This window comes from Streptacidiphilus jeojiense, from assembly GCF_000719095.1.
Lineage (GTDB): Bacteria > Actinomycetota > Actinomycetes > Streptomycetales > Streptomycetaceae > Streptacidiphilus > Streptacidiphilus jeojiensis.
The window spans coordinates 1-57,312 of sequence record NZ_JOEH01000022.1 but is presented as its reverse complement, the minus strand read 5'-3'; the positions used below and the strand labels follow the sequence as shown (position 1 = coordinate 57,312).

Annotated in this window: 53 protein-coding genes and 1 tRNA gene (1 of these 54 only partly in view); 38 read left to right on the top strand and 16 right to left on the bottom strand. The window is 70.7% G+C overall.

Annotated features, from left to right (window positions below):
* On the top strand, window positions 1-714 hold the 3' end of the coding sequence (locus IF29_RS0127840; protein ID WP_157623959.1) for a glycosyl hydrolase family 18 protein. Its footprint begins 1,596 nt before the window's first position; only the last 714 of its 2,310 coding nucleotides appear in the window; the start codon falls outside the window, past its left edge; its stop codon occupies window positions 712-714.
* An 87-nt stretch (window positions 715-801) separates the two neighbouring features.
* On the opposite strand, the gene bcp is transcribed toward IF29_RS0127840, so the two are convergent.
* Window positions 802-1,281, bottom strand: coding sequence for a thioredoxin-dependent thiol peroxidase (gene bcp / locus IF29_RS0127835; RefSeq protein ID WP_030260472.1), 480 nt, complete (start codon window positions 1,279-1,281; stop codon window positions 802-804).
* A gap of 180 nt (window positions 1,282-1,461) precedes the next feature.
* Here bcp and IF29_RS0127830 point away from each other — a divergent pair, with 180 nt between their 5' ends.
* From IF29_RS0127830 to IF29_RS0127810, 5 genes are all read left to right on the top strand, one after another.
* Complete coding sequence (locus tag IF29_RS0127830; RefSeq protein ID WP_051726101.1) at window positions 1,462-1,812, top strand: DUF3618 domain-containing protein; 351 nt, start codon at window positions 1,462-1,464, stop codon at window positions 1,810-1,812.
* A 193-nt stretch (window positions 1,813-2,005) separates the two neighbouring features.
* A complete protein-coding gene (locus tag IF29_RS0127825) occupies window positions 2,006-2,308 on the top strand; it encodes a GroES family chaperonin (protein ID WP_084715071.1) in 303 nt (100 codons plus the stop codon).
* A 25-nt stretch (window positions 2,309-2,333) separates the two neighbouring features.
* Complete coding sequence (locus IF29_RS0127820) at window positions 2,334-2,798, top strand: GNAT family N-acetyltransferase (RefSeq protein WP_030260465.1); 465 nt, start codon at window positions 2,334-2,336, stop codon at window positions 2,796-2,798.
* A gap of 424 nt (window positions 2,799-3,222) precedes the next feature.
* The gene (locus tag IF29_RS43910) at window positions 3,223-3,714 is read left to right on the top strand and encodes a hypothetical protein (protein ID WP_051726099.1); all 492 of its coding nucleotides are present in this window, start codon (window positions 3,223-3,225) and stop codon (window positions 3,712-3,714) included.
* Between the two features lie 58 nt (window positions 3,715-3,772).
* Complete coding sequence (locus IF29_RS0127810) at window positions 3,773-5,596, top strand: alkyl/aryl-sulfatase (protein WP_030260461.1); 1,824 nt, start codon at window positions 3,773-3,775, stop codon at window positions 5,594-5,596.
* Window positions 5,597-5,645: 49 nt separating this feature from the next.
* Here the strand turns inward: IF29_RS0127810 and IF29_RS0127805 are convergent, their stop codons facing one another.
* A complete protein-coding gene (locus tag IF29_RS0127805; protein ID WP_051726098.1) occupies window positions 5,646-8,039 on the bottom strand; it encodes a transglycosylase domain-containing protein in 2,394 nt (797 codons plus the stop codon).
* A 440-nt stretch (window positions 8,040-8,479) separates the two neighbouring features.
* Between IF29_RS0127805 and IF29_RS0127800 the strand changes: the two genes are divergently transcribed.
* From IF29_RS0127800 to ung, 15 genes are all read left to right on the top strand, one after another.
* Window positions 8,480-9,295, top strand: coding sequence for an ABC transporter permease (locus IF29_RS0127800; RefSeq protein WP_030260458.1), 816 nt, complete (start codon window positions 8,480-8,482; stop codon window positions 9,293-9,295).
* Window positions 9,288-10,133: an ABC transporter permease gene (locus IF29_RS0127795; protein ID WP_380520428.1), complete on the top strand. Its 846-nt coding sequence runs from the start codon at window positions 9,288-9,290 to the stop codon at window positions 10,131-10,133. Before IF29_RS0127800 ends, IF29_RS0127795 begins: the two co-directional genes overlap by 8 nt.
* Window positions 10,134-10,186: 53 nt before the next feature.
* The gene (locus IF29_RS0127790) at window positions 10,187-11,185 is read left to right on the top strand and encodes an ABC transporter ATP-binding protein (protein ID WP_030260453.1); all 999 of its coding nucleotides are present in this window, start codon (window positions 10,187-10,189) and stop codon (window positions 11,183-11,185) included.
* 69 nt (window positions 11,186-11,254) lie between these two features.
* On the top strand, window positions 11,255-12,913 hold the full coding sequence (locus IF29_RS0127785; RefSeq protein WP_084715069.1) for a beta-N-acetylhexosaminidase: 1,659 nt from the start codon (window positions 11,255-11,257) through the stop codon (window positions 12,911-12,913).
* A 215-nt stretch (window positions 12,914-13,128) separates the two neighbouring features.
* Complete coding sequence (locus IF29_RS0127780; RefSeq protein WP_030260448.1) at window positions 13,129-14,508, top strand: DUF445 domain-containing protein; 1,380 nt, start codon at window positions 13,129-13,131, stop codon at window positions 14,506-14,508.
* Between the two features lie 98 nt (window positions 14,509-14,606).
* Window positions 14,607-15,644, top strand: coding sequence for an adenosine deaminase (locus IF29_RS0127775; protein WP_198037579.1), 1,038 nt, complete (start codon window positions 14,607-14,609; stop codon window positions 15,642-15,644).
* A 50-nt stretch (window positions 15,645-15,694) separates the two neighbouring features.
* Entirely contained in the window at window positions 15,695-16,645 is a 951-nt protein-coding gene (locus IF29_RS0127770) for a class E sortase (RefSeq protein WP_232242529.1), read from the top strand.
* Between the two features lie 106 nt (window positions 16,646-16,751).
* Window positions 16,752-17,450 carry a GntR family transcriptional regulator gene (locus IF29_RS0127765; protein WP_380520435.1) on the top strand — a complete coding sequence of 233 codons (699 nt, stop codon included), beginning with the start codon at window positions 16,752-16,754 and terminating at the stop codon, window positions 17,448-17,450.
* Between the two features lie 133 nt (window positions 17,451-17,583).
* Entirely contained in the window at window positions 17,584-18,705 is a 1,122-nt protein-coding gene (locus tag IF29_RS0127760) for a TIGR03364 family FAD-dependent oxidoreductase (RefSeq protein ID WP_030260434.1), read from the top strand.
* Window positions 18,705-19,442, top strand: coding sequence for a phosphonatase-like hydrolase (locus tag IF29_RS0127755; RefSeq protein WP_084715067.1), 738 nt, complete (start codon window positions 18,705-18,707; stop codon window positions 19,440-19,442). The genes IF29_RS0127760 and IF29_RS0127755 overlap by 1 nt, the downstream gene beginning before the upstream one ends.
* Window positions 19,443-19,587: 145 nt before the next feature.
* Window positions 19,588-20,367 carry an HAD-IIA family hydrolase gene (locus tag IF29_RS0127750; protein WP_030260429.1) on the top strand — a complete coding sequence of 260 codons (780 nt, stop codon included), beginning with the start codon at window positions 19,588-19,590 and terminating at the stop codon, window positions 20,365-20,367.
* 267 nt (window positions 20,368-20,634) lie between these two features.
* Window positions 20,635-21,306 carry a hypothetical protein gene (locus tag IF29_RS43905; protein WP_051726096.1) on the top strand — a complete coding sequence of 224 codons (672 nt, stop codon included), beginning with the start codon at window positions 20,635-20,637 and terminating at the stop codon, window positions 21,304-21,306.
* A complete protein-coding gene (locus IF29_RS0127740) occupies window positions 21,299-22,036 on the top strand; it encodes a class F sortase (protein ID WP_157623958.1) in 738 nt (245 codons plus the stop codon). Before IF29_RS43905 ends, IF29_RS0127740 begins: the two co-directional genes overlap by 8 nt.
* Before the next feature lie 124 nt (window positions 22,037-22,160).
* Window positions 22,161-22,952 carry a TetR/AcrR family transcriptional regulator gene (locus IF29_RS0127735; RefSeq protein WP_051726095.1) on the top strand — a complete coding sequence of 264 codons (792 nt, stop codon included), beginning with the start codon at window positions 22,161-22,163 and terminating at the stop codon, window positions 22,950-22,952.
* A gap of 102 nt (window positions 22,953-23,054) precedes the next feature.
* Entirely contained in the window at window positions 23,055-23,738 is a 684-nt protein-coding gene (gene ung, locus IF29_RS0127730; RefSeq protein WP_030260421.1) for a uracil-DNA glycosylase, read from the top strand.
* 26 nt (window positions 23,739-23,764) lie between these two features.
* Here the strand turns inward: ung and IF29_RS0127725 are convergent, their stop codons facing one another.
* On the bottom strand, window positions 23,765-24,412 hold the full coding sequence (locus tag IF29_RS0127725) for a DedA family protein (protein WP_051726094.1): 648 nt from the start codon (window positions 24,410-24,412) through the stop codon (window positions 23,765-23,767).
* A 249-nt stretch (window positions 24,413-24,661) separates the two neighbouring features.
* On the opposite strand from IF29_RS0127725, the gene IF29_RS0127720 reads away from it, so the two are divergent.
* From IF29_RS0127720 to IF29_RS0127695, 6 genes are all read left to right on the top strand, one after another.
* A complete protein-coding gene (locus IF29_RS0127720) occupies window positions 24,662-25,954 on the top strand; it encodes a hypothetical protein (RefSeq protein WP_030260414.1) in 1,293 nt (430 codons plus the stop codon).
* A gap of 249 nt (window positions 25,955-26,203) precedes the next feature.
* A complete protein-coding gene (locus IF29_RS0127715; RefSeq protein WP_051726093.1) occupies window positions 26,204-27,151 on the top strand; it encodes a carbohydrate ABC transporter permease in 948 nt (315 codons plus the stop codon).
* 109 nt (window positions 27,152-27,260) lie between these two features.
* On the top strand, window positions 27,261-28,580 hold the full coding sequence (locus IF29_RS0127710) for an extracellular solute-binding protein (protein WP_030260408.1): 1,320 nt from the start codon (window positions 27,261-27,263) through the stop codon (window positions 28,578-28,580).
* Window positions 28,577-29,449: a carbohydrate ABC transporter permease gene (locus IF29_RS0127705; protein ID WP_198037578.1), complete on the top strand. Its 873-nt coding sequence runs from the start codon at window positions 28,577-28,579 to the stop codon at window positions 29,447-29,449. The genes IF29_RS0127710 and IF29_RS0127705 overlap by 4 nt, the downstream gene beginning before the upstream one ends.
* Window positions 29,442-30,281: an HAD family hydrolase gene (locus tag IF29_RS0127700; RefSeq protein ID WP_198037577.1), complete on the top strand. Its 840-nt coding sequence runs from the start codon at window positions 29,442-29,444 to the stop codon at window positions 30,279-30,281. The genes IF29_RS0127705 and IF29_RS0127700 overlap by 8 nt, the downstream gene beginning before the upstream one ends.
* Window positions 30,282-30,284: 3 nt before the next feature.
* Complete coding sequence (locus IF29_RS0127695) at window positions 30,285-31,559, top strand: MBL fold metallo-hydrolase (protein ID WP_030260401.1); 1,275 nt, start codon at window positions 30,285-30,287, stop codon at window positions 31,557-31,559.
* Between the two features lie 33 nt (window positions 31,560-31,592).
* Here the strand turns inward: IF29_RS0127695 and IF29_RS0127690 are convergent, their stop codons facing one another.
* Together IF29_RS0127690 and IF29_RS0127685 are read right to left on the bottom strand one after the other, a co-directional pair.
* Window positions 31,593-32,438, bottom strand: a complete 846-nt coding sequence (locus IF29_RS0127690) for a thiol:disulfide interchange protein DsbA/DsbL (RefSeq protein ID WP_030260399.1) — start codon at window positions 32,436-32,438, stop codon at window positions 31,593-31,595.
* 232 nt (window positions 32,439-32,670) lie between these two features.
* The gene (locus IF29_RS0127685) at window positions 32,671-33,330 is read right to left on the bottom strand and encodes a hypothetical protein (protein ID WP_051726092.1); all 660 of its coding nucleotides are present in this window, start codon (window positions 33,328-33,330) and stop codon (window positions 32,671-32,673) included.
* A gap of 278 nt (window positions 33,331-33,608) precedes the next feature.
* Here IF29_RS0127685 and IF29_RS0127680 point away from each other — a divergent pair, with 278 nt between their 5' ends.
* Both IF29_RS0127680 and IF29_RS0127675 read left to right on the top strand, forming a co-directional pair.
* The gene (locus IF29_RS0127680; RefSeq protein WP_030260396.1) at window positions 33,609-35,201 is read left to right on the top strand and encodes an acyl-CoA carboxylase subunit beta; all 1,593 of its coding nucleotides are present in this window, start codon (window positions 33,609-33,611) and stop codon (window positions 35,199-35,201) included.
* Between the two features lie 15 nt (window positions 35,202-35,216).
* Entirely contained in the window at window positions 35,217-35,480 is a 264-nt protein-coding gene (locus IF29_RS0127675; protein WP_051726091.1) for an acyl-CoA carboxylase epsilon subunit, read from the top strand.
* 142 nt (window positions 35,481-35,622) lie between these two features.
* On the opposite strand, the gene IF29_RS0127670 is transcribed toward IF29_RS0127675, so the two are convergent.
* From IF29_RS0127670 to IF29_RS0127660, 3 genes are all read right to left on the bottom strand, one after another.
* The gene (locus tag IF29_RS0127670) at window positions 35,623-36,828 is read right to left on the bottom strand and encodes a carbohydrate-binding protein (RefSeq protein ID WP_084715109.1); all 1,206 of its coding nucleotides are present in this window, start codon (window positions 36,826-36,828) and stop codon (window positions 35,623-35,625) included.
* Between the two features lie 212 nt (window positions 36,829-37,040).
* Complete coding sequence (locus IF29_RS0127665; protein WP_269665025.1) at window positions 37,041-38,012, bottom strand: 1-aminocyclopropane-1-carboxylate deaminase/D-cysteine desulfhydrase; 972 nt, start codon at window positions 38,010-38,012, stop codon at window positions 37,041-37,043.
* Window positions 38,009-39,103, bottom strand: coding sequence for an LLM class flavin-dependent oxidoreductase (locus IF29_RS0127660; protein ID WP_051726090.1), 1,095 nt, complete (start codon window positions 39,101-39,103; stop codon window positions 38,009-38,011). Before IF29_RS0127660 ends, IF29_RS0127665 begins: the two co-directional genes overlap by 4 nt.
* 211 nt (window positions 39,104-39,314) lie before the next feature.
* Between IF29_RS0127660 and IF29_RS0127655 the strand changes: the two genes are divergently transcribed.
* The 4 genes from IF29_RS0127655 to IF29_RS0127640 all read left to right on the top strand — a co-directional run bounded on the left by IF29_RS0127655 (window position 39,315) and on the right by IF29_RS0127640 (window position 42,196).
* Window positions 39,315-39,968 carry a GOLPH3/VPS74 family protein gene (locus IF29_RS0127655; protein WP_030260385.1) on the top strand — a complete coding sequence of 218 codons (654 nt, stop codon included), beginning with the start codon at window positions 39,315-39,317 and terminating at the stop codon, window positions 39,966-39,968.
* A gap of 110 nt (window positions 39,969-40,078) precedes the next feature.
* Window positions 40,079-40,152, top strand: a tRNA-Lys gene (locus IF29_RS0127650).
* Between the two features lie 619 nt (window positions 40,153-40,771).
* A complete protein-coding gene (locus IF29_RS0127645; protein WP_051726089.1) occupies window positions 40,772-41,527 on the top strand; it encodes a DUF6928 family protein in 756 nt (251 codons plus the stop codon).
* Window positions 41,528-41,743: 216 nt separating this feature from the next.
* Complete coding sequence (locus IF29_RS0127640) at window positions 41,744-42,196, top strand: hypothetical protein (protein WP_030260382.1); 453 nt, start codon at window positions 41,744-41,746, stop codon at window positions 42,194-42,196.
* A gap of 46 nt (window positions 42,197-42,242) precedes the next feature.
* On the opposite strand, the gene IF29_RS48820 is transcribed toward IF29_RS0127640, so the two are convergent.
* A complete protein-coding gene (locus IF29_RS48820; protein ID WP_198037576.1) occupies window positions 42,243-43,904 on the bottom strand; it encodes a DUF4419 domain-containing protein in 1,662 nt (553 codons plus the stop codon).
* A 356-nt stretch (window positions 43,905-44,260) separates the two neighbouring features.
* On the opposite strand from IF29_RS48820, the gene IF29_RS0127625 reads away from it, so the two are divergent.
* Both IF29_RS0127625 and IF29_RS0127620 read left to right on the top strand, forming a co-directional pair.
* Window positions 44,261-44,623 (top strand): hypothetical protein, encoded by a 363-nt coding sequence (locus tag IF29_RS0127625; RefSeq protein WP_030260380.1) that lies wholly within the window; start codon window positions 44,261-44,263, stop codon window positions 44,621-44,623.
* Between the two features lie 53 nt (window positions 44,624-44,676).
* On the top strand, window positions 44,677-45,534 hold the full coding sequence (locus IF29_RS0127620) for an ATP-grasp domain-containing protein (protein ID WP_063757623.1): 858 nt from the start codon (window positions 44,677-44,679) through the stop codon (window positions 45,532-45,534).
* 122 nt (window positions 45,535-45,656) lie between these two features.
* On the opposite strand, the gene IF29_RS43900 is transcribed toward IF29_RS0127620, so the two are convergent.
* The 5 genes from IF29_RS43900 to IF29_RS43895 all read right to left on the bottom strand — a co-directional run bounded on the left by IF29_RS43900 (window position 45,657) and on the right by IF29_RS43895 (window position 50,293).
* Window positions 45,657-46,769 carry a HesA/MoeB/ThiF family protein gene (locus tag IF29_RS43900; RefSeq protein WP_051726088.1) on the bottom strand — a complete coding sequence of 371 codons (1,113 nt, stop codon included), beginning with the start codon at window positions 46,767-46,769 and terminating at the stop codon, window positions 45,657-45,659.
* A gap of 105 nt (window positions 46,770-46,874) precedes the next feature.
* Window positions 46,875-47,069, bottom strand: a complete 195-nt coding sequence (locus tag IF29_RS0127610) for a hypothetical protein (protein WP_030260372.1) — start codon at window positions 47,067-47,069, stop codon at window positions 46,875-46,877.
* A gap of 83 nt (window positions 47,070-47,152) precedes the next feature.
* On the bottom strand, window positions 47,153-47,830 hold the full coding sequence (locus tag IF29_RS0127605; protein ID WP_232242520.1) for a DUF6879 family protein: 678 nt from the start codon (window positions 47,828-47,830) through the stop codon (window positions 47,153-47,155).
* Between the two features lie 116 nt (window positions 47,831-47,946).
* Window positions 47,947-49,467, bottom strand: coding sequence for an HNH endonuclease signature motif containing protein (locus IF29_RS42410; RefSeq protein WP_157623957.1), 1,521 nt, complete (start codon window positions 49,465-49,467; stop codon window positions 47,947-47,949).
* A gap of 442 nt (window positions 49,468-49,909) precedes the next feature.
* Window positions 49,910-50,293, bottom strand: a complete 384-nt coding sequence (locus tag IF29_RS43895; RefSeq protein ID WP_051726086.1) for a hypothetical protein — start codon at window positions 50,291-50,293, stop codon at window positions 49,910-49,912.
* 252 nt (window positions 50,294-50,545) lie between these two features.
* Here IF29_RS43895 and IF29_RS42400 point away from each other — a divergent pair, with 252 nt between their 5' ends.
* Window positions 50,546-52,624: a TolB family protein gene (locus IF29_RS42400; RefSeq protein WP_198037575.1), complete on the top strand. Its 2,079-nt coding sequence runs from the start codon at window positions 50,546-50,548 to the stop codon at window positions 52,622-52,624.
* Window positions 52,625-52,649: 25 nt separating this feature from the next.
* Here the strand turns inward: IF29_RS42400 and IF29_RS0127585 are convergent, their stop codons facing one another.
* A complete protein-coding gene (locus IF29_RS0127585) occupies window positions 52,650-53,198 on the bottom strand; it encodes a DinB family protein (protein ID WP_232242518.1) in 549 nt (182 codons plus the stop codon).
* A gap of 204 nt (window positions 53,199-53,402) precedes the next feature.
* Between IF29_RS0127585 and IF29_RS0127580 the strand changes: the two genes are divergently transcribed.
* Window positions 53,403-54,857, top strand: coding sequence for a WGR domain-containing protein (locus tag IF29_RS0127580; RefSeq protein WP_030260362.1), 1,455 nt, complete (start codon window positions 53,403-53,405; stop codon window positions 54,855-54,857).
* A 280-nt stretch (window positions 54,858-55,137) separates the two neighbouring features.
* Window positions 55,138-56,955: a cellulose binding domain-containing protein gene (locus IF29_RS47945; RefSeq protein WP_051726085.1), complete on the top strand. Its 1,818-nt coding sequence runs from the start codon at window positions 55,138-55,140 to the stop codon at window positions 56,953-56,955.
* Between the two features lie 7 nt (window positions 56,956-56,962).
* Here IF29_RS47945 and IF29_RS47010 read toward each other — a convergent pair.
* Window positions 56,963-57,312 (bottom strand): hypothetical protein (locus IF29_RS47010; protein WP_030260357.1); only part of this gene is annotated, 350 nt, incomplete at its 5' end.

Below are 57,312 nucleotides of genomic sequence, written 5' to 3'. Positions count from 1 at the left end.
CTGGCCGAGTTCCGCAGCGAGCTGGACGCCTACGGCGCGAGCATCGGCAAGCACTACCTGCTGACCGCGGCGCTGCCCAGCGGCCAGGACAAGATCGCGCTGATCCAGCCCGCGCAGATCGCCCAGTCCCTGGACTACGGCAACATCATGAGCTACGACATGCACGGTGCCTGGGAGTCGACGGGTCCGACCAACTTCCAGGACCCGATCCACGACACCTCCGCCGACCCGAGCGCGGTGATCGCGCCCGGGACCGAGAAGTACAACATCGACAACACCATCAAGGCGTACACCACCGGTTCCTCGGTGTACGGGATCACCGGCGGCTTCCCGGCGAGCAAGCTGGTGCTGGGCGTGCCGTTCTACTTCCGCGGCTGGACCGGGGTGCCGGCCGGCAGCAACTACGGCCTCTACCAGTCGGCGACCGGGGCCAGCCCGGCGCAGACCTACACCCAGCAGGCGGGCATCGCGGACTGGAAGGAGCTGGTGGCCAAGGGTGTGACCACCGGCAGCACCGTCCACTGGGACGCGACCACGCAGAGCTCCTGGATCTACGACGGCACCAACTTCTACACCGGCGACACCCCGCAGGCGATCACCGCGCGCGGCGCCTACGCCACGTCCAAGGGGCTGGGCGGCATCTTCGCCTTCTCCTTCGAGGGTGACGACGCCAGCGGCTCGCTGATCAACACGATGAACAGCTCCATGCAGTAGCCGAGCGGTTCGGCGCAGGGAGGGGCGGTGCACCCGGACGGGTGTGCCGCCCCTCGCCGTGTCCGGGGGCCCGAGTCGACCGGAGTGTCAGCCGATCTTGAGGTCGCGGATCAGCTTGGCGACGTGCCCGGTGGCCTTGACGTTGTAGAAGGCGTGCTCGACCTTGCCGGCCTCGTCCACGACGAAGGTGGAGCGGATCACGCCGGTGACGGTCTTCCCGTACATGGTCTTCTCGCCGAAGGCCCCGTAGGCCTTCAGTACCTCCTTCTCTGGGTCCGCCACCAGGGTGACCTTGAGGTGCTCCTTCTCGCGGAACTTGCCGAGCTTCTCGGGCTTGTCCGGGGAGACGCCGATCACGTCGTAGCCGGCGCTCGCGAGCAGGTCCAGGTTGTCGGTGAAGTCGCAGGCCTGCTTGGTGCAGCCGGGGGTGAGCGCGGCCGGGTAGAAGTAGACGACGACCTTGCGGCCGAGGTGGTCGGCCAGGGAGACCGGCTTGCCGTCGGCGTCCGGGAGGGTGAAGGCCGGGGCGGTGTCGCCGGCCTGCAGCTTGGTCTGCTGGTCCGTCATGGGTGCTCCTGCTGGTGCGTGACTCTTACGGGGGCGGGGAAGGTCGTGCCCAGAAGAACGTACCGCCCGGGTGCGACAGTGCGGCGGGAGACCGGGGTGCCGCTGCGCGCGGCGTGACGGGACCTGCCAAACTGTCCGTCAGGTGCACAGGTGGAGCGGGTAGCGGAGGAAGGTGGACTCGTGGGCGAGGTCGTCGGCACGAGGGGCAAGGACAGCGGCCCGGACGGGCGTTCCGCCGCGCAGATCGAGGCGGACATCATCCGGACCCGGAAGCAGCTGGCGGCGACGCTGGACGAGCTGGCCGTGGCGGTGCACCCGTCCACGATCGTGGGCAAGGCCAAGGCCGACGCCAAGGCGGTCGTGGACCGCACGGTGGGGCAGGCCTTCGTGGCGGCCAACCGGGGCGTCGAGCAGGTGCGGGCCCAGTTCGTGGACGAGAAGGGCAATCCGCGCAAGGAGCGGATCGTGCCGGTGGCGGCCGTCGCCGGGGCGGTCGTGGTGGGGCTGGTCCTGCTGCGCCGCCGCAAGTAGTTCCGGAGTCGACGGCCCCCGCGAGGGGGTGGCGCGGGGGAGTGGCGCGGGGTCGTCCGGTGGGGGTGGCGCCGCCGGTCCGACGGGGTGCGCCCGCGGGTCGGCCGCCGTCGGCGCGGCGGTGTACGGTCCTGGGGTGAGTGAATCGTCTGCCCCCGCGTCCGAATCCTTCGGAGAGAAGCTGCCCATCCGGATGCTGCACGACCGGGTGCTGGTCCGCACGGACGGCCCCGAGGGCGATCGCCGCTCCACCGGCGGCATCCTGATCCCGGCGACCGCCGAGCTGAGCAAGCGCTGCGCCTGGGCGAAGGTCGTCGCCATCGGTCAGAACGTGCGTTCGATCGAGCCCGGTGACCGGGTGCTCTACGACCCCGAGGACCGCTCCGAGGTCGAGGTCCGGGGCGAGCTGTATGTCCTCCTGCGGGAGCGCGACGTGCACGCGGTGGCAGCCGAGCGGGTGGGCGACGCGACCGGCTCCACCGGGCTCTACCTCTGACGGTCCATGACGAGGAGGGGGCCGGATGACTTCGTCGCTGCGTCTGGAAGCGGTCAACTCGGACAACGTCGGCGCTGCTTGCCGGTTGAGGGTGCAGCCTGACCAGGAGCATCTGGTGGACCCGGTCGCGTGGTCCCTCGCGGATGCCTATGTGAACCCTGCGACCACCTGGCCCCGGCTGATCTTCGACGCCGACGAGCTCGTGGGTTTCGTCATGGGCGAGTTCGACCCCCGGAGCCCGGTCGACGAGTTCCGCTGCCGAATCTGGCGCCTGAACATCGCGGCCGGCAAGCAGGGCCGGGGTTACGGACGCTTCGCGGTGGAGGCGGTGATCCAGGAGGCCCGCCGCCGCGGGCAACGTCGGCTGACGGTGTTGTGGGTGCCGGGCGAGAACAGCCCCGAACAGTTCTATCTGCGCCTCGGCTTCCGTGCGACCGGCCGGAGGAACCGCGGCAGGGTCGTGGGCGAGCTGCTACTCCCGGAGAACTGAGCATTCGTAGTGGACCAGGGGCGTCGCGGGGCCAGTTTCGGGTGAGCGTGCCGTGACCGGGTGGGTCTGGGGTGAGCCGGAGTCCAGGCGCAGCCCGCGCGTGGATCGGGGCGGGGGCGGATGATGGACGGACGGGGGAAAACCTCGCGGAGGTGACGCTGTGCGTCACGTACTTCCAGCAGTGCTCGTCGGCCTCGCAGCGGCCGTGGTCGCAGGCTGCTCGTCTTCGAGTCAACCAACTGCCGCGCCTTCTACTGCGGTCACCACCGTTTTCGCGACTCCGACGCAGAGCCTGACGCCGACCACGTCCGCGACGCCTCCCGCCGGTACCACCCCGTCCGGAGCGCCCACTCCCACTCCCACGCCTACCCCCACTCCAACGCCCCCGCCCCCGACCACCCAGGCCCCTGCCCCGGTCAACACGATGAGCGCCGTGGAGGTCGTGAACGCCTACTACGCCGCGATCAATGCGCGCGACTACCGCACCGCCTGGAACCTCGGTGGTGACAATCTCGACTCCAGTTACGGCGCATTCGTCAACGGCTTCGCCGGTACCGCCGGCGACACGCTCACGGTCACCGGGAGCCAGGGCGAGACCGTCTCCGTGCGTCTCGACGCGGTCCAGTCCGACGGATCGGATCAGGTCTACACGGGCACCTACACCGTGAGCGCCGGGCACATCACCGGAGCCCAGCTGGCCGCTTCGGGCGGTGGTGGCGGTGGTGGCGGCGGTGGTGGCGGCCAGCCGTCCTCACCCGCGCCGGCACCGAACGCGCCGATCCTGACGCCGAACGGCGGCTACTACCGTGCGGGGGAGTACTGCCCCGACGCCGACGCCGGGCTGACCACGGTGGACGTCCACGGCAACACGCTCACCTGCGGCCTGGAGTCAGGTCGCTACCACTGGCACTACTGACCCCGACGAGGCTGGGTCGTGCCGTGCCGCTCTGCTTCGGCTGGGCTATATCTGGTGCATGGACAACTTGGACTTCTCGGACAACCATGACTTCGAGGACGCCGACCGCGGGTTTCTGGACGCGCTGAGTCCGGGTGTGGTCAGGGCTGCGGACGGGCGGGTGGTCTGGGACAACGACGCGTACGGCTTCCTCGCCGGGGAGTGTCCGGAGACGGCCAACCCGAGCCTGTGGCGGCAGGGCCGGCTGGCGTCCCGTCAGGGCTTCTACCGGGTCACCGACGGCATCTACCAGGTGCGCGGGCTCGACCTGTCCAACATGACCCTGGTCGAGGGGGAGACCGGGGTCGTCGTCATCGACCCGCTGATCTCCGCCGAGACGGCGGCGGCCGCGCTTGAGCTGTACCGCAGGAACCGCGGCGACCGCCCGGTCACCGGGCTGATCTACACGCACTCCCACGCCGACCACTTCGGCGGTGCCCGCGGCGTCCTGCCGCACGGCCACGCCCCGGTCCCGGTGATCGCCCCGGCCGGGTTCCTGGAGCACTCGGTGGCCGAGAACGTCTACGCGGGCGGGGCGATGACCCGCAGGTCGGTCTACATGTACGGCGCCGAGCTGCCCAAGGCCCCGGACGGCCAGATCGGCGCTGGGCTGGGCCAGACCACATCGGTGGGCACGGTCACGCTGATCCCGCCGACGCTGGACATCACCCGGACGGGTCAGCAGGAGACGGTGGACGGGGTGCGGATCGTCTTCCACCTGACCCCGGGCACCGAGGCGCCCTCGGAGATGAACTTCCACTTCCCCGACCACCGGGCGCTGTGCATGGCCGAGAACGCCACCCACAACATGCACAACATCCTGACCCTGCGCGGCGCGGTGGTGCGCGACGCCCGGATCTGGGCGCACTACCTGGACGAGGCGATCACCCTGTTCGGCTCCGCGACCGACGTGGCCTTCGCCTCGCACCACTGGCCCACCTGGGGCACCGAGCGGATCACCGCGCTGCTGGCCTCGCAGCGCGACCTGTACGCCTATCTGCACGACCAGACCCTGCGGCTGCTCAACCAGGGGCTGACCGGCAGTGAGATCGCCGAGGAGCTGGAGCTGCCGCCGGGGCTGCAGGGCTGGGCCAACCGCGGCTACTACGGCTCCACCAGCCACAACGTCAAGGCGATCTACCAGCGCTACATGGGCTGGTTCGACGGCAACCCGGCGCATCTGTGGGAGCACCCCCCGGTCGAGCAGGCCAAGCGCTACATCGCCGTCGCCGGGGGCATCGAGAGCGCCGTGGCGCAGGGGCTGGCCTACGCCGAGGACGGTGACCTGCGGTTCGCCGCGACGCTGCTCAACCACGCGGTGTTCGCCCGGCCCGACCACACCGCGGCCCGCCAGGCGCTGGCCGCGGTCTACGACAGGCTCGGGTACGGCGCCGAGAACGGGCCCTGGCGGAACTTCTACCTGATGGGCGCCCGCGAGCTGCGCGACGGCGTGCCCCGCACCTCCATCGACCTGACCAACGCGGAGCTGGCCGGCGCCCTGACGGTGGACCAGCTCATCGACTCGCTGGCGGTGCGGGTCGACGGTCCCCGGGCCTGGGACACCGTCGCCGTCATCGACCTGGAGCTCACCGACGAGGGCCACACCTGGCGGCTGGAGCTGTCCAACGGCGCCCTGATCCACCGCAGCCGCCGCACCGGCACCCCGGCCCCGGGCGAGGCCGTCCCGGGGCTGACGCTGGCGCTGACCAAGCCGCAGCTGCTGGGTGTGCTGGCCGGCCGGGGCCTGGACGGCGTCGCGGTCACCGGGGACGTCGCCGTCCTGGGCCGGCTGCTCGCCCTGCTGGACAGCCCGGACCCCGACTTCGCCATCGTCACGCCCTGAGCATCGTCACGCCCTGACCATCGTCACGCCGTGAGCGCGGGAACCAGAGCTACTGGTTCCCGGCCCGGGTGGAGGCCGTGGCGAAGCTGGGCAGGCTGATGCCCGAGGGTGTCGCCCCGCCGGTACTGCTGGAGCTGGTGCCGGTGGAGGCGCTCGGGCTCGACCCGCTGCTGGACGCCGCGGTGCTGGGGGCGGTCGACGGGGAGAGGCTCGCCGCCGGGGTGGTGGACGCCGGGGCGACCGGGGCGGTGCTGCCGGCCGCCGGGGTGGTGGCCGGGGCGGTGGCACTGGCCGAGGCGGCCGGGCTGCTGTTGTCGACGATCGAGGTGTTCAGGTCGAACTGCTGGACCGGCTGGCCCTGCAGCGCCGAGGTCATGTAGTCGGTCCAGATCTGGGCCGGGAAGGACCCGCCGTTGACGCGGGTGACCCCGGCCGCGTCGCCCAGCGAGAGCCTGGCGTGGGTGGTGGAGTCCTCGGCGAACAGGCCGACCGAGGTGACCAGCTGCGGGGTGTAGCCGATGAACCAGGCCGACTTGTTGTCGTCGGTGGTGCCGGTCTTGCCGGCCGCGGGACGGTTCAGGTCGAGGGCCACGTAGCCGGTGCCGGTGGGGCTGACGACGCCCTCCAGGACCGAGGTGACGGCGTCGGCGGTGGTGCGGTCGAAGGCCACCGTGGTCTGGTGCGCGGGCAGCGCCCTGTTGGTGCCGTTGCGGCTGAGCGCCTGGACCGACCAGGGGGTGATCTGCTCCCCGTGGTTGTCGATGGTGGCGTAGGCGCCGGCCATCTCGACGGCGCTGGGGGTGGCCACGCCGAGGGCCAGGGCGGGGTTGCTCGCGCTCATGTCGGGGGTGTCGGCAGGCAGCCCGGCGGCGATGGCGGTCTTCCGGACGTTGTCCAGGCCGGCGTCGACGGCCTCCTGCGCGTACACCGAGTTGACCGACTTCTTCATGGCGTAGGTGAGGGTGATCTCGCCGTAGTCCTGGTCGTCCTCGTTGGGCGGGGCGTAGTGCTGGCCGGACGGCAGGCCCTGGACGCTGCGTCCGCTGGTGCCGTCGTAGTAGGTGTACGGGGTGATCGCCCGGCCGTCCTGGGTCTTGGCGTTGTTCTGCAGCCCGGCGGCCAGGTCGAAGGCCTTGAAGGTGGAGCCGACCTGGATGTCGGTGCGGGTGGCGTCGTTGAACTGCTGGGTGGCGTAGTCGGGTCCGCCGTACGCGGCGACCAGCTTGCCGGTGGTGGGGTCGACGGAGCCGGCGGCGGCGCGGACGTCCTTGGCCTTGGCGGTGTTCGGCAGCTGGTCGGTGAACTCCTTCTTCACGGCGGCGACCAGCAGGTCCTGGTTCTGCTTGACGAAGGTGGTGGTGATCTTCCAGCCGCCGGCGTTGAGCTGGGCCGCGGTGATGATGTCGTTGTCGTTGAGGTACTGGTCGGCGATGTCGATCAGGTAGCCGGCCTGCCCGCTGACGCCGGGGGTGGCGCCGGGCGCCTTGGTCTTGGGGAAGGTCATCGCGTTGCGGTCGCTCTGGCTGACCCAGCCGAGCTTGACCATGCCGTCCAGGACGTAGTTCCAGCGGGCCACGGCGGCGGCCTTGCCGGCCGTGGTGGCGGTGCCGACGTCGTAGGCGCTGGGTGCCTGCAGCAGGGCGGCCAGGTAGGCCGACTGCGGGACGTCCAGCTGGGCCGCGTTGATCCCGTAGTAGGCCTGGGCGGCGGCCTGGATGCCGTAGGCGTTGCGGCCGAAGTAGCTGGTGTTGAGGTAGCCGGCCATGATGTCGTTCTTGCTCTCGGTCTGGTCGACCTTGAGCGAGATGAAGAACTCCTTGACCTTGCGGGTGACCGTCTGGTCCTGGGTCAGGTAGTAGTTCTTGACGTACTGCTGGGTGATGGTGGATCCGCCCTGGAGGCCGTTGCCGGTGACGGTCTGCCAGGCGGCGCGGACGGTGCCCCGGATGCTGACGCCCTGGTTGGTGTAGAAGGTGCGGTCCTCGGCGGAGACCGCGGCGTGCTGCATGTTCAGGGCGATCTGGTCGATCGGCACCGAGATCCGGTTGGTCTCGCCGGTGCGGCCGAGCTCGGTCTTGCCGTCGGCGTAGTAGTAGACGTTGCTCTGCGCGGTGGCGGCGGCGTTGGGGTCGGGCACCTGGACCGTCATGTACATCACGACGAAGGCGCCGACCAGGAGCAGCAGCAGGCCGGCCAGCCCGCCAACGGCCATCCGCCAGGTGGGGATGGCCCGGCGCCACCAGGGCTTGGCCTTGCGGGCGGCCTTGCGGGCCTGCTTCTTGGCGCGGCGGCGGTCGAGGAAGCCGGCTCCCATGCCGCCGCCCTGGGCGCGGTCCTCGGCCTCCAGCGTGTCCGGGTCCATGGGATGGGCGGGACCGTCCGGGTCGTCGCCTCCGGCGGGGCCCCAGCCCTCTCCCTGAGGTCCCTTCGGGTCGCTGCTCATCCGCGTCCTGCTCCTTGTCCCTGGTCACGCGCGCGACGCGTGTCCGACTTTGTGCTCAATATCCTTAAGACGCGCTTTGCGCAGGATCTGGTTCCACACTGCCTTACCGGTCGGCCGGACGGCCGCCGACAGGCATGGATAGGGCCGTTTGTGGCGCGCCGGTACTCCGACTAATCGGAGACACCGGGTCGCGACGGTCGCTACGCTGGCCTGACAACCCCATATCGACGTGAAGCCCCTTGCGCGCACCCCCCGGGTGTCCGCGGAAGGGGCCTGTTTGGCGTTCCCGCACGCCGTGGTGGCAGTGGGCTGCGCCATGTCGACAAATCGACTACTGAAGGAAGGACACGCCTGTGGCCCAGTCACTCGCCCCGGCCCATCCCCCTGATCCGACCCCGTTCCGGACGTTCCGGACCCTCTCGGGCCGCCCCGGCGGCTCGCTGCGGCTGTACGCCGCGGTGGCCCGGGGCAGCTTCCGGCGCTACGCCGGGTACCGCGCCGCCACCTGGGCGGGCGTCTTCACCAACACCGTCTTCGGGTTCTTCATCGCCTACACCTACCAGGCGCTCTGGCAGATCCGTCCGCACCTGGGCGGCTACGACCTCAGCGCCGCGCTCACCTACGTCTGGCTGGGCCAGGCGCTGCTGATGCCGATCGCGGCGATGGGCGGCGGCGTCCAGGACGACATCGAGGCCAGGATCATCAACGGCGACATCGCCGTGGATCTCTACCGCCCGGTGGACCAGCAGCTGTGGTGGCTGTCGGCCGACCTCGGCCGGGCCGGGTACCACCTGCTCAGCCGGGGGATCGTGCCGCTGCTGGTCGGCGGCCTGTTCTTCCACCTGCGGATGCCGGCCGGGAGCCCGGCGGCCCAGGCGCTGACCTGGGCCGGGGCGACGGTCTCGGTCGCCCTCGCGGTGACCGTCAGCTTCCTGCTGCGCTACCTTGCCGCGCTGACCGGCTTCTGGCTGATGGACCCGCGCGGGGTGCGGCAGGTGACGGTGGTGCTGGGGATGTTCTTCTCCGGCTTCCTGCTGCCGCTGTCGCTGCTGCCGTCGACGCTGGCGGCGGTGGCGCAGCAGCTGCCCTGGGCGGCGATGGTGCAGATCCCGCTGGACGTGTTCCTGCAGCGCCGCACCGGTGCGGCGCTCGCGCAGGGGCTGCTGCTGCAGCTGGGCTGGGCCGGGCTGCTGCTGGGGGCCGGGCAGCTGCTCCAGCGCGCGGTGGTGCGGAAGGTGGTGGTGCAGGGTGGCTGAGTCGCTGAGCGTTCCGCCGCCCTGGTACGGGCGGACCCGGGAGGCGCTGCGTGCGTACCGGCTGGTCGCCGGGATGTGGCTGCGGGCCTCGCTGGCCTACCGGACCTCGTTCTGGATCACCACCGTCGGCAACGCGGTCACCTCGCTGCTGGACTTCGTGGTCATCGCGGTGATGTTCCAGCACACCACGACCCTGGGCGGCTGGACCCTGCCGCAGGTCGCCTTCCTGTACGGCACCTCCGGTCTGACGCTGGGTCTGGCCGACCTGCTGGTGGGCAGCCTGGACCAGCTGGGCCAGCGGGTCCGCGACGGCTCGGTGGACACGGTGCTGGTCCGTCCGGCCGCGGCGCTGGCGCAGCTGAGCGCGGACCGCTTCGCGCTGCGCCGGGCCGGTCGGGTGGTGCAGAACCTGCTGGTGCTGGGCTGGTCGCTGTGGGAGCTGCAGCTGGACTGGACCGGTCCCAAGCTGCTGGTGATGGCCGTGCTGGTGGTGTGCGGAACGGTGATCTTCGGGTCGGCCTTCGTCGCCGGCGCCGCCTTCCAGTTCTTCGCCACGGACGCCGCCGAGGTGCAGAACTCGGTGACCTACGGCGGGGCGACCATGCTCCAGTACCCGCCCTCGGTGTTCGCCCGCGACCTGGTGCGCGGCGCGGTCTACGGGATCCCGCTGGCGTTCGTGAACTGGCTGCCGGCGCTCTACCTGCTGGGCCTGCCGGATCCGATCGGGGTGCCCGGCTGGTTCCGCTTCGCCTCGCCGCTGGCCGCGCTGCTGTGCGCGGCGGCGGCCGGTCTGGCCTGGCGGGCCGGGATCCGCTCGTACCGCAGTACCGGAAGTTGACGATCCATCAGCACGTGGGACCACAGGGCTCCCTAGCGAGAGGAACCGACGGCATGGCAATCATCGAGGTCGAGGACGTGGCCAGGACCTTCACGGTACGGCGCAAGGTGGGGCGGCTGAAGCGGGAGCGCAGCGAGGTGCGGGCCGTGGACGGGCTCAGCTTCGAGGTCGCGGCGGGGGAGATGGTCGGTTACATCGGCCCCAACGGCGCGGGGAAGTCCACCACCATCAAGATGCTGACCGGGATCCTGGTCCCCAGCGAGGGGCGGCTGCGGGTGGCCGGCGCCGACCCCTCCCGGGAGCGGGTCCGGCTGGCCCGGCGGATCGGGGTGGTCTTCGGGCAGCGCACCACCCTGTGGTGGGACCTGCCGCTGCGCGACTCCTACGAGCTGGCGCGGCGGATCTACCGGATCGAGGACGCCCGCTACCGGCGCAACCTGGACCGCTGCATCGACCTGCTGGAACTCGGGCCGCTGCTGGACGTGCCGGTGCGTCAGCTGTCGCTGGGCCAGCGGATGCGCGGCGACATCGCGGCGGCGCTGCTGCACGACCCGGAGGTGCTCTACCTGGACGAGCCGACCATTGGCCTGGACGTGGTCAGCAAGAACCGGGTCCGCGAGTTCCTGGCCGAGATCAACGCGGAGTCGGGCACCACCGTGCTGCTCACCACGCACGACCTCACCGACATCGAGCGGCTGTGCTCGCGGGTGATGGTGATCGACCACGGCCGGGTGGTCTACGACGGCGGCCTGGAGGGGCTGCACAACGTCGGCGGCAGCGAGCGGACCCTGGTGGTCGACCTGGCCGCCCCGGAACCGGACCCCATCAGCATCCCCGGCGCCCGCGTGGTCCGGATGGAGGGCCCGCGCCAGTGGCTCGCCTTCCCGGCCACCGACAGCGCGGCCCCGCTGGTGGCGGCCATCGCGGCCCGCTACCCCCTGGTCGACCTGTCGGTGAAGGAACCGGCCATCGAGGACGTCATCGCCCGGATGTACGGCGGCGGCACGACGGAGGGGGAACGCAGCCTGGAGGGTTCGGTCGCCGGGGCGTGATCGGGACCGCAGCCTGTTGAAGCGGCTCCACTCCTTGTATTGGTCTGGACCAAATGGGACCATCGGGAGATGATCAGGGGGAGGGTCGCCGCTGCGGCGGGTGTCGGGGTGGTGCTGTTGCTGGCCGGGTGCTCGTCGGGCGGGGGGACGTCCGGGGCGCCCGACCCGGGTGCCGCGGGCGGGAGTTCGCGGTCGGCGACGGCCGTGGCGACGGGGGCGGCGACGGGGGCGACCGGGGCGGTGTCGGCGCCGGCCGGCTCCGCGCCGGTGGCGCTGGTGCCGCTGCCCTCGCAGGTCAGTGCTGTCAGTGGTCCCGGTTATGTTCTGACGGCGGGGACCGTGGTGCGTGGGGAAGGCGGGTCGGCGGCGCGTGCTGTGGCCGCCGACCTGGCCGCGCTGCTGCGGCCGGTGACCGGGCTCGCGCTGCCCGTGGAGGGGACGGGCAGCGCGAGCGGTCTGGTGCTGCGGCTGGACGCCGGCGCCGGGACCGGGGCCGAGGGCTACCGGCTGGACTCCGGGCCGGGCGGGGTGATGATCACGGCGGCCACCGGGGCCGGGCTGTTCCACGGGGTGCAGACGCTGCGTCAGCTGGTGCCGGCCAAGGGCGCCGGGACGGTGCCGGCGGTACGGATCAGCGACCAGCCCCGCTACGGCTGGCGCAGCGGCAGTCTGGACGTCGCCCGGCACTTCTTCCCGGTCGCGGACGTCGAGGCCTACGTCGACCTGCTGGCGCAGTACAAGTTCAACGTTCTGCACCTGCATCTGACGGACGACCAGGGCTGGCGGATCGCCGTCCCCGGGCTGCCCGCGCTGACCGGGATCGGGGCGTCGACGCAGACCGGCGGGGGTGCGGGCGGCTACTACACGGCCGCCGACTACCGGGCGATCGTGGCCTACGCCGCCGCCCGCTACATCACCGTGGTGCCCGAGGTGGACCTGCCCGGGCACACCAACGCGGCGCTGACGGCCTATCCGGACCTGGCCTGCGCCGGGGACGCCCCGGCCAAGCCGTACACCGGGGTCGACGTCGGGTTCAGCCGGATCTGCACCGGCAAGGAGTCGACCTACACCTTTGTCGACCGGGTGGTCGGCGCACTGGCCGCGCTGACGCCCGGTCCGTACCTCGGCATCGGCGGGGACGAGGCCGACACCCTGTCAGCCGCCGACTACGACACCTTCATGGCCCGGGCCGCGGGCATCGTCCGGGCGCACGGCAAGCAGCCGCTGGCCTGGGACGAGGCGTCCGGCGCGGGGAAGGACGCCCCCGGGCTGCTCGGGGTCTGGCACCCGCTGAGCCAGGAGCCGCCCGGGCTGGCGCAGCAGCTGGTGGCCGCGGCGCAGCGGGGCGCCAAGCTGGTGATGGAGCCCGCGGACCGGGCCTACCTGGACCAGAAGTACGACCAGCGGACCCCGATCGGCAGCTCCTGGGCGGGCTACCTGAGCGTGGAGCGGTCCTACGACTGGAATCCGGACAGCTATCTGACGGGCCTTCCGGCCGGCTCGGTGGCCGGGGTCGAGGCCCCGATCTGGACCGAGACCATCGGCACCGTGCAGAACCTGGAGTACATGCTGCTGCCCAGGCTCCCGGCCCTGGCCGAGGTCGCCTGGACGCCGCAGGCCCGGCGGAGCTGGGGGGACTTCCGGCAGCGGTTGGCGGCCCAGCTGCCGCGCTGGCAGCAGCAGGGGCTGTCGTACCTGGAGGCGGACGGAGTGCCCTGGGGCGGGTGACCGGGGCGGGGGGCTCTGGGGGCGGGCGCTGGGACAGGTCGGGGTCGAGTCAGGGATGAGTCAGGGACGGAGTCATCCGTGGTCACCCGGTGACTTCGATCGTGCGGAGGGCAGACTGGAGACGTGCTCCAGCTTTCCGGGGAGCGACCCCCCGTACCCCACGGGACCCCCAGTTGGCGGGGCAGCGCCGACCGGACCCGGCCAGGAGAAGTTGAATGAAGCCAGTCGAGGAAGCCGACGTCGTCCGCACGGGCGAAGCGACGGGGACGGGTGCGGCGCCGACCGGGGCCACCGCCTCGGCGGTCGCCGTGCCGGTCGGGCCGGCCGGTGGGCCGATGGGGGTGCGCTACACCGCCTCCGACGCCGCCAAGCAGCGCGGTGTGCGACGGATGAAGGCCATCGCCACCGGCTTCCTGGTGGCGGCCACCATCGTCTACATCCTGACCAGCTGGGCGATCCACTCCGGGGCCGGCTCCTGGGCCGGCTACGTCCAGGCGGCGGCCGAGGCCGGGATGGTCGGCGCGCTCGCCGACTGGTTCGCGGTCACCGCGCTGTTCCGCCATCCGCTCGGGCTGCCCATCCCGCACACCGCGATCATCCCCACCAAGAAGGACGTGTTCGGGCGCAGCCTGGGCCAGTTCGTCGGCGAGAACTTCCTCTCGGTGGAGGTGGTCCGCGGCCGACTGCGCGGACTGGGCGTGGGACGCAGGCTCGGCGAGTGGCTGTCGGCGCCCGGCAGCGCCGAGCGGGTCACCAGGGAGGCGTCCGCCGCGCTGCGCGGGGCGCTGGCGGTGCTGCGCGACGAGGACGTGCAGGCGGTGGTGGGCGAGGCGGTGACCCGGCGGGCCGCGGCGCAGCCGATCGCCCAGCCGATAGGCGCGATGCTCGCCCGGATCCTGGCCGAGGGCGGCCACAAGGGCGTGGTGGACCTGTGCGTGGTGCGGGCCCACGACTGGCTGGAGGAGCACAGCGACCAGGTGATCCGGACCATCTCCGAGGAGGCTCCGGGCTGGACGCCCAAGTTCATCGACAACAAGATCGGCGTCCGGGTCTACCGCGAGCTGCTGCGCTTCGCGGTGGACGTGCGCGACGACCCGAACCACGCGGCGCGCGGGGCGGTCGACAGCTTCCTGGAGGACTTCGCCAAGGAACTGCGCACCGACCCGGACACCATCGCCCGGGTCGAGCGGGCCAAGGCCGACCTGCTGGCCCGCTCCGAGGTGCAGGACCTGATCGCCTCGGCCTGGGCCGCGATCCGGGCCATGGTGCTGGAGGCCGCCGAGGACGAGGACAGCCAGCTGCGGATCCGGATCCGCGACGGCATCCGCAGCTTCGGCCGGCGGCTGGCGACGGACCCGAAGATGCAGGCCAAGCTGGACGGCTGGCTGGAGGACGCCGCCGAGTACGTGGTCGACACCTACCGCGGCGAGATCACCTCGATCATCTCCGACACCGTCGCCGGCTGGGACGCCGACGAGGCCTCCCGCAAGATCGAGGCCAATGTCGGCCGCGACCTGCAGTTCATCCGGATCAACGGCACGGTCGTCGGCGCGGCCGCCGGACTGCTAATCCACACCGTGTCCGTGCTGGTCTGAGGCCGGGCTGAGGCCGGGCTGAGGCTGGTCCGAGTGCCGTCGTGAGAAGGTGACGGGGACCGGATCAGGCTGAAGGCGCGAGGCGAAGGAGCACGGCAGTGGCGGGGACAGGGATCGAGGCGTTCGTGGCCGGGCTGCCCAAGGCGGAGCTGCATGTGCACCATGTGGGCTCGGCCTCGCCGGCCGTGGTGGCCGCTCTGGCGGCCCGGTACGAGGGCCGGACGGCGGTGCCGACCGACCCGGAGGCGCTGGCCAAGTACTTCGAGTTCACCGACTTCGCGCACTTCATCCAGGTGTACCTGTCGGTCGTGGACCTGATCAGGGACGCCGAGGACGTGCGTTCGCTGACCTACGGGGTGGCCGAGGAGCTGGCCCGGCGCAACGTCCGCTACGCGGAGCTGACGGTCACTCCGTACAGCTCGGTGCGGCGCGGCATCCCGGGCGAGGCGTTCATGGAGGCCATCGAGGACGCCCGCAAGGCGGCCGAGGCCGAGCTCGGCCTGGTGCTGCGCTGGTGCTTCGACATCCCCGGCGAGGCCGGCGTCGAGTCCGCCGAGATCACCGAGCGGCTGGCGCTGGACCTGCGGCCGGAGGGGCTGGTCAGCTTCGGCCTGGGCGGCCCGGAGATCGGGGTGCCGCGGCCGCAGTTCCAGCCGTACTTCGACCGGGCCCGTGCGGCCGGGCTGCACAGCGTCCCGCACGCCGGCGAGGCCACCGGGCCGGAGACGGTCTGGGACGCGCTGCGCTTCCTCGGCGCCGAGCGGATCGGCCACGGCACCTCGTCGATGCAGGACCCGCGGCTGGTGGACCACCTGGGCGAGCACCAGATCCCGCTGGAGGTCTGCCCGACCTCCAACATCGCCACCCGGGTGGTAGAGCGGATCGAGGACCACCCGATCAAGCAGATGGTCGAGGCGGGCCTGTTCGTCACCGTCAACAGCGACGACCCGCCGATGTTCGGCACCGACATCGACCACGAGTACGCCGTCGCGGCCGGGCTGCTCGGGCTGGACGAGGCCGGGGTGGCCGAGCTGGCCCGGCAGGCCGTCCGGGCCTCGTTCCTGGACGGAGCGGGCAAGCGTGCGCTGATCGGGGAGATCGACGGGTACCTGGCGGGGTGGCCGCAGCGGGGGTAGCCTGCCGTGAGCTGAGCTGACGGGTCGTCAGTTTGCGTGCGGGAGGCAGCGTGCGGGGCGGAGCGGCGCGGGAGGGCGGGGCGCGGGCAGGCGAGGCGCGGGCAGGCGGAGCGCGGGAGAGCTGGACGCGGGAAGAGCGGGCTCGGGAGGACGGAGCCCGGGAAGCCGGGGCTCGGGACGGCGGAGCCCGGGACGGCAGGGCGCGCGGCGGGGCGCTGCGGCGGCTGTTGATCGGGTTCGGCGAGTTGGCGATCACCTTCGGCCTGGTGGTGGTGCTGCTCGCGGCCTACGAGCTGTGGTGGACCAACCAGTCCGCCGACGCCAGCGCCCGCTCCGCCGTCGCCGGTCTGGAACGGCAGTGGCAGGCGGACGCCCGGGCCAGGGCCTCCGCCTCGGCCGCCGCCGGGCCCGCCACCTCGGGGTCCGGGTCCGCGTCCGGCTCCGGGTCCGGATCCAAGGGCGCGGCGGCTCCGGCCAAGCCGGCCCCGCTGCAGGTCGGCGGCGCCAGCGGGAGCGGTATCGACAGCATGAGCCGCGACCTCAGCGCCTTCGCGGTGCTCCGCATCCCCTCGCTGGGCGTCGTCTTCCCGGTCGCCGAGGGCGTCGACAAGTACGCCGTGCTCAACCACGGCTACATCGGCCACTACCCGGGCACGGCGATGCCCGGGCAGCCGGGCAACTTCGCGGTCGCCGGGCACCGCAACACCCACGGCGAGCCGTTCCGCCACCTCGAACGGCTGAGCGTCGGCGACTCGGTGATCGTCGAGACCGAGGGCTGGACCTACTTCTACCGGATCGACTCGATCCTGCCGGAGACCTCGCAGAGCGACGTGGACACCATCGCCGCGGTGCCGCACAGCTCGCTGCACCCCGGCTCGCGCTACGGCTACACCGTCCCGGGCCGCTATCTGACGCTGACCACCTGCACCCCGGCGTTCACCTCGCTGTACCGGATGATCGCCTGGGGCCACCTGGTGGGCCAGCAGGCGCGGACCGGGTAGCCACCGCGGCGGCAGCCGGCCGCTGTACGGTGACGGAATGAACGGCCACCCTGCCCCCCGCCTGCTCAGCGCCCCCGTTCGGGAGGGTGTGCCGGAGCACGGGCGGATGCCCAAGTACTATGCCGCCAAAGCCCAGTTGACCGAGCTGCTGGTGGAGCTCGGCGAGGGCGGGACGCTGCCGACCGAGCGGGAGCTCGCCGAGCGCTACGGCGTGGCCCGGGAGACGCTGCGGCTGGCCCTGCGCGAGCTGCTGCTGGAGGGACGGGTGCGCCGGCAGGGCCGTGGCACGGTGGTGGCCGGGCCGAAGATCGAGCAGCCGCTGTCGCTGTCCAGCTACACCGAGGGCGTCCGCCGCCAGGGCCGGCTGCCGGGGCGCCGGCTGATCGCGCTGGAGCGCTTCGCAGCCGAGGGCGAGGTGGCCGCGGAGCTGGGCGTCGCCGAGGGCGACCAGGTGTGGCACCTGGAGCGGGTGCTGCTGGCGGACGAGGAGCGGGTCGGTCTGGAGAGCACCTACGCCCCGGTGGCGCTGCTGCCCGGGCTCGGTGACGACTTCGACCCGGTGTCGTCGTTCTACCGCTACGCCAAGGAGGCCTGCGGCCTGGTGGCCGGGGGCGGCCGGGAGCGGATCGAGACGGTGCTGGCCACGCCGAGGGAGGCGCTGCTGATCGGCACCCCGCCGGCGCTGCCGATGCTGTTGCTGCACCGCAGCAGCTGGGACGCGTCCGGACACCCCTTCGAGCGGGTGCGGACGCTGTACCGGGGCGACCGGTTCAGCTTCTCGGCCGAGCTGAGCGCGGGGGAGTAGGGGGCGGACGCGGGCGCGATGCGCCCTTCTATAACGAAGTGATAACGGGTCTAGTCCAAACGTGCCGCCTTGTTCATGCTTGGTTCACCGAGGCAATCCCGGCGCATCATCCAGAGGATCGAAGGTCGGACCCGTGAGAGTCATCGTCGTAGGAGCAGGAGCGCTCGGGACCATGCATGCCTGGCATGCCGTCCGGCGCGGACACCAAGTCGTCCACCTGGAGCGGGAGCAGCAGGCGCGCGGCGCCTCGGTCCGTAACTTCGGGCTGGTCTGGGTCGGCGGGCGCGCCGAGGGCCCGGATCTGGACACCGCCCTGAGGGCGCGTCAGCTGTGGGAGGAGATCGGCGCGGAGGTGCCCGGGGTGGGCTTCCGGGCCAGTGGCTCGCTCACGGTGCTGCGCACCGAGGCCGAGCGGGCGGTGGCCGCCGAGGTCGCGGCCCGGCACGACGCCGGCCGGCGCGGCTGGGAGCTGCTGGACGAGGCGGAGACCCGCAAGGCCAACCCGGCCCTGGGCGGGGACTTCCTGGGCGCCCTGTGGAGCCCGCACGACGGGCAGGTCGAGCCCCGGGCCACCCAGCGGGCGCTGCAGGACCGGCTGCGCGAGTCCGGCCGCTACACCTTCCTGGGCGGGCGCGAGGTCCGTGAGGTGGTGGGCGAGCGCTCGGTCCGCGACGACCGGGGCGAGCTGCACAGCGGCGACGCCGTGGTGCTCTGCACCGGTGCCTGGCTGGGCGGCCTGGTCCGCGAGTTGGCACCGGAGCTGCCGGTGCGCCGGGTCCGGCTGCAGATGATGCAGACCGACCCGCTGGACGGGCAGTTGACCACCTCGGTCGCCGACGGCGACAGCTTCCGCTACTACCCGGCCTACGCCGGCGGCGCGCTGGACGCGCTGAACGCCGCCCAGCCGCAGCACCCGACCGCGGCCGAGCACCGGATGCAGCTGCTGATGGTGCAGCGCGCGGACGGCACGCTGACGGTCGGCGACACCCACGAGTACGACCAGCCCTTCGGCTTCGACGTGGTCGAGGACCCCTACGCCTATCTGGCAGAGCTGGCCGGCAGCCTGCTGGGGCGGCCGCTGCCGAGGATCCGGCGCCGCTGGGCCGGGGTGTACGCGCAGTGCCTGGACCCGGCCCTGGTGGTGCACCGGGAACGGGTCCGCGAGGGGGTCTGGCTGGTGACCGGCCCGGGCGGGCGCGGGATGACGGGCTCGCCGGCGATCGGCGAGGCGACGGCGAACGAGATGGGGCTGTGATGGGTGCGACGGGGACGGATGTGGGTGCGACGGGTAAGGACGTGACCGGCGCCGGGGTGCGGACCAGGCTGGTGGTGCTGGACATGGCCGGGACCACGGTCGCCGACGGCGGGCTGGTGGAGCGGGCCTTCGAGGCGGCGGCACTGGACCTCGGGGTGGACCCGGTCAGCGCCGAGCACGACCGGATGCTGGACTACGTCCGCACCACCATGGGCGAGAGCAAGATCTCGGTGTTCCGGCACCTGTTCGCCGAGGAGGAGCGGGCGCAGCAGGCCAACCGGGCCTTCGAGCGGGCCTACGACGGGCTGGTCGACGCGGGGCACTGCGCGCCGCTGCCCGGCGCCGAGGACGCCATCCGGGACCTGCGCAAGGCCGGTCTGACGGTGGTGCTGACCACCGGCTTCTCCGGGCCCACCCAGCAGCGCATCATCGGCGCCCTGGGCTGGCAGGACCTGGTCGACCTGGCGCTGTGCCCGGCCGACGCGGGCGGTCGCGGCCGTCCGTACCCGGACCTGGCGCTGGCCGCGCTGCTGCGCACGCACGCCGCCGACGACGTCAGCGAGCTGGCCGTGGTCGGCGACACCGGCTACGACATGCGCTGCGGTGCGTCCGCCGGGGCGGGCGTGGTGGCCGGGGTGCTCACCGGGGCCCACGACGCCGCCCGGCTGCGGGCGGACGGGGCGACGGCGGTGCTGGGCTCGGTGGCCGAACTGCCGGGGCTGCTGCTGTCCCGTTAGGCCTTTCGGCGTCCCGTCAGTCGGGACGCCCGAGCCTCGCACGACCGTTCCCCACTAGGCTGGAGGCGGAGATCGTCGGGCCGCATCGTCGGGGCAGCCGAGTGCTCCTGGAACTGGACCGGAACGGGAACTGGAGATGACAGACGTGGCGGATTCCAAGCCGGTCGAGTCCTGGCTGACGGACATGGACGGCGTGCTGGTCCACGAGGGGACCATCGTCCCCGGGGCGGACGAGTTCATCAACCGGCTGCGGGCGTCGGGCAAGCCCTTCCTGGTGCTGACCAACAACTCCATCTACACCCCGCGCGACCTGCACGCCCGGCTCGCCGGGATCGGTCTGGACGTGCCGGAGGAGGCGATCTGGACCTCGGCCCTGGCCACCGCCAAGTTCCTGCACGGCCAGCGCCCCGGCGGCACCGCCTACGTCATCGGCGAGGCCGGGCTGACCACCGCGCTGCACCAGGTCGGCTACATCCTGACCGACAGCAGCCCGGACTACGTGGTGCTGGGGGAGACCCGCTCCTACAGCTTCGAGGCGCTGACCAAGGCGATCCGCCTGATCAACGCCGGGGCCAGGTTCATCTGCACCAACCCGGACGAGACCGGCCCCTCCCCGGAGGGGGTGCTCCCGGCGGCGGGTTCGGTGGCCGCGCTGATCACCAAGGCCACCGGGGTGGAGCCGTACTTCGTCGGCAAGCCCAACCCGCTGATGATGCGTGAGGCGCTGAACGCGCTGAACGCCCACTCGGAGTCGACGGTCATGATCGGCGACCGGATGGACACCGACATCAAGTCGGGCATGGAGGCCGGTCTGCGCACCGTGCTGGTGCTGTCCGGCCTGACCCAGCAGTCCGAGGTCGAGCGCTACCCGTACCGTCCGTCCCGGGTGGCGAAGTCGGTCGCGGAGCTGATCGACGAGATCTGAGCTGAGCTGAGCCGCGCCGGGCACGTCCCGGTCCGCCGTTCGAGCAGAGTCCGAGCACGATCCGAGCATGATCCGAGCAGGCCCCCGACCAGTGGTCGGGGGCCTGCTCCGCGTCCGAATGGCCGTCGGGGTCATCCGTTGGGGTACCGACGGTGTGTCAGATGGCGCAGGTCCTCCCACTTCTGGCAATCGTTCGTCATATTTTGCATTGATATGGGTGAATTGCCGGAGCGTCAGTTCGGCTGCCCGGGAGTGAGAGGAAACCTGATGGCGAAGCTCCGCACCGCCTCGGCTGGGGCGGCCGTGGCCGCGTTCGCGCTGCTGCTCGCCGTGCAGGCGGCGGGCCCGGCGGCAGCCGCGACGTTCGGCGACACGGGTACGGGCGGCACCGGTGCGGGAGGGGCTTCGTCCGCCGACAACGCCGCCCGGAGCACGGTACTGACCACCACCGACACCACCGGGGTGAAGGCGGAGCCGCGCGGCGTGCTGCGCGCCCTCGACGTGGTCACCGTCTCCCCGGCGCTCACCCGTCCCGGTGGGTCGGTCGATGTGCGCACCTTCGCGGACTGCGGCGGTACCACCACCGGGACGGTCACTTCGACGGCCTTCGCCGGGCCGGTGAAGCTCGGGCTCGCCGCCGACGGTGGGCTGTTCGCCGAGGCCGAGGTCGCCAAGGACGCCAAGCCCGGACCGCACCCGGTCACCGAGCAGTGCAGCGGCACCTCGGTCGCGGTCGGCACGGTCACCGTGGTCCGGATCGGCGCGCTGGACACCGGCGGCGGCTGGGGCGCGACCCGCGGCCTCGCCGGGAGCGACGCACTGGGCACCGCCACCGGGCGCGGCGCGCTCGCGGTCACCGGTGCGGCGGCGCTGGGCGCGCTGGAACTGCTGCGCCGCAGGGCGCTCGCCGCACGACGGGGCGCGGGCAGCCGTGGCTGAGCTCCGGCGCCTGTCCTCCCTCTCGCGCCCGCGGGTGCTGAGCGCGCTGGCGACCCTGTCCACCGGCCTGGTCGTGGTGTCGGTCGGCGGCGCGGCGCTGGGGATCGGCGCGCCGGCCCGGGCGGTCGCCGGGGGCTCCGGCACCGGGGTCAACGCGGTCCCGGTGAGCGCCCGGGGCACCGCCTCGGACGCCGTCCGGGCCACCCCCCGGCCGTCGGCGCACCCCACGCCGGCCCCGGCCGTGCATCCGGCGCTGACCCGGTCCACCCCGATCCAGCTGGCCATGCCCTCGATCGGGCTGACCGCGCCGCTGCTGGGCCTGGGCATGGACAGCAAGGGCCAGCCCGAGCTGCCGCCCTTCTCGCAACCCAGGACGGCCGGCTGGCTGCGGGACTCGGCGACCCCGGGCGAGGCCGGCACCTCGGTGCTGGTCGGCCACGTCGACACCAGGACCGGCCCGGCCGTGTTCTGGAACCTGTCGGCGGTGAAGCCGGGCGCCCCGGTCGAGGTGTCCAGGCTGGACGGCAGCACCGCGCTGTTCACGGTGGACCGGGTGCAGGCCTACCCCAAGGCCGCCTTCCCCGCCGCGCAGGTCTACGCGCCGGCGAAGGACGCCCAGCTGCGGATCATCACCTGCGGCGGCGCCTTCGATCGCAAGCGGGCCGAGTACACCGGCAATGTGGTGCTGTACGCGCACCTCAGCGGAGTGCGGGACGCCCAGGCCCGGTAGCCCGGCCCCGGTAGCCCCGGCGCCTGCGTACGGCCCTGGTATCTGCATACGGTCCCGGTATCTGCGTACCATGTACGCGACTCCCCTGGACGGTGCGGGAGCGGGACAGCCGAGGAGGCCGCCGGTGGCAGCCCGCGATGTGGGGTCCGCTCAGCGGCCGGAGGGGCTGGAGCCGGAGGGGTCGCGGTCGGAGGGCCCGCGGCCGCCGGTCTGGGCCCGCTCGCGTTCCGGCGGCCGGGGCCCGCAGCCGTCGCTGAGCGTCCCGGCCATCGTCACCGCCGCCGTCGCGCTCGCCGACGCCGAGGGCGTGGACGCCGTCTCGATGCGCCGGATCGCCGCCGAACTCGGCGTCGGGACCATGTCGTTGTACCGCTACGTGGAGACCAAGGACGACCTGCTCGACCTGATGGCCGATCAGGTCATGGGCGAGGAGGGCGCCGTCGGTCCGCGGACCGGCCGGTGGCGGGACGACCTGCGCGGGATCGCCGTCGAGTACCGGCGGTTGATGCTGCGGCACCCCTGGGTGCTGCCCATCGCCGCCAGCAGGCCCCCGCTGGGGCCCAACACCCTGCGCAGGACCGAGTACCTGCTCGGCGTGATGGACGGTCTGGGGCTCGACATCACCGCGATGTCCGGCCTGGCCGGAACGGTGCTCGGCTACGTCCGCGGGGTGGTGCTCACCGAGATCGCCAGGACCGAGGTGGCCGGCCGCACCGGGCTGGACGGGGACCGCTACCGGCGCAGCGTCGGCCCGTACCTGACGGAGGTGCTGGCCACCGGCCAGTACCCGCTGCTGGCCCGGTTCGTGGCCCTGGCGGAGCACGACCCCGACCCCGACCGGACCTTCGAGTGGGGCCTGGAGCGCGTCCTCGACGGCGTCGCCGCGGGGCTGGAGGAGCTCCGCACCGAGGCGTAGCGGGACCGCAGCGGGCCGCGGCAGCCGGGGAGTTCGGGCGTTGTCGGTGCGGCCCGGTACGGTGCAGTTGCACGTCGGTCGTACACCTCGGAGGGAACCGCCATGTCGTCAGTCAATGAGTTCGTGCTGCCCGAGTCCTGGCGCGGGGTGCTCGCGGAGGAGACGGAGAAGCCGTACTTCCAGGAGCTCGCCGGGTTCGTGGCGCAGCAGCGGGCCGAGCACCAGGTGTTCCCGCCGGTCGGCCAGGTCTTCTCGGCGCTGGAGCACACCCCCTACGACCGGGTGAAGGTGCTGCTGCTCGGCCAGGACCCGTACCACGACGACAACCAGGCGCACGGGATGTGCTTCTCGGTGAAGCGCGGGGTGAAGATCCCGCCGTCGCTGCGCAACGTCTACAAGGAGCTGGACGCGGACCTGGGCATCCCGGCGCCCGCCCACGGCAATCTGGAGGCCTGGGCGGACCAGGGGGTGCTGCTGCTGAACGCGGTGCTCACGGTGCGCGCGCACGAGGCCAACTCGCACAAGGGCAAGGGCTGGGAGCAGTTCACCGACGCGGTGATCCGCGCCGTCAACGACCGGGCCGAGCCGGCGGTGTTCGTGCTGTGGGGGAACTACGCCAAGAAGAAGCTGCCGCTGATCGACACCGACCGCCATGTGGTGGTCCAGGGCGCCCACCCCTCGCCGCTGTCGGCCAAGCTGTTCCTGGGCAGCCGTCCGTTCTCGCAGATCGACAAGGGCCTGGCCGACCTGGGCCTGGCCCCGATCGACTGGCGGCTGCCGGCCTGACCGGCAGTGTGAGCTGACGGCAGTGGTCAGCTGACGGCGACGGGGGCCGTCGTCAAGTGATCGTCCGCGTCGGCGGCGGCCGTGGCGGCCTCACGGGCGTTGCGGCGCTGGCGCTGCACCATGCGGGCGATCACGGCGCTGATCGTGGTCGCCGCGACGCAGGAGACCGCGAAGCTGAGCCAACTGGTGTCGAAGGTGTGCTCGTTGAGGTAGCCCAGGCCGACGATGTAGGCCGCCCAGACCGCGGCGGAGACGGCGGACCAGCGCAGGAACCGTCGCGGCGGCGTGGCGGTGGTGCCGACGGCGAGGTCGAGCACGGAGCGGCCGCCGGGGACGAACCGGGCCGCGACGATGGTGCGGGCCCGTCTGGTCTCCAGCGCCTCCAGCAGGTAGGCCGCCGCGCCGGCCGCCCCCGGCTTGCGGTCCAGCCGCCGCTGCGCCCAGGCGGCTCCGCGGCGGGCGATCCGGAGCAGCAGCAGGTCCCCGGTGAAGGAGGCGATGGCCACCCCGACGCCGAGCAGCACCGGCGAGGTGTGCGTCTCGGAGGCCTGCAGCGTCGCGGCGATGACCATCGTGCCGCTGGGCACGATCGGCAGGAAGGCGTCGGACAGCACGGCCAGCAGTGCGGCTATGAAGAACCACGAGGAGCCGAAAAGGTCCAGGACCTCGCTCAAGGTGACTCCTCATGGTGTTGTCCGCAGACAGAAAGTGTCGGTTGCAGTATCGGTTGCTTTTTACTACCGGTCGACAACGCTAGCCGGTCCCATGATCACACCCGAAACCGCCCCATAGTGAGTCATGTAACACGACTCTTACCAGCCCCCCAGCAGACGCTCAGATTTGCTACCAGCTGTGCCTTCCCGTTCACCCTGCGTCCCACTCACGGTCTCCGCGGCGTCGTCCTGGATACCTACGTTCGAAGGGTGACCAAGACCGCCGCCCCGGTGCTGCGACTGCGTCTCCAGGCCGCCGCCGCCCTGCTGCTGACCGCAGCGCTGCTCGTTGCCGCCCTGGTCTCGTTCGCCACCGCGAGGGCGGATCTGCACCGGCTCGCCGCGGTCTCCGAACCACGTGCCACCGCAGCCGCCGATCTCTACCGGACCCTGGCGGACCTGGACGCCCAGCACGCCGACTCGCTGGTGGTCGGCTACGCCTCGACCCCGGCCGCGCCGGGGCAGTCGCCGACGCTGGTCGACGACGGGGTGCTGGCCGCGCTCACCGCCCAGGCGGACCGCAGGCAGGTCGGGCACGACCTGGCGGCCCTGGCTGCCGCCGGCGGTCAGGGGCAGGCGGACGTCCAGGCCCTGCTGGACTCGCTGGGCACCTACGACGGGCTGAGCGGGACCGAGGAGTACTCCGCGACCAGCCAGCAGGACCCGGTGGTGGGCCGTCCGCCGGATCTCGCGCTGGACTTCTACGACCAGGCCGAGGGGCTGCTGCAGCAGTCGCTGCTGCCGCACGTGCGGACCCTGCTCACCTCCGCCGACCAGCAGGTCGGCGCGGACCGGGGCGCGGCGGTCGGCAATGCGCGCCGGGGCGCGCTGCTGCTGGGCGCGGTGGGGGTGCTGGCGTTGCTGCTGCTGGTCTGGTGGCAGCTCGACCTCAGCCGCCGGCACCGGCGGATGCTCAACCCGGCGCTGCTGCTGGCCACGGCGGCGGTGCTGTCCGTGGTGGTCGCGGGCGGTTCGGCGCTGCTGGGCGCGGCCTCGGCGATGGACGGCGCGGTGCGGCAGGGCTATGCGCCGGGCGCGACGGTGGCCCAGGCCCAGGTTGCCGCGGCGGACGCGGAGGCGTCGCAGAGCCGCTGGCTGGTCGACACCGCGTACCGCCCCTCGCTCGCCTCCGGCTTCGGCACCCTGGCCCAGCAGTTGCACACGCTGACCGCCGGCGACGCCGGATCGCCCGGGGTGACCCGGACCGAGGCCGCCTACCTGGCCTCCGACCGGACGCTGCGCTCGCTGGCCGACGCGGGCCGGCTGGACCAGGCCGCGGTCCAGCTGACCGGTGTGACGCGTGGTCAGGTGGCGTTCGCCTACTACGACTTCAGCCTCAACCTGCAGAACCTGGCCGATCTCAGGGCGGCCCGCTTCGACTCCGGTGTGGACGACGCCTCGGGCGACCTCGACGGCTGGACGGCGATCCCCGCGGTGCTGCTGGGTGCCGGGCTGCTGCTGGTGGTGGCCGGGGTACGGCCGCGACTGGCCGAGTTCGCCTGAGCGGACCACCCTGCCGGGTGTCTTCCCGGGGTTCCCAATAGCAGTTACCAGTAAGGAAGTTGGCCGACCGGCAGATGCCGGTCGGCCTTTCTGCTGATGAGTCGAAAGATGCCGAGCCTTTCAGCATCGCACATCTTCGGGATTCATATCGGACCGTCACCCATTGTTTCTGCATTTGTCATTTAGGCGATATCTACGCGCGTTTCACTCTCACACGACAGAGCAAGGCCGATCGTGGGGTGCGGACTCATGGCGCAGGACATCGAACTTCGAAGGGCCGGGCAGGTCCCGGTCCAGGTCCGGCCCGGGCGGGTGAAGCGCGCCCGGGAGAGCCCGATGGGGTGGCTCTACACCGCCCCCGCACTGCTGATCTTCTCGGTCTTCATCATCGGCCCCACCGCCTACACGTTCTATGTGAGCACCTTCCACTGGAACGTGCTGAACACCGCCATGTCCAGGTACGTGGGCCTGGACAACTACTCGGCGCTCTTCGACTCCACGACGCCGAGCTTCCTGTCCAGCGCCTGGCGCTCGCTCTACTTCAGCGGCGCGATGGTCATCGGCGGCACCGCCGTCTCGCTGGCCCTCGCCCTGCTGCTGCAGCGCGGCGGCCGGGTGCTCGGTGCCGCCAGGGTCGCCCTCTTCGCCCCGCACGCCACTCCGATCGTCGCCACCTCGCTGGCCTGGGTCTGGATCTTCAACCCCCAGTTCGGCCTGGCCGACATGCTGCTCAAGGCCTTCCACCTGCCGGTCTCGCAGTGGCTCTTCTCCCCGACCTGGGCGATGCCCTCGGTGATCGTCTACAGCCTCTGGCACGAGGTCGGCTTCACCGTGGTGCTCTTCCTCGGCGGGCTGGCGGTGATCTCCCCGGAGCTGGGCGAGGCCGCGCAGATGGACGGCGCCAACGCCTGGCAGCAGTTCTGGCACGTCACCTGGCCGCAGCTGCGTCCGGTCACCCTCTTCGTGGTCGTCATCACCAGCATCTCCTCGCTCCAGGCCTTCACCCAGTTCTACGAGATGGGCAAGGGCGGCCCGGTCTACGCGACCACCACCCTCAGCTACCTCGTGTACCAGGAGGCCTTCGTGCTGTTCGACACCGGCTACGGAGCCGCCCTCGCGGTGGTCCTGTTCATCGTCACCGCGGCCTTCACCCTGCTCCAGCGGCGCACCGGAGAACGGATCGCCGACGCGGGCTGAGCGCCGGCCCTCACAGCAACCCCCGCACAGCCACCCCCCACAGTCACCCCCCTCACAGCAACCCCGACCGTCACCACACACCCGACACCAGACAGCAAGGGAACCCTCCATGTCCCGCATATCCCGTACCGGCAGGGGAACCGCCCTGCTCGCCGCGGCCACCGCCGTGGCGGCCCTGGCCGGCTGTTCGTCCTCCAGCACCTCCGGCAGCAGCACCGGCGGTGCCGCCGGGGGCGGCAAGACCACCATCAGCTTCATGCAGATCATGGGCACCGGCACGCAGAAGTCCACGCTGGTCAAGCTGACCGACGACTTCGAGAAGGCCAACCCGGACGTCACCGTCAACCTGGAGTACGAGCCCGACTACGGCACCCTGCTGGCCAAGGAGACCGCCGCGGTCGCCGCCCACAACGCCCCCACCATCGGCCAGGCGTACGAGAGCTGGGCCGCCACCTTCGCCAACGCCAAGGCCATCCTGCCGGTCAGCACGTATGCGGGCAGCGACACCCCGGCCGGGCTCTCCGACTTCTACACCGGTGTGCAGAACGACCTGAAGCTGCCCGACGGCAAGCTGTGGATGTGGCCGTTCAACAAGAGCGTCCAGGTGCTCTTCTACAACCAGGACATGCTGAAGGCCAAGGGCCTGACCGCGCCCACCACCTGGACCCAGTTCGCCACCGAGGCCAAGGCCGTCTCCGGCAACGGCGTCACCGCGATCAGCGTGGACCCGGGCTCCACCGCCTCCGGCGTCGGCGGCGGCACCGTGCTGTTCCAGGCGCTCGCCGCGGCCAACGGCACCCCGGACTTCGCCAAGGACGGCACCCCGCAGCTCAACAGCGCCGCCGCGGTCCAGTCGCTGGCCTACCTCGCCGACCTGAAGAAGTCCGGTGCGCTCGCGGTCGGCACCAACTACCCGGGCGAGACCGCGCTGGGCGCCAAGAAGGGCGCCTTCGACATGAGCAGTGCGGCCGGCTACTACTACGAGAACCAGGCGGTGGGCGGCAAGTTCACGCTGGGCACCGAGGTGCTGCCGACCGGCAGCTCCGGTCCGTCGAACATCATGACCGGTACCAACCTGGTGATGTTCGCCAGCGCCAGTGCCGCCCAGCAGAAGGCCGGCTGGGCCTACATGCAGTTCCTGGCCTCCGCCTCCAGCCAGGCGCAGTGGTCCAGCAGCACCGGCTACCTCCCGGTGACCAGCAAGGCGCTGCCGCTGATGAGCAGCTTCCTGGCGAAGAACCCCTACATGAACACCGCGGTCGCCGCGCTGGAGTACGCCGTCGCCGAGCCGCCCTACTCCTGGGTCGCCAAGGCGGAGGACGAGGAGATCGTCGCCGTCCAGGACGTGCTGGAGAAGGGCGCCGACCCCAAGACGGCGCTGGACACCGCCCAGACCGCGGCGCTCGCCGACCAGAAGGCCGCCCAGTGACGACCCTGCTCCAGCCCGAGGTGCGGCACCGGAACTCCTTCCGGCGCCGCGCCTCGGCGCGCACGGCCCTGAGCCGGACCCTGGCGGTGGTCATCGGCCTGCTCTTCCTGGTGCCCTTCTACTACGTCGTGGTCACCTCGCTGAACTCGGCGGGCCGGTCCAGCTCGGTCTCGGACATCCTGCTGCCGCACTGGCAGTGGGGGAACTACGCCCGCGCCTGGGCGGCGGCGCCCTGGCCGCGGCTGTTCCTGAACACCCTGCTGATCGCGGGCGCCACGGTGCTGCTGGCGCTGGCGACCTCGCTGCTGGCCGGCTTCGCCTTCGGAGTGATGCGGTTCCGGGGCCGGGGGTTGCTGTTCGGCCTGGTCCTGGCGGTACTGATGGTTCCCAGCACGGTGCTGATCATTCCCGACTACATGATCGCCAATGACATCCACTGGCTGGACACCTACTGGATCCAGATCGTGCCCTGGGGGGCCAGCGTCTTCGGCATCTTCCTGGTCCGCCAGTTCTTCCTGGGCCTGCCCCAGGAGCTGTTCGACGCGGCCGAGCTGGACGGTGCCGGGCGGCTGCGGATGCTCTGGTCGGTCGGGATGCCGATGGTCCGGCCCGCGCTGCTGATCATCGCCCTCAATGTCTTCATGGCGAGCTGGAACAGCTTCCTGTGGCCGTTCATCATGACCCAGAACCCGGACGTCCAGCCGGTCGAGGTCGGCCTGGCCGCCTTCGCCGGGGTCGACGGCACCGACTACCCGGCGCTCTCCGCCGCGGTGGTCTTCACCACGGTGCCGGTGCTGGGCTTCTTCCTGGTGCTGCAGCGCCACTTCATCACCGGTGCGATGTCCGCCGCCGGGGGTGTCCGTGGCTGAGGTGACATCATCCCTGGTGCCGCCCCCGTTGCCGTCCCCGTTGCCGTCCCCGCTGCCGCCCCCGGTGCTGGTCACCGACTTCGACGGGACGCTGTACCGCGGCGACGACCCGATCCGGCACTACGCCCGGCGCGCAGCACGGGAGTTGGCGCCGGACCGGCGCCGGATCGTGCTCGACGGCGTGGACCAGTACCTGGCCATGGGCGCGGCGGCCTCGGCGGTGCCGGAGGCGATCGACGGCTGGGAGGCCGTGATGCTGCTGGCGCGGCGCCTCGGGGTGGACCCCGACGCCCTGCAGGCCGCCTTCACCGACACCAGGGTGCATATGCTCAGCGAGGCCTGCTCGCTCGAAGTCCCGTCCGGTTATGCGGAGTTGCTCCAGCAGCTGCGGGCCGGGGGAGTGCGGGTGGTGCTGGCCACCAACAGCCCCGCCGAGGGGCTGGACCCGCTGCTGCGCCGGCTGGACCTGCTGCCGCTGGTGGACGAGGTGGTGGCCGGCACCGGGAAGCCCGCGGGGCTGCGCCGGCTGCTGCAACGCGAACTCGGCGGCTCGGGCACGGTGGGAGCCGCGGGGCTCGCTCCCGAGCGGGTCCTCGTCATCGGCGACCACTGGCGCAACGACATTGAGCCCGGCACCGACATCGGGGCCTTCGGCGCCTACATCGACCGCTTCGGCCGCGCGGATGGCCCGGCCGACGCGACGGCCACCACGGTGGAGGGGTTGCTCGAACCGATCAGGAAGTGGGCGGCCACGGCCGTCCCGACCACCGCCCCGGCTGCCCCCACCACCCCTGCACCACTGCTCAAAGCCCTTCCTTCTGAAACGAGTTGACACATGGTCACCATCAAGTTCTGGGGTGGCCTCGGCGTCATCGGCGGAAGCAAGATCATGGTCGAGGACGGCGGCCACCGGGTGCTGCTCGACATCGGCCTGGACATCCCCAGCGGGCGGGACCCGTTCCGGCTGCCGGTCCGGACCAGGCCGGGCCGTGAGCTCGCCGACCGGCTGCGACTGAACACCGCCCCGCACATCCCGGGCCTGTTCGACCCGGCGGCGCTCGACCCGGGATCCCCGCTCGGCGAGCCCACCGGGGAGACCGCGGTGTTCGTCAGCCACCCGCACATCGACCACTGCGGGCTGGCCGGCTTCGTCCGCGACGACATCCCGGTCCACGCCCACACCGACGCCGTGGACCTGCTGAAGGCGCTGGACGCCACCGGCAGCGGCCTGGCCGGCGGCGACCCGGACTGGCGGCGGCTCACCGACGGGCAGCGCACCGAGGTCGGACCGATGCAGGTCGAGTGCGTCGCCGTGGACCACGACGTCCCCGGCGCCTCCGGCTACCTGGTCCGCACCAGCGCCGGGACCTTGGCCTTCACCGGTGACATCCGGTTCCACGGCCACCACCCGGAGCGCGCCTGGGAGTTCGTGGACCGCGCCGCCGACTGCGACGTGCTGGCCACCGAGGGCACCACCCTCGGCTGGGACATGAGCGGCCCGCTGCGGGACGAGTCCGACGTCGAACGCGACTTCGCCGCCGCCCTGGAGCGGACCCCCGGCCTGGTGCTGCTGTCCGCCTACCCGCGCGACCGGGACCGGGTCCGGGCCTTCACCGGCATCGCCGAGGCCGCCGGGCGCTCGATCGTCTGGACCGAGGCGGTCGCCGCGTTCCTGCGGCTGATCGGCGTCGACGGGGTGTACTCGGCCGCCGAGGTCCCGCTCTCCGACATCCGGACCGCCCCCGGCCGGTACGTGGTGGTGCCGGACCCGGACGACCTGCCGTCGCTGCTGGACCTGCCGGTCGGCGAGGGCTGCCCGGCCGCCGTGTTCGTCCACGCCAACGGCGAGCCGCTGGGGCCCTTCGAGCCCCGCTGGGAGCCGTTCACCGACTGGCTGAAGGCCCTGGACGTCCCGCTGCGGCAGATCGGCTGCTCCGGGCACGCCAGCCAGGACCATCTGCACCGGATGCTGGAGCGGATGCGGCCCCGGGTGGTCTTCCCGATCCACACCACCGCGCCGACCCGGCTGCACCCGCCGCTGGGCATCACCCGGGTCGTCGCCGAGTACGCCAGCCGCTACGACTTCGCGGGCGGCGAGGCGAAGGGGTGATGCCTGGCGGCGCGGGCCGCGCCCGGGCGGGGGTCAGTGCTTCTTGGCCGTCCGGAGCTTCTTGACTGTCCGGGGCTTCTTGACCGCTGCGGGCTTCTTCGGTGCCGCCGGCTTCCCGGCCGCGGTGGTCTGCTTGGCGGCCGCCGCAGCCGCGGCCGCCTCGGCGACGGAGTGCTGGAGGAGGTAGTCGACCGTCGGGACGGTGCCGGCCACCCCGTCCGGGACCATGAACGGCGAGGTGCGGTAGCGGCCGCCGACGACCACGCTCGGCATCTCGTGCACGTCGTACTTCTCCCGGAGCGCCGGGGCGGCCTGGGTCTCCTGCTGGACCTCGGGCGAGTTCCAGGCGGCCAGCAGCTGGGTGGAGTCGATGCCCTGCATGTCGGCCCAGTTGCTCAGGGTGTCCGGCTGGGTGAGGTCCCAGTGCTCGTCCCGGACAGCGTGGAAGACCGCCTGCTCCAGCCGGTCCTCCAGCCCCAGCCTGTCCAGGGCGTAGTAGAGCCGCGCGTAGGCCATCTCCTGGGGCTGGTCCGGCCACGCCGCCGGGATGTGCCGGATGGTCACCGGCGGGTCCTGCCGCGCGGCCCAGTCCCGCAGCGGCTGGGCCAGCTGGTAGGAGTGGGCGCAGTTGAACCAGAACACCTCCACCACCTCGCGCGGCGAGGCCGGCACCGGGTGGGCGAGCTGCTGGTACTGGACGCCCGCGACCGGAGCGGTCCCGGCGGCGGCCCCGGCCGGGGCCTGCAGGCCGAGCAGCGCGACGGAGGCGCAGAGCGCCGCCAGGGCGCGCAGCAGCGGCGTACGCCGGCCTGACGGGTGCGGGCGACGTGACGGGTGCGGGCGACGGAGGGACGTGGCGAAGGGCGTGGACGTCGTCATACCCGCACCCTGACAATCCGACGGGCCGGACCGCGGTGGACACGGCGGTGCGCCGGGTGCATTCCCCCGTACGGGCGCGCGCTGCGCCGTCCGCGTCAGCTCGTACGGGTGACCGCACGGCTCGCACGGGTGCCCGCGCCGGACCGTGCCCCGGAGCCCGTCCCGGACGCAGAGGACCCGCCTGCGCGGGGTGGCGCGGGCGGGTCCGGGGGCTCGGGAAGGCCGACGGGCGTCAGCCGGTGGTGCTGGAGCTGGTGGTGGCCGGGACCACGATGTGGTAGGTCCACCAGTCGAAGCGCATGCCGAAGGCGATGAACAGGCCGATGACGCCGAGCACCAGTCCGCCCCAGGCGACGGCCTTGACCCAGTTCGGGAGCGGGCGGACGGTGAGGTAGCGCCCGGAGAACAGCACCAGCCCGGCCACGACCAGGGCGATGGTGGCGACCAGGCCGTTGATCTCGGCGACCTTGTGCCAGGGGCCGGTGTAGCCCTCGGCCAGCTGGGTGGCGGTGCTCTTGCCGGTGGCACCGACCTGGGACTGGAGCTGGGCCTGCGCGAGCAGGATGTTGCCGAACCAGGTGCCGGTGACCGAGGCGAGGCCCAGGGCGGCCGCCGCTATGGACACGGCGCCGGCGGCGATCCCCTTGGAGACGCCGCCGGAGGCGAGGTCCTCGAGCTCGTCGTCGGAGAGGTCCTCCAGGTCCTTGTCCTCGGGGCTGAGGACGGTGTTGGGGCGGGGCGACCAGGTCTTGGACTCGGGCTCGGCGGCCTCCGTCTCCTTTTCCTTGTCGTCCTTGCTCAGGATCAGCGTCGCAGGGGACTCGACCGCAGGTGAGTCGTCCTCACGGGGGTCGGAGGGCTGCGGGATGTCGGTGGGCTTGGGAGTGGGCATGGCGGCACCCTAGTGATGTTTTGTGAAAACCGGATGAACCTTCCAAGGTTTCCTCATAGGCAAGGAACCGCTGGTCGGCACCGTGCGGCCGGGTCGGCGCAGGTCGGTACGGGTGCGCTCCTGTCCGGCTCCGCCAGCTATTCGGGTCATGTGTTGTACGAAATCGACCCCTGGTTGGTGGGGGTCGCCCTCGTAGGGTCGAAGGGTGGGCTGGTCCGCCTCCTCAGCGGCGGGCCGTTCCCGAGAGACTTGGAGTTTCCTGAGATGGTGGTTCTGCGATGACCGAGCAGGGTGTGGCGCGTCCGACCGGCCTGACCGGTGGCGACAGCCGGGGACGGGTCGCCGAGCTGCAGGCCATCCGGGAGCAGGTGCTGGCGGGGCCGAGCGAGCGGGCCACCGAGGCGCAGCACGCCAAGGGCAAGCTGACCGCCCGGGAGCGGATCGCACTGCTGCTGGACGACGGCTCCTTCAACGAGGTCGAGCCGCTGCGCCGGCACCGGGCCACCGGGTTCGGCCTGGAGGCGAAGAAGCCCTACAGCGACGGCGTGATCACCGGCTGGGGTTCGGTGCACGGCCGCCCGGTCTTCGTCTACGCCCATGACTTCCGGATCTTCGGTGGAGCGCTGGGCGAGGCCCATGCGCAGAAGATCCACAAGATCATGGACATGGCCATCGCCGCCGGCGCCCCGCTGGTCTCGCTGAACGACGGGGCCGGGGCGCGGATCCAGGAGGGCGTCACCGCGCTGGCCGGCTACGGCGGGATCTTCCAGCGCAACACCCGGGCCTCGGGAGTGATCCCGCAGATCAGCGTGATGCTCGGCCCGTGCGCCGGCGGCGCGGCCTACAGCCCGGCGCTGACGGACTTCGTGTTCATGGTCCGGGAGACCTCGCAGATGTTCATCACCGGCCCGGACGTGGTCCAGGCGGTGACCGGCGAGAAGATCACCCAGAACGGGCTGGGCGGCGCGGACGTGCACTCCGAGATCTCGGGTGTCTCGCACTTCGCCTACGACGACGAGCGCAGCTGCCTGGAGGAGGTCCGGTTCCTGCTGTCGATGCTGCCGCAGAACAACCGGGAGACCCCGCCGGTGGAGATCACCGAGGACCGGGCCGACCGGCGCTGCGAGGCGCTGCTGGACCTGGTCCCGGCTGACGGCAACCGTCCGTACGACATGCGCAAGGTGATCGAGGAGATCGCCGACGACGGCCAGTACATGGAGATCCACGAGCGCTGGGCCACCAATGTCATCGTGGCGCTGACCCGGATGGACGGCCAGGTGGTCGGGATCGTGGCGAACCAGCCGCAGTCCCTGGCCGGGGTGCTGGACATCCACGCGTCGGAGAAGGCCGCGCGCTTCGTGCAGATGTGCGACGCCTTCAACATCCCGCTGATCACGCTGCTGGACGTGCCGGGCTTCCTGCCCGGCGTCGACCAGGAGCACGGCGGCATCATCCGCCACGGCGCCAAGCTGCTGTACGCGTACTGCAACGCCACGGTGCCGCGGATCCAGCTGATCCTGCGCAAGGCCTACGGCGGCGCCTACATCGTGATGGACTCGCGCTCGGTCGGCGCGGACCTCTCCTACGCCTGGCCGACCAACGAGATCGCGGTCATGGGCGCGGAGGGCGCGGCCAACGTCATCTTCCGCCGCCAGATCGCCGAGGCCGACGACCCCGAGGCGATGCGCGCCCAGATGGTGAAGCAGTACAAGGACGAGCTGATGCACCCCTACTACGCCGCCGAGCGCGGTCTGGTGGACGACGTCATCGACCCGGCCGAGACCCGCCATGTGCTGATCCGCGCGCTGCACATGCTGCGCAGCAAGCACGCCGACCTTCCCGCCCGCAAGCACGGCAACCCGCCCCAGTAACCGGAGGCACCCGCCATGACCACCGTCCTCGAACCCGCCACCCTTCCGGCCACGACGCAGGCCGCCGCGCCGGTCGACCCGCTGGTGCGCGTCGTCAAGGGCACCCTCGCCGACGAGGAGCTCGCCGCGCTGACCGCGGTCCTGCTGGCCCGTGCCGCCGCCACCTCGTCCCGGTCCGCCGGGTCCGCCAAGGGCGCCGCGGGGAGCCGGACGCAGGCGCAGTGGCAGCGCCCCGAACGCCGTCCGAGCTACAACTCGCCGGTCAGCTGGCACCGCTGACGGTATCCCCGTCATCAGGTCACTAGGTGATCAGGTCACTGGGTGATCAGGTCACTGGGTCATCAGGTCGTCAGGTCATGACGGTGGGCGGAACCCCTCGGGGTCCCGCCCACCGTCATCTGCTTGCCGGGTGGTTCATCCGTCAGCAGGCGCCGTTGTCGGTCCAGACGCCGGCCGATCCGCCCGGGATGTCGCCGTAGGTCCACCACTTGGCGGTCCAGGAGTGGCCGTTGTAGGTGACCGTGTTGCCCTGGGTGTAGGTGGCGGTGGCGCTCCAAGCCGCTGCGGTGCAGCTGCCGCCGGTCGGTGCGGCGGTGGTCGGAGCGGCGGTCGTCGGTGCCGCCGTGGTGGGTGCGGCGGTTGTCGGCGTGCTGGTGGGGGGAGTCGCGCCGGCGAACTGCACGCTGTACTTGGTGAAGTCCCAGGCCCCCTGCGTCACGCTGCTGCAGGTGCCGGAGGTCTGGCCGTTGTTGTCGGCCGGGGTGCACTGGCGGTCCCGGTTCACCGACCAGTTGGTGTAGCGGGCCAGGCCGTTGCTGGTGGCGAAGTTCAGCACCGACTGGAAGTCGGACTGGTAGAAGTACTCGCCGCTGTCGCTGCGGCCGTTCATCATCGAGATGCCCTCGTGGGCGTACGCGGTGGCGGAGCTCCAGCCGAAGGTGCTCATCAGCAGGGAGTTGAACGCCTGCAGCGCCGAGATCTGCGAGGCCGCGCCGTTGAAGCCGCCGTCGAACGGCATGATGGAGAAGTTGTTCGGGGTGAAGCCGTCCGTCTTGGCCTGGTTGAGCATCTGGGTGCCGAACCAGCCGGTGCCCGCGGCGGTGCCGGCGGTGGTGATGGAGATGTACAGGCCCGGGTTGTTCTGCTGCAGGATCTGCGCGGCGCCGATCTCGTTGGCCACGGCGGCCGTGTTCTCGTACTCCGGCTCCTCCAGGTCGAAGTCCATGGCGTGCAGCCCGTACTTGGTGATGACCTGCTGGTACGCGGCGGCCGTCGCGGCCGGGGTGCCGCAGGTCTGGCCGAGCTTGGTGCCGCCGTAACCGCCGATGGAGACGGAGACGTCGCCGCCGGCGGCGCGGATGCTGCTGATCGTCGAGGCGACGGCGGTGTCGGAGGAGACCGGGGCGGTGCCGCCCCAGGTCGGGGTGCAGCCGCCGCCGCTGGGGGCGAGGATGAAGGCGAGCTGGAAGGCCTTGAGACCGGTCGCGTTCATCACGTCGACCGGGTTCGGCGGGTTGTTGTCCAGCGGCATCAGATAGGGCGCTGCGGCGTACCAGTTGCTGCTGAGCGCAGTCGTGGCGGCAGGGGTGACGCTCGCCTGGGCACTGCTGCCGCCGATCGCGACCATCGCGGTGGCGGCGAGCCCGGCCGCGGCGACCGCGGCGAGGACTCGGGAAGAGGATGTGCGGAACACCTGGGCTCCTCGTGGGGGAGAGGAAGGGAAGGTCTGTACCAGTGCCCACACTGCTGGAGATGTCCACCAGTCGTCAATAGGGTGGCCTAGACCTAGGACTAGACCAATGTTCCCTTAAGGCAGGGCGCCGACCTCGGCCTGCCGCCTCAACCCGCGAGCACCATGGCGACCGTCGTACCCCTGCGGAACGTCCCGTCGCGCAGGCCCGCGAAGACGCCGTGCAGCGCCTTGGCCTCGTAGCTGAGGTCCAGTGAGATCCCGTGCCTGGCACGGAAGTCATCGGCGAAGGCCCGCAGTTCCGGGGTGCTGCGGCCGTAGCCGCCGAAGGTGTGGCCGGTGTCGATCCGCCAGTTCCCGGTGTGCCGGCCGAAGGCCGCGAGCTGCAGTGCCGCCGTCTCCCCGGTCAGCGGTGCATGCCCCAACGCCGCATAGCCGATCGCCTGTTGATGTGGCGTCAGTCCGGCCGCCAGTCCGGCCAGGGTTCCGCCGGTGCCCACCGAGACGCAGACCAGCTCCGCCTCGGACTCCGCCAGTTCCCGCCCCAGCGGCAGGCAGCCGCGCACCCCGGCGGCGTTGCTGCCGCCCTCGGGGACCACCAGGGCCGGTCCGTGCCGGTCCTGCAGCTCCGCCAGCACCTCGGCGGACATCCGGCGCCGCCAGCGGGCCCGGTCCATGAAGTCCAGCTCCATGCCCCAGGCGGAGGCCTGGGCCAGCGACGGGTTGAGTGGCCGGTCGGCCAGCTCGTCCCCGCGCACCACTCCGATCGTGCGCAGCCCGGCCTCCTGTCCGGCCGCCGCGGTCGCCCGCAGGTGGTTGGAGTAGGCGCCGCCGAAGGTGAGCACGGCGTCCAGACCGGCCGCCCGGGCCTCGGCGAGGTTGGGCATGAGCTTGCGCCATTTGTTGCCGGGGACGGAGGGGTGCAGCAGGTCGTCGCGCTTCAGCAGCAGCCGCACCCCGGCGGCCGACAGCCGCTCGTCCGCGAGGGGCTGCAGCGGGGAGGGCGATCGTCCGGGGCCGGTGGGGTTGGTGGGACCGGTGGGGTTGGCAGGACCAGTGGGGCTGGTGGGACCGGCAGGACCAGTGGGGCTGATGGGGCCGGCAGGGCCGGTGGGGCTCACCCCAGCAGTCCGTAAGCCTGCGCGATCAGCTCGTAGGAGTGGTGCCGCGCCTCATGGCCGTGGATGTTGCTGGTGATCATCAGTTCGTCCGCCCCGGTGCGCTTGCGCAGCTCCAGGAGTCCGTCCCGGACCTGGTCCGGACCGCCCAGGACCACGTTCGACAGCCAGGCGTCGAGGAACTCGCGCTCGGCCGGGGCGTACGGGTGCGCCTCGGCCTCCTCGGGCGTCGGCACCAGCGCCGGCTGCCCGCGGCGCAGCCGCAGCATCGCCAGCGCGCCGGATCCGGCCAGCCGCCGTGCCTGCTCCTCGGTGTCCGCCGCCACGGCGCCCACCCCGATCAGGGTGTACGGCTCGGTCAGCACCTCGGAGGGCCGGAAGGAGTCGCGGTACAGCTCCAGCGCGGGGACGGTGTTCCCGGCGCTGAAGTGGTGCGCGAAGGCGAACGGCAGACCGAGCCGCCCGGCCAGCTGCGCGCTGAAGCCGGACGAGCCGAGGAGCCAGATCGGCGGGCGGCCCCCGCCCGGGGCGCTCGCCTCGCCGGGCACGGCGCGCAGCCGCTGGTACGGGTGGCCGGCCGGGAAGTCGGCGTCCAGGAACCGGGTCAGCTCGCTGAGCTGCAGCGGGAACTCGTCGGCGGTCTCGTCCAGCACCCCGCGCCGCAGCGCCCTGGCCGTCGCCGGGTCGGTGCCCGGCGCCCGGCCGAGGCCGAGGTCGATCCGCCCGGGGTGCAGCGCGTGCAGGGTGCCGAACTGCTCGGCGATCACCAGCGGCGCGTGGTTGGGCAGCATCACGCCACCGGAGCCCAGCCGGATGGTGCTGGTCGCGGCGGCCAGATGAGCCAGGAGCACGGCGGGCGCGGAGCTGGCGACGCCCGGCATGCCGTGGTGCTCGGCGACCCAGAAGCGGTGGAACCCCCAGTCCTCGGCCTTGCGGGCGAGCTCGGTGGTGGCGGCCAGCGCCTGGGTGGGGGTGTAGCCGTCGCCGACGGTGGCCAGGTCCAGAATCGACAGCGGGGTCTCGGCACGCCCGTGCGGTCGCCCGGGGATCTGAGCGGCGAGGGGGGCGACTGACGGCTCCGGCTGCTGACTCACTGCGGTGCTCCTACGGCTGCGGCGACGGCTATGGCTACGGCGGGTGTGGCGGTGTACGGCTGCGTTCCGTGGGCGGTCCGCCTGCTGACCTAGCCGGCGGACTGGCCGTGGACTGCCTCCGTAGGGGGCAACCCGTACCCCGCCGCCTCTGTTCCCGTACTGCTACAGACGCGGATGTTCAGCCGCCGCCCGAGCGGGGGATGCAGCCGCCATGGACGAGTGGCGCACCACCACCAGCCTTCCCGAGGACCTGTTGCTGCTCTGTGCCGACCCCGGCACCGGGCGGATCCGCCAGCCCGGCGAGTTCCGCTACGCCCTGGCCGGCGCGGCCCTCGCGGAGCTGCTGGCGGCGCAGGCGGCGGTGCTGGAGGGCAACGGCCGGCTGGTGCTGCTGCGCGGCGCTCCGCTGGGGCACCCGGGCCTGGACGCGGTGGCCGCAGCCCTGGCGGGCCCGGCCGCGCCCCCGCGCGGGGCACGACTGCGCACCTGCGTTAATCGGGCGGGACGGGTCCGGTCCAAGGTGTACCTGGAGGTCATGGCCAAGGCCGGGCTGGTGGACCGGCGCCGCCGTAAAGTACTCGGCCTGATCCCGTTCGACGAGTACACGGTGATCGACAGCAGCATCGCCGCCGCCCGAAGGGCACTGGTCGCCGACGCGGTCGACAACGGAAACGCCCCGGCCCGCTCGCTCCAGCTCGCGGCCTTGGCCCATGCCGGCGAGCTCACCGGCCGCCTCTACCCGGGCCCGGTCGCCAACCGCACCGCCCGCCGCCGCCTGGCCGACCTGGCCCGCCTCGACCCCGTCGCCTCCGCAGCCCACGCGGCAGTCCGAGCAGCGAAGAGCGCCCAGTCCTCCGGAGGCTGACCGGCCGGTCCCCGACCGTCGGCCACCCGGTGGTCCGAAGCACCCCCGCAGGTCAGGTAGTATTTCTGTCGTGCCCAGGCAAGAGCGCAAGCAACGGCCGCAGGCACTAGGCGCCGCTAGCTCAGTTGGTTAGAGCAGCTGACTCTTAATCAGCGGGTCCGGGGTTCGAGTCCCTGGCGGCGCACAACACACAGGATGCCCAAGCGGCATGCCTGACAAGGCGGTCGACCTCTCACGGGTCGGCCGCCTTTTTGCTTCGCCTGGTCTGTGATGGGTGCGAAGTGCGGCCCACGGTCAGGCCGTCTGAGGCAATCGTGCGCGCCAACCGAACCCGATCCGCGCACCCGTGCCGCCTTCCCCAGCACCTGTCCCCACTGGGATGACGCCCGCCGCCCAACTGCGCCGCTGCGGGCTCGATCCCGAAGCCCTCCGCAGGCGGACGCGCGGCCGAAGGTGCGCGGTCCACCGTGCTGCGGTGCTGGCCGGCAGGTACTCGGCGGCCAAAGCCTCGTAGCCCGGTGCCGTGCGGGAAAACATCAGCTGGCGGCTCATATGCGCCTTCGCGAGACCGCAGTGACGACAGATCAGCCGGCGGGGCACGAAGAACGCGCGGTGCTCTGGCTCGGGGCTGCCGACGACGGGTAGTACTTTCGCGCTTTGCAGGCATCGGGGACATACCACGCTGATGTCAGCCAGGAAGGGGAGCGTGCGGTGCGACCAGGGCTGCTTTCTCTGCCGCTGGGTTGTCGGTCCGGCCGGATAGTCTCCGCAGAGCCGTGCAGGAAGGGACAGGGGGAAGCGTTGTGGGTGCCAAGTCGGCGATGTTGGTCTTTTCCGAGGGGTGTGCTGCTGACCGCCTTCGGGCGGCGCGCGAATCGGACGAGGTTGCCGCTGCCGCGTTGGTCGCGCGGGTCCATCCGGGGTGCGGGGTGGAACCGGTGCCGGGCGTGTCGCTGTGGGAGGGCACGTATCCGCCGGACGGAACCTCGTACGCGGCGAGCTTCGATGGCGTGGAGGTCGTCTGCGACCGACGGCTCATGGGACATCGTCCGAGCCTGATGCCCTCGCATCTGCTCGCGGCGGGGCGCGGAGATCGTGTGTTCTTCCACGCGATGCACAGCGTCTCGGACGCTCTCACCTTCGCGGTCTGGGAGGGCGGTGTGCTGGTGCGTTCGCTCAGCCTGTCCTCGGACGGCGGAATCGCCGAGAACATTGGTGCCCCGTACGAGTTCGAGGCTTCGTTTTGGGCGGGTGAGCGTCCGGTCGGGTCCGTTTCGTGGTGGGGCGAGGACCAGCCGTCGTACCCGCTCGCGTTCCATCCGCTCGAATTGGGCGAGGAAGCACTCCGGGAGTTCGCTGGATTCGTGCTGGAGGGCCGACTCCACCCTGACGATGTCGACGCCGATGCCGTTCCGCTGCAAGGCTTCCACGTGACCGGCCCGAACGGTCCCGATCCCGCCCGGGTCAGAGCTGAGCTCGAACAGCGCGTAGCCACCATGCGCCTGCACCGCCACACGACTGTCCAGTTCGGAGCGAGCCGCGGTGAAAGCGGTGCGTGAAAGCGTGCGGCGGACTTCGAAAGGGGGACCGTTGTGAGCGTCACCGGGTTCTGGGTGGTCGGAGTGGTGCCAGATGCCGAGGTTGTGCGCCTGCAGCGGGAGTGCCCAGGAGCTGATTCCTTCGGGAGCCATGGTGTTGAGCGCGGAGGGGACCTGGCGTGGTGGAGAGATCGGGGCGAGCAGGAACCGTTCTTCGTCCCGGGACCGCACGGGCCTGTGCCCACGGAAAAGGCGCTGCGACTGCAGGAAGCCGTCGACTTGATGCGCCCGCCGGACGAGCGGCACGAAGCGATCGAGGAGCAGCTCCTGCAACTCGTCCCCCAACACGAAAGTACTGACCTCTTCTGCGCCTCCACACGCAAAGGCGACCCGTTCGCTGCGCTCATCTATGCCCTGGGCCCCGAGGCAACGTCTCAGCTCCCCGGCAGGGGCGGTGCCTTTCTGCTCGATGCCGTCGGCGCCCGCGCTGCCCTTCCGGGCACGGAAGCCACGCTCGGCCTTTCTCCGGAACGCCGGGTCCGCGTCGAGGCGCGTGTCCGGGAGTGGCTTGAGGGGATGACCGGCGGAGCCGCTCACGACCTCGATGACCTGGTGGACGGCCCGCTGCGGGTACTGCGCCGTGCCGTCGAGCACGGACGCGGTGTCGCCGGCATGACAATGTGGTGCTGACCGGACCACCACGCGTCGTTGTCAGCGGCCTGGTAGCCGGCTTTGGCTAGTCGGCTGTGCGTCCAGTCCTTGAGGAGGAGCCAGTCGGCGGGGCAGCCCCTGCTGGAAGGAGTTCGGTGACCGCGTGGGCCAGACGGGGGCGAAGGTAGTCGCCGTCTCGCTCGATGCCGAGGATGCCGGACATGAACTGCATCTCGAGTGCTTCCTCGGGGCGGGTCCAGTGGAACGGAACCTTGGCGACGTGGGAGGGGAAGGCGTTCTCCAGGTAGCGCTCGCCACAGCGCCAGCGGAAGGACTCCTTGGGCTGCGGTCCTGCCGGGGTCTGCGTGTGAGCGAAGAGAACCGTGATCCAGCCGGACACGTAGTCACCGCCGGACTGAGAGTCCCACTTGTAGAGGGAGCTCCAGAAGTCCTTGTCGACCGTGCCTCCGGCGGCGGTTGTCGCGATCTCGTCGAGTACCGGGCAGAGCGCGTCGAACCACGGACGCAGTCCGTCGAACCAGGACGCTAGCTCGCGGACCTGCTGGACCAGGAGCTTCCAGTCGTCGGCGGTGCCTTCCAAGCGGATGCGCGGGATCCCGCAAGAGGAGTGCCATGCGAAGCGGTAGTAGGGGCTGACCACGGACATGAGCGCGACGAGCGCGGAGGAGACGTCGTCGGGGGTGGTGGTACTGAAGCGGGGCAGGAACAGGTCGGTGACCTCGGCGCCCAGCTTCTCGCGGAGCGGTTCGAGGACTAGATGGATGGACCGGCTCCAGTCCGGCTCCGGGGCAAGCAGGCTGTCGTCGTGGATCTGGATGGTCTGGCGGCGGCCGGGCGTGTCGGTGAAGACGCCGGCGTAGTGGTCGGCGTTGAGCTGCACGTGCACGGCGACTTCGTGTATCACCGTGAACCACACCACGTCGGGCGAGAGGCTCAGCGGAAGGTGAGCGGCGAAGCTGAGGTGGACGGCGCGAAGCATCAGGCTCCAGGTCGGCTCGCTCGCGGGTGCGAACGGGCCTTGGTCGGGGCCGGACACCAGTGTGGCGATGCTGCGGTGGTGCAATCGCATCCGACGTCCCGAAACCGCTTGCAGGAAGGGTTCGTTGTCCACGGACCTCAAGGATTGGGCAAGCTGTCCGGCGCTCTCGTCATCGGGTACGGGGAGGTTGATGACCGCTGCTACTGGGCGGAGCGCGGTGGCGTTGGTCGGGTCGAGGTTCCACTGCTTCGGCAGCATTCCGCCGCAGACGGCGCAGCTGAAATCCTCGTCCTTGACCACGTTGTCCTGCCCGCATTCCGGGCAGCGGCGAAAGATGAATGCGTGCGTGAAGCTGTCGGGTCGCGCGATCCCGATCCGGTCCAAGGCAATCGCCAGGGCGGGCCAGGAATTGAGGTCCGGACAGTACCCGGTCGACTGGTTGCTGGCCTCACTCACCACCCAGCCGCCACCTGTTCGGCGGGCGAGAGCGATCTCTCCGGCCGCCAGAACGTCCGCACCGCGGGCGCATGCCACATGCTCACTACGGCGCGGCGCCAGTCGCAGCGTGCCCGCCAGGGCCACGACGTAGGTGAACGGCTCGTCCAACTCGGCTGGGCTCAGCGTCGCCGCCCAACGGTCCAGGTCGTCAGGGGTTCGGATGCAACACCCAGTGGCCCCGGCGTTCGCGGCCTCCGCCGCCAGGTCCGGCGGCCCGACGTAGCTGAACGACGGCAGCATTCCAGTCATCCCGACAAGCTAGAGCTCATGCGAGTGGAAAGTCACGGGAGAAACCGGCTGGTCATGCGTGGAAAGGCGCCGTGGGTGCCAGCAGATCAAACAGCACACCGAGTTGTGCCCCCGTGCGTCAGCGACCCGGCACATCCCAGTACGGCCGCCGGAGGCCGTGCTGGCGAAGTTCACCGGGTGGGGCGCGCGACGCTCCATGCGGTTTCGGTTGCTGTGGAGCTTCCCGAGTCTGTGATCCGCAAGGTTGCGGGCCGCGCTGCCAGCGAGCACGGGGATATCCGCTGGCCGTAGGCCCTGCATGCGGATTACGGTGAGCAGCCGACCGACTTGAATGTGTGGGAAGCGCGGAGAGTGCGATGACTGGGACAGTGACCACGACGACGTTGTGGCGTCCGACCGGCCCCGAGGAACTTGCCCTGGTCGAAGCGTCTGGTTGGTGTGCTTGGCCGCCGCGGTTGCCTGAGCAGCCGATCTTCTATCCGGTCATGAACGAGGATTACGCGATCCGGATTGCCCGGGACTGGAACGTGCCTGCCTCCGGCGTCGGCTATGTGACCCGCTTCGAGGTGGACTCCGGGTTCCTCGAGCGCTACCCGGTCCAGCAGGCCGGCGGGCAGACGATCACGGAACTGTGGATTCCGGCCGAGGAATTGGATCAGTTCAACCGGCACATCGTGGGTCTGATCGAGGTCGTCCACGAGTTTCGACCGCAGCTGTGAGCGTGGACGCTACGCCAGCACTACTGCTTGCGCTGCAGCGGAGCAGCACGTCCATGCTGCTGGCACAGGCGGCTGCGCGGCGGTGCTTGGACGTCGTAGTGCTGGACAGCCCTGGGGTCGTCGAGACGATGGCGGGTCGTCATGTGCATTGGTACGGCGGACCGCTCGCAGCAGACCGGATCATCGGCCGTCTCGGCTTGGCGTTGCTGGAGCCGGGCGACGACTGGCTCGTCGGACTGTCCCAGGAGTTCACCGGTCGCCGCATCGAGCTGACCACGCTTTCGCAGGCATGGGCGGTGACTCGTCCGGTCTTCGTGAAGCCGCCCAGCGACAAGCAGTTCCCCGCTGCGGTGTACGCCGATGGGAACCGCCTGCCTCGGGAGGGTGAGCGCATCGGCCCCGACACTGCGGTCCTCGTCTCGGACGTAGTGACCTTCTCTGCCGAGTACCGGCTGTTCGTGCTCGACGGGCAGATCGTCACTGGCAGCCGCTACGCCCGCTACGGGCACCTTGACACCGCCCCACTGGACGGCGACCGGAATGAGAGCGAGGTTCGGGCCTTCGCGCGGGAGTTGATGGAAGCCGGACGCGACTCGCTGCCCAGCGCGGTGGCCGTCGACGTCGGCCTTATCCAAGACCCCGACTCCGGACGCGAGCGGTGGGCGGTCGTCGAGGCCAACATGCCATGGTTCGCCCACAGTTACGCAGGCATTCCTGACGCGGTCCTGGATGTGGTTCTGCGCGCTTCCGGACCGCAGAGCGTGGTCGCTGCCTCCGATCGGCGGTTCGTCAGGGGGTCGTCATCGCCACCGTCTGGGCCTGAGACGGTCGTCTGTCCTGCACGGAAGGCATTCAACGGCACTGGGAGGCGACTCCTGGCCCAATTAGCACCTTCTGCAAACCAGCTCTAAATCAGCGGGTCCGGGGTTCGAGTCCCTGGCGGCGCACCAGTTTCAAGTAGCTTTGTCGGGTCTGGTGCGGGGTTGAGGTGAGGGCTTGGTGGGGTGACCGGCGCTTCTGTTCGGGGGCGAGGTCAAGCGCACCACGGGCAGTCGGGCCGACGCGGGACAATGCGCTCACTGAAGGACATGGGTCCGTAGTTGAGCTCCAGCCATCGGTTGCAGATCGCAGTTCCCATTCCGATCAGGAATCTAATGGCCTCCCAGGAAATCATATTGCCGATGATTCCGGACTGGGCGCCAAGGATTCCCGCGTGTCGGCTTTTCGGGATGAGTGGAACGGCTCGGTCGCGTCCGTGCTCGTGTGCAACCTCTGTGCGCAAGCAGTGCCAGCAGGCGGTGACGCCGGGAATGACCAGGAGGCCCACTATCCCTACGTGGTAGGAATAACCGCCCCCGATGATGTGCGGAGTGCGGGGCCAGCATGCCTCCGTCATGATCTCCGCCATTTCGGTGACGCTCGGCTGGTCTGCACAGCTGATCACGAGATCAGCTGCCGCGACCAGGTCGGTGATGTCGGACGCGAATTCCACCTTGCGCTTCTCGGGCACGACGGAGACGTACGGGTTGATCCGCGACAGGCGGGCCGCCAGGGCATCGGCCTTGCCGCTGCCTATGTCGTCGACCGAGTACATGAGTTGACGGGTGAGGTTGCTCTCCTCGACGACGTCGTCGTCGCAGAGGATGACGGTGCCCACACCCGAGGCGGCGAGTGACGAGGCCACAACGCTGCCCAGACCCCCGATCCCGCACACCAGCACCCTGGCCGAGGTGAGGCGCCGTTGAGCAGCCAAGCCCTCTTCGTAGTCCAGGAGATCCGAGTCGCAGAAGTCTTGGAAGAGCCGGATCTGCCGGTCGTACCGGGAAAGATGATCAGGAGTGACTGTCGCATTCGCGTCGACCGATCCGGCGACCTTGCTCAGAAGCCGCTCTTCGCGCAGGGTGACCAAGGCGCTGCACACATCATGAGCCAGCTCTTCCGAGTCGGCGCACAGGCACGCGAGGAGTTCGGATACGGTGTGCCGCCCGTCCAGAAGCGGGATCATCCGGAAAACAGTCTCGGACGCGGAAAAACGTTGGACACGGCGGTCAGAGGTTGAGATGAAGGAAAGTTCCCCTCCGTCCTGCTCGACCACCAGGCTGTCCCTGAGCCGAGGGCGCCAGGACAGTATGTCGACCTCGTCCATAAGGCGGTGAACTTCCTCTCGAAAGGTGTGCGCGGGAAGTGGGAGCGGCTCCCGGGAGCCGCTCCCACCGAAGTCTCGCTGCAGCGGATTCCGTTGCAGGCAATGTCAGTTGCTGTCACCCTGACTGCAGCTGACCGTACCCACGTCGAGTGCCTGGTCGCTGATCTTCACCAGCGACGCCTTGCCTGCAGCACAGAAGACGTCAGGCTTCGCTGTGCTCGCGAAGGCGGAGCCCGCGCCTCCTGCCAGGATGGCCACGGCGACTGCCGCCACACCCATGCTCTTGACCGAACGCTCCATATCTCTTCCTCTCCATTGTTTCCCGGCGACCTTGACCGGACTGGTCGGCTCAACAATTGGTACGACCGGTCTGAAGACTTCGCCTACATTCGCGGAGCATCCAGGCCGGCGACTCTCCTGGGGAAGTACGTCTCCAGCTTTTCGCCGGACTGGTGCAGCTGCCGGATGAACGCACGGGCTCCCTCGACCGCAGCTGGGGCGGTGAAGAGAGTGGCACCCTCGGGGGTCCCGTCCCGGGTGTAGTGGACGTCGTACGCCGCGTCGCTGCCGAGCACGACCAGATCAGGTTGCAAGCCCGATTCCTCGAAGGCCCGGATCTGATCGCCGGTGACCACGGCCACGTCCTCGCCGCACTGGTCCTTGGCCTGCAGGACGTGAAGTTCCCACTGCACATAGGGGGTGATCGGCTCTTCGACCACGCGTACACGGTGGTGGCCGAAACCGGCCTCGCGGATCCTGGTGAGATGCCGCTCGAACTCGGGGCGCAGCTCGTCGATCAACCTCAGGGCGCCGTCCCAGTCGCCGCTGCGGAACGCCTCCCAGCTCGCGAATCCGGGTTCCTGATAGTTCTGAAGACGTTCCAGTTTCCAGAATCCCTCGTGGTCGATTCGCCAGAACCTCTCGTTGAAGTCGGCGAGGTACGACGGGCCGTCGAGGTGTATGCCCAGGGTTCGTCCGAGGATTTCACGCATGGGAGACGGCCGCCTTTCGCTCCGCTGGACCGGGAGGGTGGCCGGTGGCCCTACTCGGCGCTTGCTCACCCCATTCGTGTAGGGAGATCCCTTCATAGGTAACCCCCTTGAGATTGCCATCACAGCCTGCACCCCTTGGCAGGGTCGAGTCAAGGAGGCTGGGAATTTCGGAACTTGACGTAACGTCAGGTACCGAGATGAGCCGGTTCGTCGATTCTGACGGCTGATGGGTGATTTGCCGAAGTAGATGTCAGAGGCATGCGAACAGACAGTGAGAAGTACACGGACTGAGTTACCGTAGGGCAGGCCGATGTCCTATGGAGCTGGGAAGCGACTCGGCACGGTGACAGCCTCGCGGTGTGAATTTGACTGTCGTGGAATGTTCCGCCGACCTGCCCTCGACCCCGCACCTGACGAGGCGATCGTCGGACCAGGACGTCATGCCTGGGTGGGGTGCGCGGGTTGGTCGGTGTAGGAGTGGCCGGTGGGGGCGGTCCAGGTGACGTTGCCGGTGTCGGGCTGGTAGCCGATGTGCCAGCTGGCGCGGTGAGGTGGTGTCGGCGGCAGAGGGGGATGAGGTTGTCGGGCGTGGTCAGCCCGCCGCTGTGCGGCTTGGTGTGGTTGAAGGGGACTGCGTGGTCCAGGTCGCAGCGTCGGGAGGGGCGGGTGCAGCCGGGGAAGCGGCAGTGGGGGTCGCGGGCGATCACGTGGCGGGTGACCTCGGCGGTGGGGCGGTAGGTGGTGGGGTCGGTTTTGAGGATCTGTCCGGTGGTGGGGTGGGTGAGTAGGCGGCGCCAGATGCTGCCGGGGCGGGTGGCGAGGGTGCGGGCCTGGGTCGGGGTGATGGGGCCGTGGCCCTGGAGGTCGGCGGGTTCTTCGGCGGTGCCGATCAGGGTGTCGTAGGGGATGGTCACGATGATGGTCGGGGCAGGGGCGGTTGAGGTTGTCCCCGTTTTGGAGACAAGTTCGACCAGGGCGTCGGCGCAGCGTTGGGGCAGGGTGCGGCCGTCCGCATCGAGGGTGTGGGCGTGGGCGGTGACGGCGGCGTCGACCAGGGCGGCGTCGCCTGCCGTCAGCAGGGCGCCGTACCAGGCCATGCCCTCGGGGTACGCCTGAAGGGTGGTGCGCCGGTCCTCCTTGGCGCGGGTGTGGCGCTGCTCGGCGCCGGCCGGGTCGGCTTTGATCACCGCGCGGCTGATGGCCTTACGGGCCGCGCCCACCGTCTGGGTCGGGAGCTTGGGCAGGACCAGGGCCTCCACGCGCGTGGCGGTCTCGTCGTCGAGGGCGGCGGTGTGTTCCAGCAGGGCCTTGAGGTGCATGATCTGCACCTGTCCGCCCGCCAGCAGCCCCAGCGCGGCCGGGAAGCGGGCGGTGAGCTGCTGGGCCTCGACCAGCCGCCCCCGGGCGGTGTCCGGGGAGATCCGCAGCGCACAGGCCACCTGCTCCTGCGTCTCCAGGAAATCCCCCAACGCATCCGGATGCCCGGGGATGCAGGTCAGCGGCTGCTCCTGCAGTCCGGCCAGCATGGCGATCTGCACCGCCTCCAGCCAGCACCGCGCCCGCGCCACCGCCACCAGCGCATCGATCCGCCCCGCCGCCGAGAGTGCCGCGCCCTCCAGATCGGCGATCCCGGCCACACTCACCGCCCCCGGCACCGCCCGCGCCAACCCCGCCGCCCGCGCATCCCCGTCCTCCAACCAGCCCACCACAACCACCCCCTCCAGGTACTCCGTACACCCCTGATTCTATCGTGACCCACCGTCAAAACTCTTACTGAAAGAGCCTCTGAGCTGCATGAACAGGTGCGAATCGAACTCCTGCGCGCCCCCAGTTAGGGTGTGTCGGCATGCGGGTGGAGGAAGAAGGGGGAACCGGGAGCCTCTGGCTTCCAGCCCTGGGCGAGGGCTTGGCGGATGTTCCCCGCCACTTGGGCGGGTCTGATGGGAGCGGACGTCAGGTTGAACCAGTTGCCGGGGTGGGCCCGTCCTGTTTCCACGACGAGCGTGGTTCCAGGGTTTGTCTCGTGCTCGACTGCGTAGCTCTGCTGTCCCCAGCCGTTGCTCTGGCTGTAGGTGGGCCTCCTGCGCACCCGCCACCGGTAGGCGACGTCGTCCACGACGATGCGTCGGGATCCCCTTCCGGTCAGTGTCACGGTTGGTCCGCCGTGACGTGGATGTCCTCGATGGCGGGCAGGTGCAGTGGTGGCTCGTCGGTGACCCAGGCGTACTCGAGGCCGGACAGGACGGCGCCGTCATCGACCCACACCAGCAGTTCGCCGATGTACTCCCCGGACGGGTCCAGGACTTGGGCGTCGACGGGTACCAGTCGGGCAGGGAGCGATGCCCGCAATACCGGCTCGCGGACGCGCAGGTCGATGCTGGGTGACCCGGCCACCCAGATGGCCACGACCTCGACGTGGTCGAGTTGGGCACGTAGCGCGGATGCGCCGTCGAAGTCGACGGACAGGATGAGTTCCAGCACGGCACGTTCCGAGACGTTCAGCGGGCGCGGGGTGATCGGGATCGGGGTCATGGCCTCATCATGCACGGCCACGGATCGGCCCCACGGTTCCCAGTTCGCCGGTGGGGGTGGCCCGGCGTGTGCGGGGGCGGGGCGCGCAGTGCGGGACTGCTTCCGTCGATGCTCACAGGTACCGCTAAGATCCGCTGCGGCACCGGTGTCGGACGCCGGAAGAGCGGCTACCGTCCCGCTCCGACATCAGGTGTTCCTGACGCTCTCCCACCTATTTGGAAGTGGATGCGCATGCGCCGAAGGGTGCGTTTCATGCGGGCTCCGTTCATACCGCTCATTGCGGCTGCGGTCGGTCTGGCCTCGTTCGTCGTGGTGCCGGCAGCGCGGGCCGCTTCGCCGGGAACCCCTGGGCTGCTGGCCGGTGCGGTCTCTGCTGCTTCGGATACGCAGACCACTGCCACCGAGAACCCGGACGGAACCGACCTCTACCAGGCGACATCCGCAGGTACCGAGGGAAATCAGGGCGAGGTTCCGGCGTGGTCTCCTGACGGCCAGTGGATCGCCTACCAATTCGCATCCGGGGGGATCGAGGCCAGCCACCCCGACGGCACGGACCGGCACGGCGTCTCCGAGGACATGGCCGCCGGACCTGTTTACTCCCGGGACGGCACCGCGATCATCTTCGGTTGCGGGGTGCCGACACAGGGTCAGTACCTGTGCTCCACACCGGCATCCTGGAATCTGGATGCCGAGCACGGGATTGAGAATGTGACCCCTTGGTTCGGGGCCACCACCGGGGCGGACGACAGCCTGCCCACGGTGTCTGCCACTACGGGAACGGTGTACTTCCAGCACGGCAGTCGGACGGCCAGCGCCATCTGGACCGACCACGGCACCCACACACCCGGTCCGCTCATCGCCGACGCGGGCCAGCCGGACATATCGCCCGACGGATCGACGCTGCTCTTCGTCCGCAAGGTCAGCGGCTACGACCAGGTCTTCTCCCAGTCCGCTACGGGCGGGGGCGTCGCAGTACAGCTGACCTCGGGCGCTGCTGACCACGAGGTCCCGAAGTGGACTCCGGACGGGCTCGGGCTCGACTACAACCTCGGAGCCCAGACAGTGGCTACGGTGCCGATCGGACACCATCTGGTCCTGGCCACCGGGGCGGACTCGGTCGTCCCGAACGGGCTCTTCGACGTGGTCCAGCAGCCTGTCGGAGCGACCGTCCCGGCCCCCTTCCCGCCGTCACCGGCGGACACTCCTGGTGCGGCTTCGACCTTCCACCCGCTCAACCCCACCCGGGTCCTGGACACCCGCGCCGGTATAGGTACCGGCAAGCCGCGGTCCCCGCTGGCTGCCAAGGCCACCTATGGCCTCCTGCCGTCGGCACTGCCGGTGCCCGCGACCGCGACTGCCGTCGTCCTGAACGTCACGGTCACGCAGCCCAAGGCAGCGGGCTTTCTCAGCGTGTATCCGGGCAACATGAGCCGGCCGACGTCATCGAGCCTCAACTGGACCGCCGGTGAGACGATTCCGAACCAGGTGGTCGTGCCGACTGCGCCGAACGGTGGGATCGACTTCTACAACGGAAGCATCGGCACGACCCATGTCGTCGCCGACGTGTCCGGGTATTTCACTGCCGACACGACCGGAGGCACCTACACGGCGACGAACCCGGTGCGGCTCCTCGACACCCGGATCGCCGTCGGCGTGAGCGGCAGGACTGCGGTCGCCCCGCACGGAACGGTCCGGCTGCAGGTCGCGGGTAAGGGCACGGTGCCGTCCAGCGGTGCCACCGCGGTGGTGCTGAACCTCACGGTCACAGCACCGCGGAGCGGGGGCTTCCTTTCCGTCTACCCGGACGGAGGCAAGCTGCCGACGGCATCCGCGCTGAACTGGAGCACCGGCGAGACCATCGCCAATCACGTGACAGTCCCGGTCGGAGCCGACGGCGAGGTCGACCTCTACAACGGCAGCCCCGGCAGCGTCCACATCGTGGCCGACCTTTACGGGTACTACAGCTCCAGCCCAGCCGCCTCGGCGTTCCACGCCATCGGCCCGGTCCGCTTGCTCGACACCCGGCAGACGCAGACCGCGGTCGCGGCGCACGGGAAGGTGGTGCTGGACACGGAGATCGGCTTGGTGCCCAGCGGCGCCACGGCGGTCGTGCTCAACGTGACGGTGACCGACACCCGTAGTGGCGGGTACCTGACTGTCTTCCCCTACGGAGTGGCCCAGCCCAACACGTCGAATCTCGACTGGACCGCAGGCGAGACGATCCCGAACCTGGTGACCGTCCGAGTCGTCGGTGGATACGTGACCTTCACCAACACCGGTAGCGGCACGGTCGATGTGATCGTGGACCTGCTGGGTTACTACCACGCCTGAACGGCCCTTTGAACGGCCCCCGGCGCTACTCCCCGGTGGTGCCGTCCAGGGCTTCGCGGAGGAGGTCTGCGTGGCCGGTGTGGCGGGCGTACTCCTCGATCACGTGCGCCAGGACGAAGCGGACGTCGGTGTCGCCGAACTCCGGGTTGGGCACGATGCGCCCGGGGTCGGCGGTCACGTCCGTGAAGAACTGGCGGGACTCGTCGCAGGCCTTCAGGTAGTCCGCGTAGACCTCGGTGGCCGGGGTGGGGTCGGATTCGTCGTACCACTCCTCGCCCTCGGGGGTGAGGTAGGTGCGGTAGGGGAAGAAGTGCGGCGTCGTGCCGGCCAGGGCCCGCTGGAACCAGGCGCGTTCGACCCCCTGCAGATGGCGCATCAGGCCCAGCAGGGTCAGTGTCGACGTCGGGACGGCACGTTGCCGCAACTGGGCGTCGGAGAGGCCCTGGCACTTCCAGAGGAAGGTCGCCCGGTGGTAGTCGAGGTTCGAGGCGATCACGTCCAACCAGGGGCCTGACAGCACGCGTTCGGGCCGAACGGCCTTCTCCACCACGATGTCGTTCACGGTGTCGTCCATGGCGTCGATCCTCTCTCCGGGTTGCCGGCTTGCATCATATGCAGGAGGTCGGTCATGGCTGCCGACCTGCTGCGGCCGGATTGTCAGTGCCGGGTTCTAGGGTTCTGGCAACAGCAGCGAGGCGGACGGGCGCCGTACCCGGACCGATCCTGTGTCTGCTTCCTGTGCCTGCTCCCCGCGCCTGCCACCGAAGGAGGGTCAGCCATGACCGCTGCCGTTGATTCCACCGAGTCGACCACCTACCTGGAGCTTTCCGAGGATGGGGGAGGAGCGCACAAGTTCTACGAGGTGCGGCAGTCGGGCCTGGACGTGACGATCTCCTTCGGTCGGATCGGCGAGCCGGGGCAGACCCGTTCGGCCTCCTACGCCACGGTCGACAAGGCGACTGCCGCCGCTGCGCGCAAGGTCGGCGAGAAGGTGCGGAAGGGGTACGCGCCTGCCGTGCGCGGGGTTCGGCAGCGGCGGGCGGTGACCCGGCGCGAGATGGTGAGCAGCCGGTCGATGGCCCGTCAGGCCCCGGTGCTGTGGCGGTTCTCGTCGGGCGCTCCGGCCTTCGGCGTCTTCGTGGGGGAGGAGCACGCCTGGGTCGGCAACCAGCGCGGCGACGTCTTCACGCTGACCCACGACGGGGCGGTGACCGGGCGGTTCGGGCTGCCGGACGGCGTCAAGTGCATCGTCGCCGACGACTTCTGGATCTATGCCGGCTGTGACGACGGTCGGGTCTACGACCTGGGCGGCAAGGTGCCGCATGTGGCCTACGAGATAGCCGAGGACGTCGACATCTACTGGCTGGACATCCACGACGGGGTGCTGGGGGTCTCCGACCGGCAGGGCGGGGTCACCACGGTCGACCACGAGGACGAGTTCCAGTGGCGACGCGGCGGACGCGGCAGCCATGCCTGGATGGTGCGCTGCGACGACTCGGGCGTCTACCACGGGGACTCGCACGGGGTGACCAAGTACGGTGCGCGGGACGGCGTCCAGGCGTGGCAGGTCGCGACCGAGGGCGGGGTGCTCTTCGGCTGGCAGGAGCCGACCGAGGTGTTCGCCGGCACCAGCCGTGGCTGGGTGTACCGGCTGGCCAAGGCGGACGGCAGCGAACGTGCCCGCTACCGCTGCGATGCCGCGGTCTTCTCCTGCGCCACCTCGCCGGACGGGCAGTACGTCTTCGCCGGGGACAACCACTCCTCGGTCTACTGCTTCGCGGCGGACGGCACCCGCCTGTGGAAGCTCGGTACCGGCTGCGGCTCCGCGTACTCGATGCAGTTCCGTGACGGTCGGCTCTACATCGTCACCACGGACGGATCGCTGGCCTGCATCGACGCCAGCGAGAACGCGGTACGGGAGGCGGAGGGCGGCAGGCTCCCGCAGACCACGGACATCAAGGCGACCGGGTGGGAGCGGGTGCTGCCCTCACCCGAGCTGGAGACCACGGTGGCCGGCCCGTCCGGGGTGGCCGACGGGGTGGTCGTGGAGTGCGTCCAGGAGGGTGGCCGGACCCGGATACGCGTCGTCTCGCCCGGCTTCGACCCGACCTGGCGGGTGCAGTTCCCCAAGGACATCCGCGTCCCGGGTGCCAGGTACGTGGTCACCGAGGTACGCGCCTCCGTCCAGGGCTCCTTCTACCGAACCCGGGGGGAGATCAAGCGTCTGCTCTGATCCGGTGGGCTTTGGATCGGGCGGAGTCCGGGGCAACCTTTCCGGGGCTGCGGACCACTGACAGGTCGACAGCGCCGGGCGACCCGAATCCTTCTGTCGGGTGCAGGCGACGCGGCCTCGTTCCACCACGGGACGGGGCCCCGAGGCTTAGGAACTCCGCTTGTCCTCCCGTGAAACCGAAACCGAGACCGCGACCGAAACCCGGAGGTACCGCTCCGGTCGGTCCGTGCACCGCCGTTCCAGGCTCAATCGGCGGGTAGCCCTGGGGGTAGGCGGGCTGATGGTGGCCTCCGGGCTGGCCGCGATCCCGCTCGCGCTGAACGCCAGCGCTGCGACGACCGCGACGGTCACGGTGGCGGCCGGCAGTTCGTTGGGCACTGTCCCGGCCACCGCCTTCGGCCTCAACACCGCCGTGTTCGACCAGTACCTGACCGACAGCAGCGCCACCACCCTGATGAAGGCTGCCGGCGTCACCCAACTGCGCTACCCCGGCGGCAGTTACTCGGACATGTACCACTGGAAGACCAACACCGTCGACGGCAGCGGCTATGTCGCGCCCAACACCGACTTCGACCACTTCATGGCCACCGCGAAGAGCGTAGGCGCCGATCCGATGGTGATCGCGAACTACGGGGACGGCACCGCGGCGGAGGCGGCGGCCTGGGTCAGCTACGCCAATGTCACCAAGGGCTACGGCGTCAAGCACTGGGAGATCGGGAACGAGGTCTACGGCAACGGGCACTACGGCTCCGCCTGGGAGAACGACACCCATGCCGACAAGAGCCCCACCGCCTACGCCAATGCCGTGGTCGCCTATGCCAAGGCCATGAAGGCGGTGGATCCCACCGTCAAGATCGGGGCGGTGCTGACCACTCCGGGCAACTGGCCGGACGGGATCGTCGCCTCCGGTGACAGCGCCGACTGGAACAACACCGTGCTCTCCATCGCCGGCGGTTCCATCGACTTCGTCTCCCTGCACTGGTACCCGACCGCGAGCAGTACCGCCGCGCTGCTGCAGACGCCGACCGCCATCGCCGGTGCCACCAGTACCGTCAAGGCCCTGATCGCCAAGTACACCAGCAGGAGCGTGGCGGTCTCGGTGACCGAGACCGACGGGCTCAACTCGCCGGCGCGCACCAGCCAGGCTGCGGCGCTGTTCGCGCCGGACACCTACATGACCTGGCTGGAGCAGGGGATCAACGCCGTCGACTGGTGGGACCTGCACAACGGCGCCGGTGCGGTGACCACGGTGGACGGTCAGACCGACTACAAGGACGAAGGCGTCCTGTCCAACGGCTCCTGCGGCTCAGGAGGCGTCTGCGAACCCGCGCACGAGACGCCCTTCCCCACCTACTTCGGCCTGAAGTCCCTGACCGCGCTGGCCTCCCCGGGTGACACCATGGTCAAGGCGAGTTCGACCAGCACCCTGGTCGGGGTGCACGCGGTGAAGGCCGCGGACGGCGGGCTGAACGTCATGCTGATCAACAAGTCCCCGGACACCGCGGCCGCCGTCGGACTGGCCTACACCGGCTACACCCCGGCCTCGGGCGGCGTCACCACCGTCACCTACCTGAAGAACGGCACCGCGCTCACGACTGCCGTCCAGGGGACGGCAACGCTGCAGACGCTGCCGGCGTACTCGATCACCACGCTGAAGCTGGCCCCGTCCAGCGGGACCGCGGCCTCAGCCTCTGCCTCAGCCTCTGCCTCGGCCTCCGCCTCGGCGACCCCCACGGCGACGGCCAAGGCTTCCGCAACGGCCACCGCCACTACCGCTGCCACCTGCAAGGTCGCGTACACCACCAACGACTGGGGCAGTGGGTTCACCGCCTCGGTCACCGTCACCAACACCGGTACCAGTGTGCTCAACGGATGGAAGGTCAGTTACACCTACACGGGCAACCAGACCCTGAGCGGCACCGGCTGGAACGGCACCTGGTCGCAGAGCGGCAGGGCCGTCACCATCGCCAACGCCGGCTGGAACGGATCGCTCGCGGTCGGCGGCAGCGCCACCGCCGGTGCCAACTTCGGCTACAGCGGCAGCAATGCTGCACCGACGGCCTTCACGGTGAACGGAACTGCCTGCAGCACTGTGTGAAGGCTGGTCAGGCAGTTTGTTGGAGCGAGCCTGCGGTGATGACGCCGTTCTGCACCGTGTAGGTGCCGGCGTAGTCGGCGGTGGAGCCGTCGTTGTGGACGGCGTGCAGGTGGACGTCGGCAGTGTCGCCGCTCTCGCTGTCGATGGTGATGGTGTCGTTGCTGGTGGTGGCGAAGCCGTTGGCGAAGGAGGAGTAGCTGCCGCCGAGGTTCTTGCCGCCCAGGTTCCACGCCGTGCGGTAGTCGTGGGCGTTGATCGCGGCGTAGTAGGCCCTGACCGTGGCGCCGGGGCCCGGGGTCGGCTTGGCCGAGGACGGCGCCGCGGTGGTCGGCGGGGGCGTGGGCGTGGGGCTGGGGC

Coding starts and splice junctions, on each gene's coding strand:
- bcp (WP_030260472.1), bottom strand. CDS start 1,281: ATGACGGACCAGCAGACCAAGCTGCAGGCCGGCGACACCGCCCCGGCC.
- IF29_RS0127825 (WP_084715071.1), top strand. CDS start 2,006: ATGCTGCACGACCGGGTGCTGGTCCGCACGGACGGCCCCGAGGGCGAT.
- IF29_RS0127820 (WP_030260465.1), top strand. CDS start 2,334: ATGACTTCGTCGCTGCGTCTGGAAGCGGTCAACTCGGACAACGTCGGC.
- IF29_RS43910 (WP_051726099.1), top strand. CDS start 3,223: ATGAGCGCCGTGGAGGTCGTGAACGCCTACTACGCCGCGATCAATGCG.
- IF29_RS0127810 (WP_030260461.1), top strand. CDS start 3,773: ATGGACAACTTGGACTTCTCGGACAACCATGACTTCGAGGACGCCGAC.
- IF29_RS0127805 (WP_051726098.1), bottom strand. CDS start 8,039: ATGAGCAGCGACCCGAAGGGACCTCAGGGAGAGGGCTGGGGCCCCGCC.
- IF29_RS0127790 (WP_030260453.1), top strand. CDS start 10,187: ATGGCAATCATCGAGGTCGAGGACGTGGCCAGGACCTTCACGGTACGG.
- IF29_RS0127785 (WP_084715069.1), top strand. CDS start 11,255: ATGATCAGGGGGAGGGTCGCCGCTGCGGCGGGTGTCGGGGTGGTGCTG.
- IF29_RS0127780 (WP_030260448.1), top strand. CDS start 13,129: ATGAAGCCAGTCGAGGAAGCCGACGTCGTCCGCACGGGCGAAGCGACG.
- IF29_RS0127765 (WP_380520435.1), top strand. CDS start 16,752: ATGCCCAAGTACTATGCCGCCAAAGCCCAGTTGACCGAGCTGCTGGTG.
- IF29_RS0127755 (WP_084715067.1), top strand. CDS start 18,705: ATGGGTGCGACGGGGACGGATGTGGGTGCGACGGGTAAGGACGTGACC.
- IF29_RS43905 (WP_051726096.1), top strand. CDS start 20,635: ATGGCGAAGCTCCGCACCGCCTCGGCTGGGGCGGCCGTGGCCGCGTTC.
- ung (WP_030260421.1), top strand. CDS start 23,055: ATGTCGTCAGTCAATGAGTTCGTGCTGCCCGAGTCCTGGCGCGGGGTG.
- IF29_RS0127715 (WP_051726093.1), top strand. CDS start 26,204: ATGGCGCAGGACATCGAACTTCGAAGGGCCGGGCAGGTCCCGGTCCAG.
- IF29_RS0127710 (WP_030260408.1), top strand. CDS start 27,261: ATGTCCCGCATATCCCGTACCGGCAGGGGAACCGCCCTGCTCGCCGCG.
- IF29_RS0127695 (WP_030260401.1), top strand. CDS start 30,285: ATGGTCACCATCAAGTTCTGGGGTGGCCTCGGCGTCATCGGCGGAAGC.
- IF29_RS0127690 (WP_030260399.1), bottom strand. CDS start 32,438: ATGACGACGTCCACGCCCTTCGCCACGTCCCTCCGTCGCCCGCACCCG.
- IF29_RS0127685 (WP_051726092.1), bottom strand. CDS start 33,330: ATGCCCACTCCCAAGCCCACCGACATCCCGCAGCCCTCCGACCCCCGT.
- IF29_RS0127680 (WP_030260396.1), top strand. CDS start 33,609: ATGACCGAGCAGGGTGTGGCGCGTCCGACCGGCCTGACCGGTGGCGAC.
- IF29_RS0127675 (WP_051726091.1), top strand. CDS start 35,217: ATGACCACCGTCCTCGAACCCGCCACCCTTCCGGCCACGACGCAGGCC.
- IF29_RS0127670 (WP_084715109.1), bottom strand. CDS start 36,828: ATGGTCGCGATCGGCGGCAGCAGTGCCCAGGCGAGCGTCACCCCTGCC.
- IF29_RS0127655 (WP_030260385.1), top strand. CDS start 39,315: ATGGACGAGTGGCGCACCACCACCAGCCTTCCCGAGGACCTGTTGCTG.
- IF29_RS48820 (WP_198037576.1), bottom strand. CDS start 43,904: ATGACTGGAATGCTGCCGTCGTTCAGCTACGTCGGGCCGCCGGACCTG.
- IF29_RS0127625 (WP_030260380.1), top strand. CDS start 44,261: ATGACTGGGACAGTGACCACGACGACGTTGTGGCGTCCGACCGGCCCC.
- IF29_RS0127620 (WP_063757623.1), top strand. CDS start 44,677: ATGCTGCTGGCACAGGCGGCTGCGCGGCGGTGCTTGGACGTCGTAGTG.
- IF29_RS43900 (WP_051726088.1), bottom strand. CDS start 46,769: ATGGACGAGGTCGACATACTGTCCTGGCGCCCTCGGCTCAGGGACAGC.
- IF29_RS0127610 (WP_030260372.1), bottom strand. CDS start 47,069: ATGGAGCGTTCGGTCAAGAGCATGGGTGTGGCGGCAGTCGCCGTGGCC.
- IF29_RS43895 (WP_051726086.1), bottom strand. CDS start 50,293: ATGACCCCGATCCCGATCACCCCGCGCCCGCTGAACGTCTCGGAACGT.
- IF29_RS42400 (WP_198037575.1), top strand. CDS start 50,546: ATGCGGGCTCCGTTCATACCGCTCATTGCGGCTGCGGTCGGTCTGGCC.
- IF29_RS0127585 (WP_232242518.1), bottom strand. CDS start 53,198: ATGGACGACACCGTGAACGACATCGTGGTGGAGAAGGCCGTTCGGCCC.
- IF29_RS0127580 (WP_030260362.1), top strand. CDS start 53,403: ATGACCGCTGCCGTTGATTCCACCGAGTCGACCACCTACCTGGAGCTT.
- IF29_RS47945 (WP_051726085.1), top strand. CDS start 55,138: ATGGTGGCCTCCGGGCTGGCCGCGATCCCGCTCGCGCTGAACGCCAGC.